The sequence below is a fragment of the Flagellimonas marina genome, from assembly GCF_042651185.1.
Taxonomy (GTDB): domain Bacteria; phylum Bacteroidota; class Bacteroidia; order Flavobacteriales; family Flavobacteriaceae; genus Flagellimonas; species Flagellimonas marina.
Window position 1 is genome coordinate 1,668,460 of record NZ_JBHSCL010000004.1, and the last position, 46,120, is coordinate 1,714,579.

Annotated in this window: 26 protein-coding genes (1 of these 26 cut by a window edge); 5 read left to right on the forward strand and 21 right to left on the reverse strand. The window is 42.6% G+C overall.

Annotated elements, in window-relative coordinates; translation table 11 throughout:
• The 20 genes from ACFOWS_RS10960 to cobA all read right to left on the reverse strand — a co-directional run.
• A protein-coding gene (locus ACFOWS_RS10960; protein ID WP_379764417.1) for a VCBS repeat-containing protein crosses the window boundary here: on the reverse strand, positions 1–3,077 show its 5' portion. Its footprint begins 208 nt before the window's first position; 3,077 of the gene's 3,285 nt are visible here — the first part of the coding sequence; its start codon is at positions 3,075–3,077; the stop codon falls past the left edge of the window.
• Positions 3,078–3,168: 91 nt separating this feature from the next.
• Positions 3,169–4,557: a DUF6055 domain-containing protein gene (locus ACFOWS_RS10965; RefSeq protein ID WP_379764419.1), complete on the reverse strand. Its 1,389-nt coding sequence runs from the start codon at positions 4,555–4,557 to the stop codon at positions 3,169–3,171.
• Positions 4,558–4,654: 97 nt separating this feature from the next.
• Positions 4,655–6,265: a RagB/SusD family nutrient uptake outer membrane protein gene (locus tag ACFOWS_RS10970; protein WP_379764421.1), complete on the reverse strand. Its 1,611-nt coding sequence runs from the start codon at positions 6,263–6,265 to the stop codon at positions 4,655–4,657.
• Between the two features lie 9 nt (positions 6,266–6,274).
• Positions 6,275–9,289 (reverse strand): SusC/RagA family TonB-linked outer membrane protein, encoded by a 3,015-nt coding sequence (locus ACFOWS_RS10975; RefSeq protein WP_379764423.1) that lies wholly within the window; start codon positions 9,287–9,289, stop codon positions 6,275–6,277.
• A gap of 380 nt (positions 9,290–9,669) precedes the next feature.
• On the reverse strand, positions 9,670–11,298 hold the full coding sequence (locus ACFOWS_RS10980; protein WP_379764425.1) for a sulfatase family protein: 1,629 nt from the start codon (positions 11,296–11,298) through the stop codon (positions 9,670–9,672).
• A 6-nt stretch (positions 11,299–11,304) separates the two neighbouring features.
• Complete coding sequence (gene bglX, locus ACFOWS_RS10985; protein ID WP_379764522.1) at positions 11,305–13,554, reverse strand: beta-glucosidase BglX; 2,250 nt, start codon at positions 13,552–13,554, stop codon at positions 11,305–11,307.
• Positions 13,555–13,593: 39 nt separating this feature from the next.
• Complete coding sequence (locus ACFOWS_RS10990; protein ID WP_379764427.1) at positions 13,594–15,360, reverse strand: discoidin domain-containing protein; 1,767 nt, start codon at positions 15,358–15,360, stop codon at positions 13,594–13,596.
• Positions 15,353–16,150, reverse strand: a complete 798-nt coding sequence (locus ACFOWS_RS10995; protein ID WP_379764429.1) for a carboxylesterase family protein — start codon at positions 16,148–16,150, stop codon at positions 15,353–15,355. Before ACFOWS_RS10995 ends, ACFOWS_RS10990 begins: the two co-directional genes overlap by 8 nt.
• Position 16,151: 1 nt before the next feature.
• On the reverse strand, positions 16,152–17,540 hold the full coding sequence (locus ACFOWS_RS11000) for a glucoamylase family protein (RefSeq protein ID WP_379764431.1): 1,389 nt from the start codon (positions 17,538–17,540) through the stop codon (positions 16,152–16,154).
• Between the two features lies 1 nt (position 17,541).
• Positions 17,542–18,903 carry a glucoamylase family protein gene (locus tag ACFOWS_RS11005; RefSeq protein ID WP_379764433.1) on the reverse strand — a complete coding sequence of 454 codons (1,362 nt, stop codon included), beginning with the start codon at positions 18,901–18,903 and terminating at the stop codon, positions 17,542–17,544.
• A 43-nt stretch (positions 18,904–18,946) separates the two neighbouring features.
• A complete protein-coding gene (locus ACFOWS_RS11010; RefSeq protein ID WP_379764435.1) occupies positions 18,947–21,325 on the reverse strand; it encodes a LamG-like jellyroll fold domain-containing protein in 2,379 nt (792 codons plus the stop codon).
• Positions 21,326–21,337: 12 nt separating this feature from the next.
• On the reverse strand, positions 21,338–22,891 hold the full coding sequence (locus tag ACFOWS_RS11015; protein WP_379764437.1) for a RagB/SusD family nutrient uptake outer membrane protein: 1,554 nt from the start codon (positions 22,889–22,891) through the stop codon (positions 21,338–21,340).
• Between the two features lie 10 nt (positions 22,892–22,901).
• Complete coding sequence (locus tag ACFOWS_RS11020; protein ID WP_379764439.1) at positions 22,902–25,940, reverse strand: SusC/RagA family TonB-linked outer membrane protein; 3,039 nt, start codon at positions 25,938–25,940, stop codon at positions 22,902–22,904.
• A gap of 234 nt (positions 25,941–26,174) precedes the next feature.
• Positions 26,175–28,913 (reverse strand): helix-turn-helix and ligand-binding sensor domain-containing protein, encoded by a 2,739-nt coding sequence (locus ACFOWS_RS11025; RefSeq protein WP_379764441.1) that lies wholly within the window; start codon positions 28,911–28,913, stop codon positions 26,175–26,177.
• 231 nt (positions 28,914–29,144) lie between these two features.
• Complete coding sequence (locus tag ACFOWS_RS11030; protein WP_379764443.1) at positions 29,145–30,581, reverse strand: rubredoxin; 1,437 nt, start codon at positions 30,579–30,581, stop codon at positions 29,145–29,147.
• A gap of 4 nt (positions 30,582–30,585) precedes the next feature.
• Positions 30,586–34,119: a molybdopterin-dependent oxidoreductase gene (locus tag ACFOWS_RS11035; protein ID WP_379764445.1), complete on the reverse strand. Its 3,534-nt coding sequence runs from the start codon at positions 34,117–34,119 to the stop codon at positions 30,586–30,588.
• A gap of 131 nt (positions 34,120–34,250) precedes the next feature.
• Positions 34,251–34,937, reverse strand: coding sequence for a response regulator transcription factor (locus tag ACFOWS_RS11040; RefSeq protein WP_379764447.1), 687 nt, complete (start codon positions 34,935–34,937; stop codon positions 34,251–34,253).
• A 104-nt stretch (positions 34,938–35,041) separates the two neighbouring features.
• Complete coding sequence (locus ACFOWS_RS11045) at positions 35,042–36,334, reverse strand: alginate export family protein (RefSeq protein WP_379764449.1); 1,293 nt, start codon at positions 36,332–36,334, stop codon at positions 35,042–35,044.
• A gap of 42 nt (positions 36,335–36,376) precedes the next feature.
• Positions 36,377–37,780 (reverse strand): MFS transporter, encoded by a 1,404-nt coding sequence (locus ACFOWS_RS11050; RefSeq protein WP_379764451.1) that lies wholly within the window; start codon positions 37,778–37,780, stop codon positions 36,377–36,379.
• Between the two features lie 191 nt (positions 37,781–37,971).
• Positions 37,972–38,733 carry a uroporphyrinogen-III C-methyltransferase gene (gene cobA / locus ACFOWS_RS11055; RefSeq protein ID WP_379764453.1) on the reverse strand — a complete coding sequence of 254 codons (762 nt, stop codon included), beginning with the start codon at positions 38,731–38,733 and terminating at the stop codon, positions 37,972–37,974.
• Between the two features lie 137 nt (positions 38,734–38,870).
• Between cobA and nirB the strand changes: the two genes are divergently transcribed.
• The 5 genes from nirB to ACFOWS_RS11080 are packed head-to-tail and all read left to right on the forward strand — an operon-like array spanning position 38,871 to position 44,639.
• Positions 38,871–41,390, forward strand: coding sequence for a nitrite reductase large subunit NirB (nirB, locus tag ACFOWS_RS11060; protein ID WP_379764455.1), 2,520 nt, complete (start codon positions 38,871–38,873; stop codon positions 41,388–41,390).
• An 11-nt stretch (positions 41,391–41,401) separates the two neighbouring features.
• Complete coding sequence (gene nirD / locus ACFOWS_RS11065; RefSeq protein WP_379764457.1) at positions 41,402–41,779, forward strand: nitrite reductase small subunit NirD; 378 nt, start codon at positions 41,402–41,404, stop codon at positions 41,777–41,779.
• Positions 41,780–41,799: 20 nt separating this feature from the next.
• Entirely contained in the window at positions 41,800–42,393 is a 594-nt protein-coding gene (locus ACFOWS_RS11070) for a DUF4202 domain-containing protein (RefSeq protein ID WP_379764459.1), read from the forward strand.
• A gap of 17 nt (positions 42,394–42,410) precedes the next feature.
• Entirely contained in the window at positions 42,411–44,246 is a 1,836-nt protein-coding gene (locus ACFOWS_RS11075) for a PAS domain-containing sensor histidine kinase (RefSeq protein ID WP_379764461.1), read from the forward strand.
• A 15-nt stretch (positions 44,247–44,261) separates the two neighbouring features.
• On the forward strand, positions 44,262–44,639 hold the full coding sequence (locus ACFOWS_RS11080; protein WP_379764463.1) for a DUF7009 family protein: 378 nt from the start codon (positions 44,262–44,264) through the stop codon (positions 44,637–44,639).
• Positions 44,640–44,864: 225 nt separating this feature from the next.
• Here ACFOWS_RS11080 and ACFOWS_RS11085 read toward each other — a convergent pair.
• On the reverse strand, positions 44,865–46,120 hold a 1,256-nt coding region (locus ACFOWS_RS11085), incomplete at its 5' end, for a sodium:solute symporter family transporter (protein ID WP_379764465.1).

Genomic DNA, 46,120 nt, shown 5'->3' on the forward strand with positions numbered 1-46,120 from the left:
TCAGATGCAAATAAGTTTCCTGCTATAAGTGCGTCCAAGTGGCCGTCTTTATCATAGTCATCCACTAAAATCTTGTTGATGCTTGAAACCTGTGTTTCCATGGGCAGTTGATGTATTACGAATTTCCCATCACGATTCTCCATGTAACTACTGGCGAATGATTTCACCTGATAGTGCAATGATTTTTCTAGTTTTTCGCTGCCGTAGACTTCCTGTAGGGTTGCCGTTGAAAAACTTTGGTAGTTCTTGAATTTATCCTTTATCCCAGGAATCTGTTGGGAGGAGCATTCTCTTCCTCGAACGGGATATTGCTCTCCTTGATTGTAATAGCCCAACACGATATCGCCTCGTCCGTTTTCATCAAAATCATCAAAATAGATATCGAAGGTTTCTTCGCCTTTGGCTTTATACTTATAGTTAAGACCATTGTTGCCCAAGATATAATCCATATCTCCATCACCATCAAAATCACCTTCTTGGATGCTCCACCACCACCCTCTGGTGTCATTGGTCAGTCCCATTTCTTCGGAAACCTCAACAAAATCACCTTGATTGTTCTTAAATACGGTTATTGGCATCCATTCTCCAACAATGATGATATCCAGCCAGCCATCCTTGTCAAAGTCTGTAACGGAGGCACTTGTAGCCATTCCCAAGTTTGTTAAAAGTTCTGTGGTTTGGGAAGAAAAAGGTTCAAATTTCGCATTTCCGTTTTCACTTGTATTTTTCAGAAGATAGCTCGATGCGGCATTGGGATAATTCCCAGGGGTCTGTCTTCCTAGTACCAGCAGGTCCTTTTTCCCATCCTTGTTGAAATCTTCAGCATATACCCGCGAACCACTGGTCAACATCGTTGGGAGTGCAGTATTGCTCGCTTTATCAAATTGTCCATTGCCCCTATTTAAGTAAAGCCTGTCCTGCAACTCGGGAGAATTGGGTGAAAATTCATAGCCGCCACTCACCACATACAAATCGTTGTCTCCATCCCTATCGGCATCGAAAATAACGGCTCCTAAATCTTCTGAGCCTTTATCCTTTTCAAACACCTCTGATTCCATTCCTGTGAAACCATTTTCTGTCTGCAAAAAGATGATTCCAGTATGTCCGGAAGCACCGCCTACAAAATAATCTTCCAATCCGTCGCCGTTCATATCTCCAACGGCTAGTGCCGGCCCAAAGGTGGACATTTTATGTGGTAAAAGTACTTGGGTTTCAAAATCATCATTGTAGTTTTCCTTGTGTCTGAAAATAGGAAAAGGACCTCTATCAAAGGAATCGAAAAGGGTTTTCTCCTTTTCCCCCAAAGCATTGGAAGCGACTGCATCTTTATATTTCAAGGTTAACATCTGGTTGGCATCAACATTGCGCATGAGCTGTTCCTTCCCATCGTCCCAAACAATTTTTATCTGATCAATTTTTTCCGCACCTCCCACTCCAAAATAGAGTTGCGGAGCCACAGCGGATTGAAAACCTCTGGAAAGCGTCAATTCCTGCAATTGTGTCTTATCGTCTACAGTGACATATACCCTGGTTCCCAAACCAAATTTATTTCCTTCTTTACCCTTAAATTGAAGTGTTACATAATTATTGATGGCACTGCTCTTATTTTTAAAGATGGAGGCCTTATCATCCAAATTATTGGTTACCACTTCCAAATCACCATCGTTGTCCAAGTCAGCATAAATGGCTCCTGTGGAGAATCCCTCAAACTTGATGTTCCAATCATCATTGACCTTTGCAAAAGTCATATCACCGTTATTTTTGAACATAAAATTATCCATCCGTTCAGAGGGAATACTTAGGGAGAGTTTCAAGAATTCATTCCGTTTACCTTCAAGGTCATCAAAATAATCATGGTTGCTTACTTCCCTACGGGTTCCGTTGGAGACAAAAAGGTCCTTGTGCCCATCGTTGTCAAAATCTGCAAAGAGTCCGCCCCATGTCCAGTCGGTTGAGGAGACTCCAGCCATTCTTGACACATTGTTGAAGTATGGAATATTGTTAAAGAAAACACCTGAATTCAACTGCAGACAGTTGTGCATATACTGGTAATGAAAACCAGATCTAACGGTACTCCAGAAAAGTTCTGGATTCATGCTAACCATATTTGCCTTCTGTCTTCGGTTGATGTGGGAGTCCATATCAGGTTGGTACAAATCTAGATTACCGTCATTGTTGACATCGGCCACATCAACTCCCATACCATAGAACGCCGTGTGTGCAGTACTCTGTCGTAAAACATCTTTAAAGGTGCCATCCCCATTATTCAAATAAAGATAATCCGGGGTGCTAAAATCATTGGAAATGTAAATATCCGGCCAACCGTCATTATTTAAATCACCCACCGTGGTGCCCAGGGTAAGTCCATATTTAGCAATGCCCGCCTGAACAGACACATCAGTAAAGGTGTCACCGTCGTTTCTGTAAAGGTGATCAACTTCCTCGTAGGTGTGATTCTTCATTTTATGAAGGTAGTAGGCATTGGGTGAATTAAAGTTGGCTGGTGGATAATTCCCTACATACAAGTCTAGGTCACCATCTTTATCATAATCAAAAAATGTGGATTGAATACTGTTCCCTTTATCAGAAATGCCATATTTTTCCGCTTGCTCCGTAAATGTTCCATCACCGTTGTTTACGAACAACTGGTTATTAAAGGGGGAAAACTTTCCACTTACTGAGCAATAAATATCCAAGAGTCCATCATCATTCACGTCTGCCATAGTAACTCCTGTATACCATCTGCCATCTCCGCCAACGCCTGCTTTCTCTGTTATGTCCTCAAAATGAAGATTTCCTTTATTCAGGTAGAGCTTATTGGAGACTTGATTACCCGTAAAATAAAGGTCCACCAACCCATCATTGTTAATGTCTCCTGCAGCTACCCCACCTCCCATATAGAGGTAGGAATAGGTAAAGTAATTTAGGGCATGGGATTCTGTCAGGTTATTGGAAAAATCAATACCTGTGGTTGTTGATGGCAACATTTCAAAAATTTTGCCTTCTATAACTTCTTCTTTTTCAGTACAACTGGCCAGTAAGGCCAAACACAAAAGGTATATCGAACATTTTTTCATTACTCTACAATTTAATCATGCGCTCCCCACATTAATATAAAACATTATTAGCTAAACTATTCCAAAATCAATCCATAACCATCTCCAGTAATTATTCCGGGGTCGTGTTGGTAAACCTTAATCTGTACGGAAAGTTTTCATCATTACCATCATCATTGTCCCATACATGGTTTATATGCTCTGTGGGAGCCCCACTTACCACGAACCAGAGCTCACTGGTGTTATCTGTTATGGTAACTGAGGTTGTTCCCAGTTCTGTTTTTTGGATCTCTTCATAAACAGGTTTCCCATCAGCAAGGGTTCTCACAAATCCCCAACGCCACCCTGCGATGGAACTCCATTCGTTTTCCAAACCTTCAAATTCTACAGTGACTTCTGTTTCTGTTGGAGGCACTTGGAGTTTTATGGCATTATATCCATAAGCCTGTGGTATTTGCACAGCAGCAATTTGATAATACCCATCCTCCACTGCATTTAGTTGGGTTACATGCTCATATTCTAATTGTTGCGATATGGGAAGGGATGTGATAAATTCCCTATTGTAGCTCCCTAAAGGATAATCCCATGTAATATTTTTGCAGGCATATTCAAAAACCTCATCGTTGAGTTGCTCTTGATCGATTCCTGCTATTCTTTTATAGGTTTGTAATGGATGTTCCGGCTCAAGAGCCTCTTTCCAAACTTTGCCCAAGAATTCCATGCCATGTTTTTGTTTCCAATATTCCATAAGGTAAATGGATTGATACCTGATATCTTCATGCGAAAAGTTCTTGTGAGCATTTGTTAGAAAGTATGGGATGTCTTGGGAATAGTCTTCATTATTCATTTGCCACGACATAAATTGGGCACATTGCTCCCAAAATGTCCCTACATAGTTTTGGTCCCTGAAACCGTAATTGCCATCACAATGTACTTGATACTGAAATGAATGCCCAAACTCATGGCCAATTACTGAATTGTAGGCCGTTGTAGTTGGATTAATCCAAAGAGCACCTATAACATTATCATATCCCGCTCCTGTTGCCAACCACTCTTCTTGATAAATCAGAAAGATCATCATTCTGTATTCATCGGATTGTGATATTCCTACGTCCACAAATTTTAGCGTATCCCGGTAAAATACATATTGCTTCTCTGCACTATCCAACAAGTTTTGAATATTAACCTGCATTGCTGTGTTTGCAGTTTTGCTGGGGTATTGACCAAAACCTTTTTCCCAAAAAAGAATAACATTTTCCGAGGAAGCACTTCTTTGATAACTCCAATGACTGTTGTTGGAATCAAAATTATTGTCCTGTAAATCGTTAGGGATATATATGCTCTTTCCTGTACTCGGCTTTTCGGCAAACACATAGGGAAAATTATCGGGGGTAAGTATGCCCTCTTCCGCCTCCTTATTACGTATGCTTGCAGAATTATCTCCCGATGAGCAAGCACTAATACAATACAATAAAATAATTGTATGAAACTTAAATCTCATGAAATGTTCTTAAAAAAGAAAGCCAAAGAAGATCAAAGGCTTCCTTGGCTTATCTAAACTAACTCAAACTAACTATATAAAACAAAATGCTTACGGTTTAATACCCCGGGTTTTGGGTCAAATTGGGGTTGGTTTCCATTTGACTCAGTGGAATTGGGAAAATTTCCCTGTAATCTCCATTGGGTGTATGCGAGAACCAAGATTTAGTGGTGTAGACCCCAAAGCGAATTAAGTCTTGTTTTCTGTGGTGTTCACCTACAAACTCCCATGCCAATTCGTCCAAGAATCTTCCATATTCAATATCATCGCCACCTTCAAGGTTGGTGATTACTCCATCTTCCTGTACACCATACTGATACACACTGCCTTGCATTAGCTCAGCACCAGTAACCACTGCCTTGGAAGGGTCTGTATCTTTAAAGGCCCTTTGTCTAACATCTGATACAATTTCGGCCGCTTGATCGGCAAATCCTGTACGTAACAAGCATTCAGCCTTGATCATAAGGGCGTCTGTATATCTGAAGAAAGGAACATCATTGGAGGTGGTTCCCACATCCCCGGCACCAATTTCATATCGAACAAATCTATATCCATCAGCATCATCAGCCTCATTAACATTTTTGATATAGTTGATGTAATCCAATTGAGAGTCTGGGTCATCTGGATTCAACAACAATGGATCCCCAGAACTGGTAAACTGTGGTCCACCTATCCACGTATCTTCCAATCGTTGATCGTCCTCATCATAGGTGTCAATGAACTGAGGAATAGCAGCACTACCACCCCAAGGAGATCCGGAAAGATCAAAAGTGGCCCTACTTGAACCTAAAAGTGCCTTGTACGCCAAATAAGAACCTGAGGCGTTGATTTGATCAAAAGGTATGGCATAAATGGTTTCGGGTAGGTTTTCATTCTCAATGGCAAAAATATCAGAGAAATCTGAAGCCATTGAGAAAAGACCGCTGTCAATGATATCCTGTACTTCTGCCAAGGCATCATCCCACCGTGGCGTACCTATGTAAACCTCTGAGTTGAGGTACATTTTGGCCAATGTCATTTTAGCGCCCCAATATGTGAAACGTCCGTAAGTGGCTCCACTATTTTCTTGGCTCAGCAATGGCATTGCATCGGTCAACTCTTGAATAATAAAATCGTACACCTCTTGGTTGGAAGCCTGCTCTGGCAAGAATCCTTCAGGCACATCAAATTGAGTTACCAGGGGAATGTTCCTAAAATTGTCATATAGAATGTAATAACAAAGGGCTCGCAAGGCCTTCATCTCGGCTATATAGTTATCAACACCTTCGCCTTCCAATTGCTCTAATTGAAGAATAGCCTTGTTGGCATTGTTTATGGCCCTATACGACCGAAACCAAAGGGATTCTATATGGCTTGTGCCTGGCCCCCAGGTATGTTGGTGCATTAGAATGTATTGCGCACCCCATCCAATATTAGTACGTCTGGGTGTTACATAAAGGTCTGAAGACTCTTCATAGACATCAAAAAGTCCTTCCCATTCCCAATAAATGCCTCTCATATTGGCATAGGGAGTAGCAACAATGAGATTTAAATCATCAGCGGTGAAAACGGTTTCTTCAGCAAGAATTTGACTGTAGACAGTTTCCTCCAAATCGGTACAACTCGCACCCAATGTGCAAACTGCAATTGCAGCGAGTATCCATTTTTTTGTTTTGATATATTTCATCATCCAGCAATTTTATAGGTTTATATTGAGCCCCAGGGTGAATGTACTTACTGAAGGGTATTTATCCCTGTCATCAGTACCTTGTATGAGGGGGTTATTTCTAATAATTTCAGGGTCTATTCCTGAATAACTTGTAAAGGTGGCCAAGTTGGTACCTGTTACATAAAACCTCAGTGATTTAATAAAATCCCATCGGTCACAATTTAGGTTATAGCCCAACGTAATGTTATCAAGCTTTACATAGTCCCCGTCTTCCACATAATAACTTACAAAATTCTGGCCCAATGTGTTTGACAATTGTATGTCCTTGCCATATACGGGGTCAAAGGCAGAATTAAGAACGTTGTACTCAACATGGGGATATTCATAAAATACACGCTGTGCATTGATGATTTGAAAATCGAACGCTCCATTCAACACAAAGCTCAAATCAAAGTTCTTATATCTAAAGGTATTGGTAATACCGGCAGTGTAGCCTGGAATACCATTTCCAAGATATTGTTTGTTGGCATCATCTTGCTGCAGTGCATCTGTAAAGGGTGTTTGTGTTCCATCAGGTAATTCAATGACCCAAAGACCATCACTATCAATGTCCACCGATTTTAGCCCCCAAAAGGTTCCTATTGGCTGTCCTACTTCAAATCTATGGGTGACCTGCGAAACAGGCTCGCTCAAGGTTCCTAAGTTCACATAATCACCTTCTATCTCGTACAGGTTGTTTGAAAGACTCAACAGCTCATTCTTGTTATGGGACAAGGTAATATTGGCGTCCCATGAAAAGTTATTAGTCTGAATTGGGGCAACGTTCAACAGTATCTCAAACCCTTTGTTTTCCATTTCACCAACGTTGGCCAAAGTTGAACCGAACAAGTTTGGTGGAATTGGCACACTATAATTCCACAACATTCCCTCCGTCTTTTTCCTATAAAAATCAATACTACCGTTGATACGATTATTGGCAAATCCAAAATCCAAGCCCAAGTTGACCTCTTTAGAAACCTCCCATCGCAAATCTGGGTTAGGGTTACTTTGGGCTTCCAATCCTTGAACCCATTCGCCATCTACATAAAAATTACCTGCGTACCCCAATAGCGTCTGTGATTGGTACGATGCAGATGGAATTACACCCGTTTCCCCGTATCCAGCTCGGAACTTCAGGTTGTTTACCCAATCGGCATTATCCATGAAAGACTCATTGCTAATGGTCCAACCCGCAGATACGGCAGGGAAATTACCCCATTTATTATTGGCTCCAAATTTGGAGGAACCTTCTCGTCTGAAACTCGCCAAAATATTGTATCGAGAATCGAAACCATAGCTCAAACGTCCAAAGAAACCGATCAATCTGTCATCACTCTTGAAACTGTTCACAGAAGCTGTGCCTTCGTCTATACCTCTACCAGCACCTAGGTTATGATAAGAAAAGGCATCGGTTGGAAAATCGCGGTTGCTGGATGACGTACCTTCGCTTGTAAAATACTGGTAGCTGTAACCACCCAACACAGAAAAGCTGTGTTTATCCAATGTTTTGGAATACTTTGATGTGATTTCCATAAGGTTAGTGTAATCCTGAGTTGTTCCTCTTGAGGCAAACCCGTTGAATCGTTCACCGTTATAACCCAAATATTCCTTTTTCTGAGCAAATCCTGAAAAGAAATTATTTCTATCCGTTGCCACCATAATATTGTTCTCCCAACCGGTGATTGGAGTTATGGTCAAATTTCCGGTCAATCGCATCCAACGTCTTTGAATAAGACCATCAGTAAGTTCTATCATACCTACTGGGTTAACATATTGCAATTTGTTGGTGCGCTGCACAAAAGTTCCGTCATCCTCACGAATTCTATCCGTGGGGTTACGAATCAAGGCTTGTCGGTAAATTCTATTATCAAATGAATCGCCATTTCCCAATGCACCAGTGTTCTGCAAACCGTTAATAATATTGGCGTTCAATTTTATTATTCCATCAAACATGCTATGATTTACATCCGCACTTAATCTAAATTCCTCGTTAAAGGACTTTCTAAAAACCCCTTCCTGATCGGTGTAGTTAACATTGACCGCATAGGTGGAACTCTCATTGCCCCCACTAAAGTTTAGGTTATGATTTTGTGTAAGGGCGGTTCTGCTGATTTCATCCAACCAGTCCGTGGTATAGCCCAAATCATCTCCTACTGGCAGGGTGATACCCTGCGCTATCAACTCCCTGGCATCATCGGCATCCACAAAATCCGCGGTGTTGGCGAACGAAGAAAGTGATGAGTAATGGGAGTAAGAAAGTGTTGGTGCCATATTTCTTTTACCTGACTTGGTGGTAATCAAGATTACCCCATTGGCACCTCTGGTACCATAAATAGCGGCCGCAGAAGCATCCTTTAAAACATCAATACTTTCTATCTCACCTGGGGCAACGGTATTCAAACCTCCGGGCACACCGTTGATCAATACCAAAGGTGCCGTACCGCCAGTTAAGGAAGAAACCCCTCTAAGGGAGATGTTAGCCCCGGCTGAAGGATCTCCTGAACCATTGGTAATACTTAGACCAGCCACCTTACCTTTAACAAGGTCGGCTGCGTCCCTAACAAAACCAGGGTTAAAATCTTCAGCTTTCACGGTTGCAATGGCCGTGGTCACCTCTTCCCTCTTTTGGGTTCCATAACCAATGACCACAACTTCGGTTAATTGCTCTAAATCTTCTTGAAGCTGCACATTGATCACCGTAGATGTTCCTACGGTAATTTCTTGGGCCTTAAAACCCAAATACGAAAAAGTCAAAACTGCACTAGGTCCTGTTGTGGTAATCTGGTAGTTCCCATCAAAATCAGAGACCGTTCCATTGGTGGTACCATTTTCCACAACGGAAGCCCCGGCAACTGGAACACCCTGGTCATCGGTAATTGTTCCGGTAATCCTTTCTTGAGCAAATGCTGACTGTAGAAATAGTACATACAGAATGGGTAGAATGATTTGTTTTTTCAAACTTCCTAACCCTAATCCTGAGTTTTTAAATAAGTTGGCCAATTCCATAATACATAGTTTAGTTGATTGGATTATTCCCTTAAATACACCTGTTAAAATACTTTGGATAAACTCTACTAAATAACAAGTGATATTTTTACACTTGTAAAATTAATATAGTGAAAATCAAATGCTCGTATTATATTATCTCTTTGTAATACTATATTATCAATTACCTGAGAGGTCATGTTAAAAAGGGATTCCATTGCTGGTCAACAGTGGATTATCCTGAAAAAGGTTAAGAAATAATTGTTTCAGAATACTTTAAAAGAAATACATTGAGAAGCTCAAACCAGAATTGATAAAAATGCTTTCAACGAAAGTATAGGGACCATTCGCCAATTAGATAACTTTAGGTCTAGCAGAAGGCTGCTTTTAAAATACGATTTTTACCGAATAGGTGTCCCTCTTAGTCCTTTGAAAACCTCATACGTTTTATCCACTTTCTCCTTTGAAGTGGTTTCAAACTCCTTATCGGTTACCTTATAATACGTCTGTAGACTATCCAATTTTTGATGCAGTGTCGCTATAATGTCTTCATATTGCTCATCATTAATAGCATTATGAATTTCTTGTGGGTCCTTTTCTAGGTCGTAGAATTCCCATTCATCAATATCATCATAAAAATGGATCAGTTTGTACCTATCCGTTCGTACACCATACTGCCTTTTGACCATGTGAAATGCTGGAAAATCGTAATAATGATAGTAGATGGCATCCTTAAAATCCGCTTTGGAACCTTCCAATACACTACGGAAGGATGCACCTTGCATCTCTGATGCATATTGCAGTCCACCTGCCAAATCTAGGAAAGTAGGGGCAAAATCCAAGTTTTGCACCATGGCATCAATGGTTGTTCCCGGTTCAATGACCCCGGGCAATTGCATTAACAAGGGCATTTTCATGGATTCCTCATACATGAAACGTTTGTCGAACCAACCATGCTCTCCCAAATAAAACCCTTGATCCGATGTGTATACTACCAAAGTATTCTCATCCAAACCCGTTTCTTCCAGATAATCCAAGATTTTGCCGATGCCTTCATCCACAGCCTTTACCGTTGCCAAATACTCTTGCAGATAGCGCTGCCCCTTCCATTCGGCCAACTCTTTTCCATGTAAATTGGCTTCCCAAAAGGCATTGTTCTTGTCCAAATAGGCTTCGTCCCACACATTGCGCTGCTCAGGGGTCATTCGGTCAAAATCTGTGGTCCACGGATTATGGGCCAGTTTCGTGCTTCCGTAGCCCTCGCTCATTTTTAAATCGTGACCCTCATACATATCCTTGTAAATGGTCTGTTGCTGCTCAGCCGCTGCCCTTTGGTTCACAAACTCTGGAAAGTAAGTGTCGGGCAGTGGAAATGTAATGGAGTCGTACAAGTTTAAATGACGCAATGCAGGCATCCAATTTCGATGTGGAGCTTTGTGGTGCACCATTAAATAGAAAGGTTCCTGTGTGCTATCTCTCTGTTTTAGCCAATTCAGACTTTTTTCGGTAATCAAATCCGTAGCATACCCTTCAACTATGGAGGTGTCTCCTCCTGAAATAAATTCTGGGTTGTAATAATTCCCTTGGTCATTTAATATATCCCAATAATCAAATCCGGTAGGTTCTCCATGCAAATGCCATTTTCCAATGATTGCGGTTTCATATCCCAATTTTTTCAAATGTTTGGGCAATGTGGGCTGATTGCCATCGAATCGTTCTCCGTTCATCCGAAATCCATTGATATGACTGTGCTTTCCCGTTAGGATAACCGCCCTACTGGGTCCACATATAGAATTGGTGCAGAAATTATTTCGAAATAGTGCCCCATTTTTGGCAATACGATCAATATTAGGGGTCGGAGCCAACTTGCCCAGCTCATGTCCATACGCGCTAATGGCTTGAAAGGCATGGTCATCCGACATAATAAAAATGATGTTAGGTGGACCTTTTGCAACTTCTTCTTCTGATTTTCCTTCTTGCTTACAGGCCAAAACCAATAACAAACCTGCCAAGACTGCAAAAATGCGCATAGTGTATTATTTTAAATTGAATGTTCTGGAAAGCTGGGCATTTGAATCGGTGCCGACAAAAATCTCAAATTCGCCGGGTTCAGCCACAAAATCCAATTGACTGTTATAAAACTTCAAATCATCTGGCGCTAAAGTGATGGTCACTTCTTTTCGCTCTCCTTTTTTCAATAGTATTTTTTGAAACCCTTTCAACTCCCTCTTAGGTGGGGTAATACTTCTCACCACATCCCTCAAATACAATTGCACCACTTCTTCCCCGTCATAATCACCGATGTTGGCAACCGTTACTGTGGCTGATATGGATTCATTTTGTCCAATGCTGGTTTTGTTCAACCTAAGATTGGAATAGGCGAAAGTGGTGTAGCTCAATCCATATCCAAAAGGTAACAATGGTGAATTTGGTGAATCCAAATAATTTGATTTGAATTTTTGGAACTTCTCACTCTCCGGTGCAGGTCGCCCCGTATTTTTTACACTGTGATAAATTGGAATCTGCCCCACGTTCCGAGGCCAAGTTCCCGTCAATTTTCCCGATGGATTGTAATCTCCGAAGACCACATCGGCAATGGCGTTACCGGCCTCTACCCCAGGATGCCATACTTGCAGGATGGCCACGGGTAGTTCATATTCTTCTGGGATGGTCAAGGGTCTTCCACTCATCAGAACCAAGGCTACCGGCTTACCCGTTTCTATCAATGCCTTGATTAATTTCTTTTGACTTTCAGGAATTGAAAGGTCGGTGCGACTTGCGGCCTCTCCACTCATCTCAGTGGCTTCACCCACAACAGCGACAACCACATCTGAGTTTTTGGCCAAATCAACGGCCTCCTTCAACATATCCTCAGGCAATCGCTCATCGATTTCTATTCTGGGGCCAAACACGTTCACATGCTTGGCAAACTCAGGGTCGTCCGAAATGTTGGCGCCTTTCGCATATTGAATGGAAGCATTAGGGGCCACATTGTTGAAACCTTCCCTGATTGTCACGGCCAATTTTACATCCCCAGTGGGAGCCCAAGTACCCAACATATTGTTTCGGCTATCTGCCAATGGACCAATTAAGGCGATTTTTTTGTTCTTTTGAAGGGGTAAAATATTTTGATGGTTCTTCAACAGCACAAAGGAATGAGCCGCCAATTTCCGGGCCAAAGCCCTATTTTCTTTGGTTAGGATGTCTTTTTCTGGTCGATTGCCATCCAAATACCGATAGGGATCTTCAAAAAGGCCTGATTGGTACTTAGCCCTCAAAACCCTTCGGCTGGCACTGGTAATATCTTCTTCGGTTACTTTGCCTTCTTCCAAGGATTTTTTCAAGGTGGTCAAGAAACCTTCGCCCACCATATCCATATCCAAGCCGGCTTTGAGTGCCAAGGCAGAGACAGCTTGCAAATCACCTAGGCCATGTGCAATCATTTCGTTGAGGGAGGTATAGTCCGAAACAACAAAACCATCAAAATCCCATCGATTGCGAAGCAAGTCCGTGAGCAACCATTTGTTTCCGGTTGCTGGAATTCCATCCACATCATTGAAGGAAGTCATCACGCTTGCAACACCAGCGTCTACGGCCGCTTTATACGGCGGTAAATATTGATTGAACATTTTTATTTTACTCATATCCACGGAATGGTAGTCACGCCCAGCTTCCCCTGCTCCATACAGCGCAAAGTGTTTTACACAAGCCAACATAGTGTGGGTTGCCGCCAAATCATTTCCTTGATATCCTCTCACGGTAGCCTCGGCAACTCTTGACCCCAAATAGGGATCCTCCCCTGCCCCTTCTGCAATCCGGCCCCAGCGGGGGTCACGGGCAATATCCACCATGGGAGAAAAATTCCAGTTGATACCATCCGCCGTGGCCTCCTTTGCTGCCATCTGCGCAGCTTGTTCCACCAACTCCATGTCCCAACTGGAAGACAATCCCAAAGGGATTGGATAGGTTGTTTTGTATCCGTGAATCACATCAGAACCAATAAGCAACGGAATCCCCAATCGACTTTCTTTAACGGCTAATTCTTGTGCAACTCGCACTTTATCTGGTCCTGCAACTCCAAAAAGACCTCCTACTTGTCCGGCCTTTATCTTGGCTTCAACATTCTTGCTCACTACTTCGCCTGTGGCCACGCCCCCACCAGGTGTTAAAAGGTTCAACTGCCCGATTTTTTCTTCCAAGGTCATTTTTTGCAATAGGGCTTCCACTTCTGGGATTCTTTCTTGTGCATTCATAGCCCACATGGATAGCAATGTAATGGCTATCATTACTCTTTTTATATGCATGATAAGGTTATTTACGTTGACTTATTCTGATTTTACAATGGGAGTCCTCTCGGAAATTCCATTGTTATTGAAAGCCTCTATCTGAAAATAATAGGCATCGGCACGGTCCATTCCAGAAAAATAATATTCATTGGTTCCATACACCATGATACTCCCGTACAGTTTATCCTCCGCCTTCCCGAAATAGATGACATAGCCGTCGGCCGCATCATTTTGCTTCCAGCGGAGCCAAGAGTTACGGCGTTCACCAAACTTCTTGGGATTGTTTCTGAGAACCACAAAATCCTCTACAGCTGTTGGCTTTTCACCATTTCCCTTTCCAAAGACCCGAAAACCGCTCAATGCAAATTTTCCTGTAGGCATTTTTATGTTCTCCAGTTTTAGGAATCGGGCTTTTGCAGGTTGAGCAAATTCAATATAATCGTGGGGAACATCGGTTCTATTGTTGCTTTTATCCACCAGCACAGACCACTTTTTTCCATCGTTGGAAGCATAAATCTTATATTGATGGTAAACTCCACTGGATTTCCCCAGAAATTCAGCATCCTGATCGGCATAGTTGATTTGAACTGCGTTTATGGTTGATACCTCTCCTAAATCGGTTTGAAAATACTCTCCTTTATCTCCGGATTTTGCACTCCAATAGGTTCGCATATACTCGTCCACAGCAAAGTTGGGCTGGTATCCTCCCAATGTGGAAGATACTTGGACAGGTTTGTTGTAGTTCAGTACCATCCAACCGGTAAAAAGCCCTTTTATATGATCTGCGTTTTCTTTTGGCAAATATGTGGGATAATCGCCATAGGCCGTATTGCAATACATGACATCGTCTTGGTCAAAGCCTGCTGGCCAAATGCCAATTCTTCGCTCAAAATTGTTCTTGTTGTTAAGAATGATTGTAGAAACATGCCACCAATTGCCGTACGTATCCTGATACGTGGCTCCATGCCCGGCACCTCTGGCAAATCCTCCCGGTTTATATGAAAATGGGTTGTGTTCCTGATAGGCAAATCCCTTCAACGGATGATTACTTACATATACCCCATCGGCATAGCCGCTGAATTCAGTTCCAGGGGCGCCATATTGCAAATAATACTTTCCGTTATGTTTGGTAACCCATGCACCCTCCATGAAAGGTTGCAAAAAAGTATTGTCGTTATGCTCGCCAAAACGTTCCCAACCATGGTCTTCGGGTGCCAAGTTCATCAAAGGTTTTACATAACCCTCGGATTGCATGGTTTTTGTGTTGATTTTTGTTCCAAACAAAGGATGCGCGTTGCTTGACCCCCAATATAGGTAGAGATCATCAGTATCTTCCTCATACAAAAATGCAGGGTCCCACGCCCCAACTTTAAGGGAGTCCACTGCGATTTCCCAATTATCCGTTGTTGGATCCTTGCTCTTCCATAGGGAAAATGCAGGACCATGTGTGGAACCAATCAGATAGAGCTCATCTTTCATTACAAAAGCAGCAGGGGCACACAGTTCGTCGTAGACCTTGTTCCGTTCACGTAAAAACTTTCGGGGGATGAACTTCCAATTGTACATATCATCACTCCACCAATACCCCCATTGATTGGTTGAAAACAAAAAATACTTTTCCTTAAAGGTGACTATTACAGGGTCGGCTGTAGTTCGATGTTTTCCATGCCTTGCAAAGCGGGGTATAGGCGTATACCCGTAATCTATATTGATAGGATTGCAATAGGTTTTTTGTTGCGCTGATATAAACTGAGTTGTTCCCAACAACGCTAGGACAACCAGCAATATGAAGCTATTTTTAGTCATTTTCCAGTGATTTTTTTTGGTTTGAGAACAACCAAGGCAATAAATCTGGTTCGGCAAAGGCAGGGTCCCAACTGTTATGGTTGGCAAAATCATAAACCGTAAACTTTGGATGAGCACCTGCTTCCAACAAGGCCGAGACCATTTCCATGGACTGCAATGGATTCACTACATTGTCCTGAGCCCCATGGAATACCCATACGGGTGTTTTATCGGCATAAACGGACACAGACTCAGGGTCTCCACCACCGCAAATTGGGATTGCAGCGGCAAAAGTATCTGGTTTTCGACTTAACAATTCAAAGGTTCCCATGCCTCCCATGGACAATCCCATCACATAGACTTGATCGTTGTTTGAGTAGGGAGCTTCAATGGTGCTTTCCAACAATTGAAGAACCATTTGCATGGGTTTGGTGGGCCCATCTTTGTAATTAAAGTTTAATTTAACGGGATATGTGCTGCGGTCCACGTCCACATTGGACCAATAACTTTCCTTGGAACACTGTGGAAAAATGACAATTGCGGGATAGCGTTCTTGCAGGTAATCCGTAGCAAACAACTTACCGCCATGGGTCAATTGGCTTTGATTATCATTACCGCGCTCCCCTGCCCCATGGAGAAAAAGCACTACTGGGTAATTTCCATCTTCTTGGAAATTCTTTGGGTACATGATCCGGTAGTGTAAGGTATCATTCCCATCGATCAACATTTTGGACTCATATTTTGATTGCCATTGGGCAGCAATCAAATTACAGGCTAGGAGTAAAACAAATAGTGATAGCTGTCTCATCATATCAAAATCCAAGTTTGGTCAAACCGGCCTGTACATCTTCATTACCCATAAACAGGTTCCAAAGTAATCTGGTTCTATAGTTCTCGATCATAATAATCTGGGGGCCTTGATCTATGGCCAAATAAGCTTCGGCCACCCAATAGTTATTTTGTGGACTGAAAGCGTCATAGAATCCGGCAGGACCTAAAAGTTTATCCCGGTTCTCATAGAAATAGCGCATGGCCTTTAAGGATTCTTCGGGTGTATAGGGAATGGAGCTTATGGCCGCCGTGGGCGATATGACCCCGGTATCATTAGATGGGCTATGGGCATTATAACCAATACTCCCATCGTTGTTTCTGGAATAACTTGCCGTTAATCCCCAACAGTCTTCCCCATAATCCAAATAATTGTTGGGATTGTCCACACAATATGCATAGTTAATTTTGGAGTGATTGACATTCACATCCCAATAATCAACAAATTCATCCGATAGGGACGTTGGGTCAAGTCCCAAATAGGAATAGTGTGCCCAAAACAAGGGGCCGCCAAATTGTTCAGATCCATTGTGCTTCACCAAAAGCGGGTGCCCATATTGTGTGTTGGCCGAGACTATACTACCGTCCGAGGCCCAACCGCTGGTATAGACCTCTTTGGATATGCTATAATCTGGGGAAGCCGCCGCCATGATGTAAGTGATCAGCACTTCATTATATCCCCTGAGCTGAAGATTGATATCGAATCCGAAGTTAGGACTCCAATGCCAGTACAGCACATTTTCTCCTTGGGTATACCAGTCCCATTCCACCCCTTTCCAAAGGTCATCCGCTTGTTGTGCCAATGTTTGTTCCGAAGCACTTCCATTCTTAAAATATTCTTTTACACATATTAAGCCCTGGGCCAAAAAAGCGGTTTCCACCAGATCCCCACCGTTATCCAAAGGGCTGAATGGAATCACTGAACCATTGGCACCATTTATCCAGTGCGACCAAGCGCCATGAAAACGGTCTGCATTCTCCAAGAAATCGAGAAGGGTGATCAATCGTTCCACGCCTTGTTCCCTACTGATAAAGCCTCTTTCCATTCCCACTAGCAAGGCCATGAGACCAAAACCCGTACCTCCTGCTGTAACCACATTTGCGTCCCTGCCCGGGTCATTAGGATGGTATCGTTCCCTGGCTCCTCCAGAATTTTCTTCGGCATAATCCCAAAAATATTTAAAGGTTTCAGCTTGGGTCAGGTCCATGAGGTCATCGTCTTCAATCTCAACCGGGGTTTCTTCCTCTTCCTCAACGGGAACCTCATCGTCCGTAGGCAATTCTGATAACCCTGTGGGTCCTTTACCCTCATCAGAGCATGAAAACAAGAAAAGAGTGCAGATCAGAAAATATGCGAATATCTTTTTTATCATTTTATTCTTGTGTTTTAAAACCTAGCTTTTCCAATCCTTTTTGTACATCTGTATTGGCCATGAACAATTTCCATAATAAACCACTCCTGTGGTTTTCAATCATTACGGGAATCGGGCCTTGATCTATGGCCAAATATCTGGGCAAATACCAGTTGTCTTCCAAACTGAATGCATCGTACGGACCGTACTCCCCAATCAAACTATCCTGTTCGTTGTACATAAATCGTAAAAACTGCATACTTTCTTTTGGTGTATATGGCATGGATGATAGGGCCGCAGTAGGTGAAATCACCCCTAAATCCATCCCTGGACGGTGACCTGCATATCCTTTTATCGAATAGCTTGAAGTAAGCCCCCAACAATTTTCGCCATAGCCTTTGTAACCCTTGGGATTATCCACAGCATATTTGTACTGGATCATGGCATGGTTGGTGTTCAATTTCCAGTAATCCGCGTACTGATCTGTAAGGCCCTTCGGGTTCAACCCCAAATAGGAGTAATGTGCCCAAAACAAGGGACCTACCGCAGCATTATCATGCTCATAATGATTTAGCTCGGTTTCCAAACCATAATAGGTAGTATCTTGGGTAATGGCACCGTTTTTGGCCCAACCTTTTTCATATACACTTTTATTGATGGAATGGGTAGGCGAAGCAGCCGCCAGCACGTACATGATCAGGCATTCGTTGTAACCTCCCACCGGAAAATTCATTTCCCAGTTGTATTCGGGACTCCAGTGCCAATAGAGCACATCCTCCCCATTTTTGGTATACCAGTCCCATTCAACACCTTCCCAAAGTTTCTGGATTTTATCCGCTAGCTTTTGTTCCCGTTCATTACCGTCTTTGAAGTATTCTTTTACCGCTAGGAGTCCTTGAACGAGAAATGCAGTTTCCACCAAATCGCCTCCATTATCTTTTTTGCTGAAGGGGGTCACTTTACCCGAAGGTAAAAGCCAGTGGGGCCAAGCGCCATGAAAGCGGTCTGCTTTTTCCAAAAAACCCACAATTTTCTCGTAGCGTTCCAACGCTTGTTGACGGGTGATGAACTTTCGCTCTACACCCACCAAAATGGCCATTAATCCAAAACCGGAACCACCTGTGGTAATGATATCCTTATCGTGGTTTGGATAAACATTATCCATATGAAAACGTTCCCTAGCCAAACCGGAAATGGGTTCTGCCCCATCCCAAAAGTAATTGAAGGTTTGGTATTGAACGGAATCTAACAATTCTTCATCCGTGTATACTTTGGTAGCCGAAGTATTATCTGCTACACTTTTGTCCTTTTTAGTTTTTTGGCCATTGCACCCCATAACCAAGGATGCAACAGCCAATGCAATTGAAATTAAAATTAACCTCATACAAAATCAACTAACTCAAAAAACTTAACTTTTTTGATCTTTATTAATCATTCATTATTTCTTGTATTTCCTCTTGGGTCAAGGCCTTATCAAACAGATACAACTCATCAATAAAGCTTGAGTCTGACAGGTGGTTCCATCCAATAAAATTGGGTGCCCCTGAACCAATGGAAAGTATGGAACAATTTTCCCAACTGATGGTCTTATCCGTCATATCCCCCATGTTTGCTACAGGTTCTCCATTAAAATAGATCAGTGTCGCGGTTTCGGTTACTGTAAAGGCTACGTGCACCCATTCCCCTGCAGTGACGTCAATGACCTCTCCATCATTCCAAACATCTCCAGCATCACTACCTACATGGAGTTTAATGCGCTGGGATGCAGCATCGCCCTCTCTAAACAATCTGAAACCAGCACTTAAATCATTATCGCCTCCATTCATCGGTGGGCTTACTGTAAGCAGTCCGGCCCGATCAGGAGCCCCATCCACTTTGTACCAGAAAGTGCCACTGAACTGATTGTTAAACAGTCCATCGATAGGGAAAGTGAGATACGAATCTGCTGCACCCGCATAAGCATCGCTTCCTACACTGCTTTCGCCAGCAAACCCCGGTGTTCCTTCAACCGTAGCTTCTGTATTGCTATTGGCCTCCGTATATGTACCATCAAAAGGCATGTAGAAGGTGGATCCGTAGTTTGGAACTGTAACCGTACCTCCTGCCACAGCTGCCACTTCCTCTGGGGTAAGTGCCTTGTTGAAGAAGCGAAGGTCATCTATGGTACTATTGTCCGATAGGTGATTCCAATAACTGAATGTAGGGCCTCCCGAACCAATGGTAAAGGTTTCGCAGCCCGTCCAATCAATAGGTGCGGACATGGCAGAGGAAAGCACTTCAGTACCGTTGAAATAAATGGTATTCTTATCACTGGCAATGGTAAAGGCAATGTGTACCCATTCCCCGGCGGCAACATCAATGACATCGCCGTCATTCCAGCTTTCGCCAGCTCCGGTTCCTACATTAAGTTTAATACGTTGCTGGTTGGCATCTCCTTCCCTAAAGAGCCTAAATCCTTGGAAACGATCCACTTCGTCATCACCAATGACAATAATTCCAGCTCTATCTGGGTCAGCGTCCACTTTGTACCAAAATGCACCGCTAAATTCAGGGGTAAGTAATGCTTCACTGGCTGGATATTCTATGTACGAATCCGTTGCCCCAGCATAGGCTTGGTCACCTACTTGGCTTTCATTGGTAAAGCCGGGTGTACCTACTTCAGTGGCCGCCCTACTTCCCATTAAATCAATATAGTCTCCATCAAAAGGCATATAGAACGACTCACCAGGATATTGTGGCATGTACGGATTCAATGAATTCAACATGATCTGAATGTCTACATCGGTCAGTGCCTTATTAAAAATACGGAGTTCATCTATTTCACTATAATCCGATAAATGGTTCCAATAATCAAAAGTAGGACCACCGGAACCAATGGTCAAAACCTCACAGCCCGTCCAATCGATTGGAGCAGCCAAATCTGCGGATAGCATCTCAATTCCGTTGAAATAAATGGTAGTCTTGGTTTGAGAGATGGACATAGTCACATGTACCCATTCACCAGCGGCAACATCAATGACGCCACCATCGTTCCAACTTTCACCGGCACCGGTACCGACGTTCAGTTTGATGCGTTGTTCATCAGCATTGCCTTCCCTGAACAACCTGAAACCCTGAAAACGATCTTCGGCATCATCACCAACAACAAGTATCCCAGCTCTATCTGGCACAGGGTTTACCTTATACCAAAATGCGGCACTAAACTCTGGGGTCTTGAGACCATCCATGGGGAAGTTTAAGTATGAATCTTGTGCGCCTTCATAGGCATCAGAACCTACATAACCATCACCATTGAAGCCGGGCGAACCTACTTCTTCGGGCTGTTGGAAACTTATAAGGTCCATATATTGACCGTCAAAAGGCATGTACATTACCTCTCCATCAAACATGGCCTCGTATGGTGGAGATTTAGAGAAATTAACCTCCTCTGTGGATGTTTTTCCTTCAAGGTCTGTGGCTGTTACCACCAGCTTGTGATCTCCATCACCCAAGTTGTCGTAAGCGAACTCTTTTAGTACAACACGATAATCCAAGAACGAATTGAAATTGGCTATTTGCGTACCGTTCAACATCACCTTAATGTCCGTGACTTCAATATCGTCGGTGACTTCAAAATCTATGTCCAAGCTCGTAACCTCCTCAAAAACCTGTATTTGGGTTCCCTCAGTAGGATAGTTTATGGTGATCTGAGGAGCCGATTCATCAGCTCCTGGTGCAATTTCCGTGATTGAATCAATCCCTTGGTCACATCCATAAAAGAACAGGACGACCAGACAATTGACCAGTATTATTCTTATACTTTTCATCTTTTCGTTGTGTTAGTTGTTAATTATGTCTCCCAAAATGGGGAATTCATCAATTTGGTCTTGATGATAGGTAACAAAGGCTCTATCCGGTGTAAACGTCCTTCCTTCGAAACTAAGCTCTTCATATCTGCCCAGGCGTACCATGTCCAAGAAGCGTTTGCCCCATTCCATGGCCAATTCGGCATATTTTTCATCTACTAGTTGATCCAAGGTAACACCACTAATGGGTGGAAGTCCTGCCCTGTCCCTGACCATGTTCACTGCTTGGTCCGCACTCATGGCAGAGCCAGAAGCTCCTTGCAACAAGGCTTCAGCATAGATCAACAAGGTTTCGGCATAGCGATACACGATATAGTGTTTGTTACTTCCGTATGCGGTACGACCGGGAATGAGTTGACTACTGGGCAGATAGTGCTTGCCACTACAGAATATTGCTCTTTCATTGTCCAGCAGTACATCTCCGTAGCGTGTCTCCGGGGAAACAAAGTCGGGCAGGGTTTCTGCAGTATACGCTGTTGTGTTAATGATACTGTCAATACCGTTCTGGGTAAACAAAACAGTAGTTTCCAGACGTTCGGTTTCTCCTCTATCCAACATAAAGGTCACGTACTTCATGGTTGGCTCAAAAAAGCCCCATCCAGCTGATGACCCTGCCACTGCCGGGGTCCATCCATTTGGACCATAAGGGGCATAAAGATGGCCTACTCGGTCTCCTTGACCTGAATTAAAATCAGAATACTGGAATTCAAACAAGTTTTCATCACTGAGCTTGCCCGGTGTTTTGAATAATTCATAGTAATCTTGCATCAAGCTAAACTTACCGGAGCTAATAATTGCTCCGGCGGCGTCTGCCACAGCTTGATAGTTTTCCAACTCTTGATTGGCTAATGCTTTTACCATCAGAGCAGTATATCGCGTTACGCCTCCGGGCAGATCAGTACGCTCGTTAGGGCGCATGTCCAGCAAGTATGGCAAAGCCTCATCCATTTGATCGGAAATATGTTGCATTACCTCATCCTTGCTTGGTACCGAAGTTACATCTGCAAAGGCATTGAGATCAGAGGATTCTGGAATGAAAACCGCACCATAAACTTGGGATAATTGGAAAAGCAATATAGATCGTAAGACCTTTGCTTCAGCTATATACTGATTTCCAAGAGCTATTCCGTCTTCATCGGCAAATTCCATGTACCTACCAATCTGCTCCATGCCTGTATGCGCCGCAATGATGTCACCGTAATAGGTTTCCCATAAAGTTCTGGAACCAAAAAAGGAGTTGTCATATACGTATCTGTCCTGATTCTTTAAACCTTGCTGGTCTCCGGCGGCATTGACATCATCTCCCCTAGTTGCCACTACCAAAGGTTGCTCCCAACCTCTATCACTGACCGCCTGATAAATCCCAACCAGTTGAAATATCATGTCTTCCGTCTTTGAGAAATCGGTGCCACCAGCAAAATTATTATTGAGTTCTGGTTGCTCAAGTTCACTGGAGCAGCTTGAAATTAAGATGCCCAGAAATGCCACGAGTGCAAAAAATTTGTTTGTTTTTATATTAAATTTCATAGCTGTCTTTTTAGATTTTAACATTAACTCCCACTGTATATACTCCCGGTATAGGGTAGGTCTGATTGTCCCTGCCATCTGGCACCTCTGGGGTAAAGCCGTTGTAATCAAATAAGGTCAAAGGCCGCTCAGCGGTTATATAAAACCGTATTTCGGGGTTAAATTTTCCTGTCAATTCTGGAAGAGTGTACCCCAAGGTCACGTTTTGTAGTCTAACAAAATCCCCTTTTTCAACGAAAAAGCTGTTCAGGAATTGATTGCTCCATGGGTTTCTGATTCCTCTTGCTGATGGATAGGAATTAGTGGAACCGGGTCCGTTCCAGCGATTTATGGCAAAATCCCTGTCTATATTGGGGTCTGGGGTTTGGCGAATTGCGAATCGTTTTTGATTGGCAATGACATTCCCACCTTGTCCAATGACGTTCAATGAAAAATCCCATGCTTTATAATTAAGCCCTAAATTGAATCCGAAAGTATATGTGGGCAAGTAAGACCCTAAATCCACCCTGTCTTGGGCGTCAATTATCATATCACCATTGTGATCCACGAATCTAAAATCACCGGGCTCCACCGTAAGACCGTTTCCAATAGCAGCCTGCGCAGCAGGGTCCGCTTGGATTTCTTCAGGTGTTTGGTACACTCCTGCCACTTCAAGCCCGAAGAAAGGGTTTATGGTACCTCCTACCACGGTTCTTTGGGCAAGGTCACCTCCTGTTGTGAGGTTTTCTTGTCCTTTTAAATCCAACACTTCGTTATCAAGAGTTGAAAAGTTTGCCCCAATATTGTAGCTAAAATCCTCTGAAACCCGTTTGTTCCAATTCAACACCACCTCAAATCCAGTGTTTCTGATTTTTCCGACATTCTGTCTTGTGGTTCCGGGTACCAATAATCTGGATACTGGAATTACTGCATCCCTAGTGTCCCTTCTAAAATAATCAGCTTCCAAAGATAATTGGTTGTTGAACATTCTTGCTGTTATACCCACGTTGGTCTCTTCGGTCACCTCCCATTTTAAGGCTTCAAAATCACTGCTGGTTACCAATCCTGGATATCTGGTGTCACCAAAAGCCGCATCGACTTCATCCGAGGTGATTCCTCCAGTACTTGATGCCACATTGGCATTACCCAATTCACCCCAGCTACCTCTAAATTTTAGAAAATTGATCACATCGGTTTGTGGAAAGAAAGACTCCTCTGAAATGACCCATCCAGCGCCGATTGTTGGAAAATAGCCCCATTTTTCTTGATACTTGCTTGTTCCATCTGCCCGGAATGTTCCATACAGCAAGTAGCGGTCGTCAAAATTGTAGGCAACCCTTCCAAAATAGGAGAAAAAATATTGCCGGCTTCCGTCATCTCCAACACCATCAACATCTATTGTTTTGGATAAATCCAAAAAATAGGATTCATCGCCAATTCCTGGTCCGTTGGGGAAATTCAATCCTTTGGCTTCCAAAAGTTCAAAAGATCTATCCCTAAATGCTGTACCTGCCAAAACCGTTAGGTTATGTTTTCCAAAACTATCGTCATAGGTTAAGGTATTGTCCCAAGTCTGCTCTGAAAAAGTTTCCGACCTTTTAATCAACTCAGCATTTTCCCTGAAGGCATTTCCATTTCCGAAAAAGAAGGGCAGTCTAACCTCCCTTACTTCCAAGGTTTCAAAATTGTGGTAATAGGCGGTTTTAAATGTCAATTTATCAGGAACTACTTGATAGCTCAAATCAATGGCCATCAATGTGTTCCGTATTTTGTTCCTATTTTCCGTGTTCTCCATTATAGGGAAAGGGTTTTGCGTGCCCCTATATCCTAAATCCTGTGCATTGGCATAAGGCTTTGGAAAAGCATCGGTTTTGGAAGGGTCCAGAACCGGCATTACTGGAACAGCAAAATATGCGAGCGCGAACGCAGTATCTTCAGGTCTATATCTTGTGGCATTGCTGAAAAGTGTGGATACCCCTACATTGAGACGGTCACTAATGTCGAAGCTCAATTTACTTCGAACGTTTAGGCGCTCAAAATCATTCTTCATTTTTAGAATCCCTTCTTGCTCAAAATAGTTCAGTCCGACAGAATAGGCGATGTTTTCCGATCCGCCCGTAACTCCAAAGCTGTGATTCTGTTGTAATGCATGACGCAGAATCAAATCGTACCAATCTGTATTAACGTTTGGTACGTTGGGATTTACCCTACTCCTACCGTAACGTTGCATGGCGTTCTCAATAAACTGGGCCTCTGCAGCCGAACCAGACTCCCTAGCCAGGGTCGCAAACTGTTCCGTATTGGAAAGTGTCACCAAGTTTTGAGCGATTTGCACCCCTTGATAGCCATTATAGGTAATCTGTGGCTTTTGATTTTTTCTACCGGATTTGGTCTCGACCAATACTACACCATTAGCCGCACGAACACCATAGATGGCGGCTGCCGAAGCATCTTTCAACACTGAAATACTTTCAATGTCCTCAGGATTTAGAAAGTCGATGTCATCAAAAAAGGTTCCATCCACAATATATAAAGGGTTGGAAGCTCCGTCAACATACGAACCAATACCCCTTACCCTAATGGTTGGCCCCGTACCTGGAGCACCGCTCGACACAACCTGTAATCCTGCTACCTTTCCTTGAAGAGCCTGCATGGCCGCACCTGAAGGGGTTCGGGTTATATCCTCCGACTTTACCGTGGCGATGGAACCCGTTAAATCGGCCTTCTTTTGTGTACCGTACCCTACCACGACCACCTCATCTAGGCTTTGTGTGTCTTCCTGAAGGGAAATATTAATAGTGGCCCTACCATTAATAGGTATTTCTTGGGTGGCAAAACCAATGTAGCTGAACGCAAGGGTTCCACTGCTGGAAACATTGTTCAAAGTGTAGTTTCCATCGAAATCTGTTTGAACACCGTTTGTAGTACCCACCAAAATAACACTCGCTCCGGGTAATGGCTGGCCCTGACCATCAGTAACCGTTCCCGAAACTGTACCATTGTTTTGGGCAAAAAGCAGTGCCTGAAACAATAAAAACGAGATTGTTAATAGTTTGCTTTTAATTTTCATAATTGTGCAAAAATTGAGTTAGATTTTTACTAAATTAATAAAGAGTGTAATCCCTCGCCCGATGTACCATTACATAATAAATACATCATTGAAATACCGCTTAGAATGCCTTGTTTCGCTTGATTTGCAGTAGCACCACCTCAGTTTGATGTAAAAAAATTTAACATAGTGATGTAGTGATGATGTAGTTGAAATTAAGCCGAAACAAGCTTGGAATTTGTTACAACAATACCACTAAAAGGTAATTAGGAAATTGGAGAGGTTATCTGAACTGTCCATATCAAGCTTTTTACGAAGTCTATACCGATGTATTTCCACACCCCTAACGGATATGGCCATTAAGGGCGCGATTTCCTTGGTTGACAAGTTCATTTTAAGGTATGCACAAAGTTTTAGATCCTTAGGAGTCAGCGAGGGGTATTCTTTTAAAAGTCTTTCAAAGAAGTCTTCGTGCAGCTCCTTGAAGTTCACTTCAAATCGCTTCCAGTCCTCCGTATCTTGAATGGATTTGTTCAGTTTTTTGATAAATGATCTATAGCGTTGGGAGTTGGAAAACTTGTCCTTGTTCATAAGAAGCATATTCTTAAGCTCCAAAATCATCTCGTTCTTTTTGGCGATGTTAAGGGTTGTACTGGCCAGCTCATTCTGTTTTAACTTGACTTCTTTGGCCAGTTTTTCCTTTTCCAATTGCGAAAAGCGTTCTTGCTGTTCTTTTTCCATCTGTTCCTGCAACTCCTTTTGCTTTCGCATAAACTTTCTTCGGTTGTACTGCCGTATCGCGAAAACCACTAAAATTGCACAGATGCCGTAAAATATCATACTAACCGTTGAAAGATACCAAGGTGGGGCAATCTCAAAATAAATGATGTTGGGTTCAGAGATTCTGTTGTCCATACCTGCAGTAGATACTTTAAACGTATACTCACCGTGTGGGAGGTTCTGGAAATTTATAAATCCATTTTCGGCATATTCGGAATACTCTTTTGGACCTTCCAATTCATAAAAGTAGCGTGATTGGATGATTTCTGGACAGGATGCCTCAATGATAATGGATTCTGCATTGTTATAGGGAATCCTAACTGTGCCATTTGCAGAATAGGTGTTTTTTTCATCCCTAAGCACCGTAACATCCGGAATTGGAAGTGCATGTTGGTTGGTCTGACCTTGCAGCCTTAAATCATCAACCTTGGCAAAGCCGTCACTGAGTGTGATGTAAGAGGTGGAATCATTCATTTTAATGACCCGTTGGGAATCTGGAATCAATCGTTCCCGTAGGGGTAAATCTGTAATCATCAAGCTATCGCTCTTTAAATCAGTATAGATAATTGATTTTCTACCCTCGCCATCAACAAACCAAAAATGACTGTCATCAAAAAACAACAATTCCTTGTTTTCATAATCTGAAAATTCCTCAAACGGAATAATTCGGTCTCCAATGGGGTTGTACTTGTACCATTTTCCCTCGCTCGAAAACACCATCTGGTTTTTAATGTTGAACACTTTTACGTTGTATTCACTGGGAGCACTATCTTGATCAAATCTTTGTGTTTGTTCAACCTCTTCATAATTATCCGCTAAATGAATTCTGTAAAATCCTTTGTACGGGTGGGCAGCCCACAGAATATTAGGAGTTTCAAAGGATAGGTGCTTTACAGGAAAGTCAATGCCCCTTATCCGTGTAATCTCCCATTGTCCGTTGGGTTGTTTTTTAAACTTCATCAACCCATTGTACGTACCTTGGATATACGTTGCATTCTGATCAGGCACTTTTATTATTTGGTACCCGCCCGATTGTGAAGTGAGTAATTGAAATCCATTTTCACCAACTTTGTATGTGCCCGTATTATGACCGCATAGCAGATCACCCTCAATCTCAGCCAAGTCCCAAACATGACCTTGGGACCCGTTTACAAATTTTAATGTATTATCCTCAAAATAGAAAACACCTGTATTACTTCCTAAATAAAGCCTGCCATTGTGGTCTACCATATCATAGACCATTCCTAAAGTACCGGAATAGTCGGTGTAGTACATGATCGAATTATTGAGTTTTGCCCGTGCAATTCCATTATCAAGACCTAACCACAGGTGGTCGTTAAAAAGCAACATGGAAAGAACTGTATTGTTCTGAAGTCCCGATTCGCGATTCAAAACTTGGTACGAGTCCGTATTGGTATTGAAAAGGTACATTCCATTTTTAATGGTGCCAAAACCAATTTCATCATCGCCCAAAAGAAGGATTTTATTTAATTGATGAAGTTTAAGCTCTTCATTTATTCGCGGAATCCAGGATTGTAAACGCCGACCATCAAAAAGGTAACAACCGCTTAACTTAGTACCGACCAAAAGCTTACCCTTGAACACCACCATATCGGTCACCGTTTTTCCTTGTAGAAGCTCTTGATTTGGTAATGGGACAAGTGTATCATTTCTGAGTTCAAAAAGTCCGCTCAATCCACCTGCCACAATGATTTTATCATTAAACTCGATGAAATCAGAAATGACCTGTGGTGGATCTAACACTTTTATACTGCTGCCATCATAACTATAAATGGATGAGAATGATCTAAACAGAACATTGTTCTTTGCAGGTAGAATTTCCCAGAACTCCTCACTGGTGAATTCATGATCCTTAATAAGTTGTGTTAGTGAGGTGTACTCAAGTTCCCCGAACTGATTTTTCCTCCAATACCCGAATTCTTCATAGGAACCTGTATATATCCTATCCCCTATGGATTCAACCGACCTAATAATGGTATTGTTTGGCAGTTTATTCAGGGTCCACTGTTCTCCATTAAAATGCAACAACCCTTTGTTATTGGCCACAAATAACTCACCATTGGCATTTACAGACAAATCCCAATTTTTGCTGGCTCCTTTGTATTCCAAAAGCCGATAATTATAAATAGGAGGTAATAGGTTTTGGCCACTTAACCATAAGGGGATGAGCAGTACTATTATCCTAAAAAGCATAAAAAAGATATTTACCCGTTTGTTGCCCAAAAAAAATCATTTGTACTATTCAATATACAAAACTGGCCCCAAAGAAAAACAATCGAGGATTTATAACACTAAAAAAACAGAGTAATCGTGCGAGGGAATTTATTAGCCCTTATTAATCTTTTTGGCATGGATTTAGATTTTCAGGAAGTGGGCAGGACCAAAAAATATTCATTTACACTGCGACTTCATTTGTTGACCACTCTAGGCCATGGCTATTTCGACCAATTTAAACGTTGTTTTTTCTGCCCCACACACCAAACAGGTGTATTCTTCTGGTAAATCCTCAAACTTTGTATTCTTGTCTATGTTGGATTGTGGTTCTCCCATAGCTTCATCATATATCGTTAAGCAATTGCGGCATTGGTGCACTGTATTGGATATGGGTTTCACCGCCTCCAATTTTTTGCCTTTCTTTTCGGATTGTTGCCCCAATTGCAAAAAGTAATGCTTACTTAATTCGATAAGGAGGTTTGGCAGCTCTTTTTTGTCCACATCTTGGGCATAAACCAAATACTGCGCTGTGTTGGGATCAAATTCCTTAAAATGACAAACATTGTAGGTTGGTTTGGCATCATATTCTGCCACTAAGGTGGATATAGGATTTCTTTCAATTACAATGGAAGAAAAATGCGATTGCTTGCCTACATCATTACTAATACCAAAGGTGAGGCCATATGTGCTGATGTCGTTTTGATCAAAATTATTGACCAAATATTTTTTAAGTTCCAACGCTTCTTGGTCATCAACGGGTAAATGCCAGTTCATCTCCAATTGCGAATGTCTAACATTGATACCTCTTTGCCCGAGAAACCGCTCCAATTCTGGGCGACTCTCCTTGGGAATTCCTTTTATGATAAATGATTTCCATGGCGTAATGCAAATCTTTCCAATACTGTTATCCAGACAAAATCCACACATTGCCTTTAGAAAATCCAGGTTGTACCTATTATTTCTCCAGTATAGCCCCAACCAATATTGATCAATCCCCATCTTGTTCATCCCTTCATAATATGGAAATGTCAGAAAAGGAACTGCCAACTTTTTATCCATGGCCTTATTGTTGGTGTTGAGGCCTTGGTTTAAAATAGCAAACAATTGGTCGATGTTATCCATGGTGTGGAACACTTCTTCAATAGCCCTGCATAAGTGAACAATATCCCAGCTATAAACCAAAACCGGATAGTAGGCACTTGTTTTCCAATGTGGCAAACGAACATTCAAATACCAATAATCTTCCTGTTCTGAGGCCACAAAATTGAGATTGCCATTAAATATGGGTACCAACCGCTGTTTGGGGTCGGTAATATTAATTTTAAGTTTGGGCAAAAAATCAAACTGTTCCAAAAGGTAGAGGTATGTAGACCCCTTGAGCCAGTGGGTGGTATCAAAAATATCTACGGAAACGTAGGAGCAAACAATATTTTGAAAGGTCCTGTCCGAAATAACATCTGTGCTATATTTTGAAATATTCTCAAGCTGGTCCTTTCTCAAATTCTCCAGTGGGAAGAGTAAGTCCTGGCGTGACCCGAAGTACACCTCGGTCAGTCCAGCAGCCTCAAGCATAGTAATTATGTCTTTGAGTTCTCCCGGGGAGGTAATTCCACCCTTGATCAGTATCCTATTTAAGTCATCATTCATCAATCTATGCCATTACTGTTTTTAACTCCCCCTTTAATAATGCCTGTACCTCTGGTTTGCAACTTCCGCAGCCCAGACCAGCTCCTGTTTGGGAACACAGTTGGGCAAAATCCGTGCACCCTCCCGCTATGGCATCCTTTATGTTTCCATCACCTACTTGACTGCAGGAACAAATCAGATTACCCTTCATGGGTTCAGTATTGGATGCCCCTCGAAGTAGCTCGTTCCGTTTCTCGGAAAGCTCTATTTCTTCTTCAATAAGCCGTTTGAATTCGGCAAATTCATTTTTATCCCCCATTAATATGGCGCCTTTGAGGGTATCATCCTTCACAATGCACTTCTTATAGAACCGTTTGCTAACGTCCATTAACAGAATCTCTTCATAGGTTGGGTCATTCTTTGGTACGTTGACCATGCCTATACTGCACAAATCCAAATTTTCAAACTTCAAGATATTCATCAGTACGGAACCTTGATAAATACTGCTTAGATCTCCCAAAATGTAATTAGCAGCCACATCGGCCTGTTGTTCCGCCGCCGAAGTGATGCCATACAGTGCATTTTCAAATTCGGCTATTTCGCCCAATGCAAAAATGGATGGGTCGCTCGTTTTTAAATAGGGATTGACCAAAACCCCTCTCCTTGTGTCGAGACCGGCATCTTGTGCCAAGGAGATGTTGGGTCTGGTGCCAATGGCGTAGACAATGGCGTTGCACCTCAAGTTTCGGCCCGTTTTAAGGTTGACCGAAAGCGTAAACTGGGATTCTTTGTCCTCAAACACGGTACTTACTTCATTGTCAAAGAACAATTGTATGCCTCTTTCGGAAACATCTTCTGCCAACAATCTACTTGAAATTGGGTCCAACTGGCGCTCCATAAGTCTAGGGGCCCTCTGAACAATACTAATGTTAATATTGATTTTCTTTAGTGCGGCTGCCAGTTCAAGTCCAAGCAAACCACCACCAACAATGACCACGTGCTGTTGATTGGCCGGGAGTCCCGTATCCAATAAGTACTGTTTTAAACGGTCCGCATCGCCGCGTTCCCGCATGGTGAACCTTCCCGGCAAATCCATTCGAACTTCATTTGGTACAAAAGCACGGCTTCCCGTTGCCATAATCAATAAATCATACGAATGCACGTACCCAAGGTCATCTACAACCTTCTTTTCTTGAGCATAGATTTTTTGAATACCATTTTTGGGATACAGATTGACCCTAAGCTTTTCCAATTCACCCTGTTTCAATTTTTGTAGGGATTCCCAAGACAACTCTTCATTAACATATTCTGGCAACAAAACACGATTATAGAACGGATGCTCTTCTTTTGAAAAGACATGGAACTCATCTTCCCTATTCTTCTCGCGATAGGTCTGAATAAAACGATATGCGGCCGCACCCGCACCAACAATGACTATCTTTTGCTTTGCTTTTTTGTACTTTTCAACCTGGACCGCACAATATTTAAAATCGGGTTCCTTTGAAATGGGATCCACAATGTCATTGGTAAGGTTATTGGCTCGACTGAAATCATCATTTAAGACTTTACCCCAATGCATAGGCAAAAAAACGACCCGCTCCCGAATGTCGTAATTAACCTTTACCTTTACCCGAACACTCCCACGCCGACTCTTTACCACGGCGATATCACCATCCCTAAGGTTACGCAAATAGGCATCTACTTTGTTCATTTCAAGAAAAGGGGCTGGAATATGGGTCAGCAAACGCTTCACCTTCCCAGTCTTTGTGCGGGTATGCCATTGATCACGCACCCTTCCAGTGTTCAAAACCAGAGGAAATTCAGGTGTTGGTGCTTCCGATTTGTTATATAATTGTTGGGGCGCGTTAAAATGGGCCTTACCGTTCGCGGTAAAATAACGATGGTCTTGAAATAGTCTGGGTGTACCCTTATGGTCTGGTGTAGGCACTGGCCATTGAAAACTCCCTTCCGTTTGCAATCGTCTATACGAAAGACCGGAAATATCAATGTTGGTTCCCTTGGTCATCAAACAATATTCATCGTAAACCTCAGAAGCATTTTTATAGTCAAACCCATGATATCCCATTTCTTGTGCGAATCGCCATAAGATTTCCGCATCTGGCAAAGCCTCACCAGGAGGGTCAATTACCTTGGGCAGATAACTTATACGTCGCTCAGAATTGGTCATGGTGCCCTCTTTTTCCAGCCATCCTGCTGCAGGTAACAACAAATCCGCATATTTTGTAGTCTCAGAATTGTGAGAAATGTCCTGTACGATCACAAAACTGGCTTTTTCCAGAGCACGTTCCACTTTTTTTGCATTCGGTAAGCTCACAATGGGATTGGTACAAATAATCCAAACCGCCTTCATTTTACCGGATTCAAGGGCATTGAACATTTCCGTTGCCGTAAGACCAGGCTCCCCTTTTATTTCCTTTCCTCCCCAGAATTCCTGTACTTCCTGTCTATGTTTAGGATTTCCCAAATCTCGGTGGGCTGCCAATAAACTCGCCATTCCTCCTACTTCCCTGCCTCCCATGGCATTCGGCTGCCCAGTTAATGAGAAAGGACCAGAACCAGGCTTGCCGATTTGCCCTGTCAATAGGGATAGATTGAACAGGGATAGGTTTTTATCCACTCCAATGACACTCTGATTCAATCCCATAGTCCACATACTGATGAAACCTTTAGCATCGGCAATATACTTTGCAGCAGTTCGTATCTCACCAGGCGTAATACCACATTTTTCAGCAGCTTGACGGATGGTCAACTCGAAGGCCATTTGCTTACAGGCATCAAAATTGGAGGTGTGCTTTTGTATGAAGGATGTATTGATTTTTTTCTTTTCGATGAGCCAACGCGCAATGGCATTGAACAGAATAACATCGGTCCCAGGCAATATTTGTAGATGCTGGTCTGCCAAGGCGCAGGTTTGTGTTTTTCGCGGGTCTACCACAATAATCTTCACCTTTGGATTCTCCTCTTTGTGTTTTTCAATACGGCGGAACAGAATAGGATGACACCAAGCGGGATTGGCACCCGCAATCAAAAAACAATCCGCCAATTCAATATCGGCATAGGCAATAGGAACCGCATCATTGCCAACCGTCTTTTTATAGCCTACCACCGCAGAACTCATACAAAGTCTTGAGTTGGTATCGATATTATTTGTTCCCAGAAAGCCCTTGGTCAATTTATTGGCCAAATAATATTCTTCTGTAAGGCATTGACCGGAAACGTAGAAGCCCACACTATCTGGGCCGTGACGGTCCATAATACTTTTAAAAACAGCAGCGGCGCGTTTTAGGGCTGTATCCCAAGTGACCCGCTGCTTTGGGTGGTTCCGACTCCAACGCATTTCGGGATAAAGTATTCTATCTGAAGTATCTTGGGCAACGTAGTTTAACGTCTTGCCCTTTGAGCATAGCATGCCCTTGTTTACCGGATAGTCTTCATCTCCTTCAACAGACAACATGCCCTTTGTATCCTTTGATACTGTAATGCCACAACCAACCCCACAATAGGAACAAATGGTATTGTATGTATCCTTTTTCTGCATTGAAATAGCACATTTGTTGTAGGGGTGAAGTTAGAAAATTACGTACTAATACGTAGTGTTAAATTGGTAAAAGTGTTGGTTAAAATCGAAGGATTTGTAATAATTGGCCCAAAAAGTTATAAATATGTAATCTAGATCAGATTATATTTAGCTGCAGTTTTGGAAAGATCAATGAGATTCTTCACTTTCATCTTCTTCATAAGATTAAAGCGATGGGTTTCAATGGTGCGTTTGCTGTTCTGTAGTTTCTCCGAGATTTCCTTGTTGGTGAATCCTGCCAAAACCAATTCCAATACTTGAAGCTCTTTATTGGTAAGATCAAATGGATTGTTTTGCCTCTCTTTATGTGAATGGTTTTCTTGATTCTTTGGTGAACCAAACAAGTTGTTCACCAATACATTGGAAATATCCCCACTAAAATACTTACCGCCTTCATGAACCATATGTATGGCCTTTACAAATTCGGTTTTACCGGTATCTTTTAACAGATAACCACTAGCTCCCGCCTGTACAGATTTAAGGATATATTCTTCGGAGTCATGCATGGAAAGTATGATGCACTTTGTTTTTAAATCAGAAGCGGCATTCAAGCGTTCAACGGTTTCTATGCCCCCAAGTTCAGGCATTCTGATGTCAATAATCAAAATATCGGGAATCTTTTCATCCACCATTTTAATGGCCTCCAATCCATTGGCCACTTCACCGATTACATCCAGGTCTGGTTCTTCCTCCAGCAATGCCCGGATACCGTCGCGGACGAGTGAATGGTCATCGGCCAAGACAATTGATATGGTTTTGTTCAATCCCGAATCGTGCATAGCACAAAAATAATCGAATTATTGAAATACCTTAAATGAAATAAAGGACACCCAATTTAAAATGGGATGTCCTTTAAAAAGTAAACTCAAAAACTTAAATTTTGCTAATCTGTTTTGGCTGTGGTAAAAAGTTTAGGTTTGATCGTAAGCATGACCCACGCCCAATTTTGGGTGCTTGACGCATCGGCCTCAGCAACACCCTTGAGTTCATACATACCGTCCGCGGGGAATAGGTGTGAATATCCGACTTTTAGGGCATATCCATTAAAGCCCTGGGAAAAGACCAAATCGATCTCAGTTCCCAAAGCATTTTCCCCACTGGGTAAATCCTGTTCTCCTTTAAAATTCAAAACCCTTGCCAACAAGCTCGACTTCTCACCTAATTTTATATTGGCACTGGCATGGATATCGAACAATCCAATGGAATTGGCATGGTTGCCCACATAGAAATAATCCATAAAGCCATTAAATTTGTGGTTGGTTCCGTACAAAGGAAAAAAGGCATTGGTTTCAGCTGCTGTTTGTCCATCATTCCCGCTTATAATTTCCAGTCCGGCACCCAATCCAATTGCTCTGGAAGCTTTATAGCTAACATCCAGCCCTAATAAATAAGCACCTTTCACACCCAGTTCTCCTTGGCGCTCCCCAGTCTGAAGGAATGCATTCGCCGCCAATCCAAAACTTCCTTTTTTATAAGTCAAATGTGTCCCAAAGGTTTGCAAATTGCTTAATCCATCTTGATTGGTTTCATCATCAAAGTTTTGGAATCCATTGTTCAACAACACCAAGCTAGCGGTCCAACTTTCCCATTTCTGTTTTAGATATAGCATTTGCATAGTCTTGTAACTGAAAAATCCCGTTGTGTTATAGGCATTGCCCTCAGATTGAAACCCATTGGGATTGTCAAAATCTTGATTATAGGCAAAGGCAAAATCAAGCATAAAATTGTCTTTGGAATATTTGATCATTGCAGCATCATGATTTCTTCCCTGTTGCGCCCAATCCAGTCCTCCAAGAATGCGCTGGTCATCGTAGGAAAGGACCTGTCTTCCCAATTTGGTAGACCAACCTGAACCTAGTTGAAGTTCTGCCCAGGCTTCAAACACTGCAAAAGAGTCATTTTGATCATCTGGAAGAATTTGTCTGTTCTCTCCCCAGACCATAACATCTTGAAGGCTAAGGTAGAATTGATACAAGTTTGATTTGTAATCCACGTTTAAACGGGCCTTGGTTGAAGTTGCCAGACCGGGTTCAGTGGTGTCCGAAATTAAACTGCCAAAGCCATTCCTGTATTCGGTTCTTGGCCTAAACTGACCATCAATGGTAAGCTGAGCAAAAGCAACTTTAGCTGCCAGTAGACATAGCAATGCCAGTGTATTCTTTTTTATAGAATCCATATTTAATGTTTAAAAAGAGTGTGAGTGAATGTCTGGTCTTTCCTAATCTGCGTTCACGGAAGAAAGTTTAAGCTCCCCTTTCATTTCCTGCAACACCTCTTCCTCATCTGCCGTAGAAAATTTGATGGCCAAGGATGAAAGTGCGGTAACCACCACAAAAATTCCGATTATGAAGTAGCCGCCCGAAACAGCTTCGGAAGCAGCTATGGCTTGTGCCGATTTCATAGCCTCCTCACCAAGCGAAGCGTTGGCCTTGAGAGCAGCACTTTCGGCTACCGCTGATTTGGACTTTAAAAGCAAGGCGGCCAAAAAGGCCCCAACATTGCCTCCAGCACCTACAATACCAGAGATTGAACCAATCGCCTTTTTATTGATAAAAGGAACAACAGAAAAGGTGGCCCCTTCCGCCATTTGTACCGTAAGGCTAAAAGCGACCAAGAATAAAATTCCTACGGCCAAACTCGTGGTCAGTGAAAATATGGACAGCATGAGTCCTTCGGCCATCAAAATGGCAGTCAGGAAAATGACCCTACCTCTAAGACCCTTTAATCTGCCAAAACGGTCACCAAAAAATCCACCCAAGGTTCTCGCGAAAATGTTCATCAATGCGAATGAAAGTACAATGTTTCCAGCAGTGCTCCGCTTCAGTCCAAATGTGTTCTGAAGGTAATCATCCATAGTACCATAAACAGTGAGTTCCATGCCAAAGCAGGCAGCATACACTATAAATAGAATCCAAACTCTATAATCTTTGAGTGTACTGGCAAATGACACTTTATCCTTTTTCAAAACTGGCATGTTTCCTGTTTTCCTCAACTCCGAAAAGTTACCTTTTGGAGTATCCGTGGTAAAAAAGTAGTATACGAGCCCCATTGAAAAACAAATGACCCCTGCGATAACCATGGAATAGCGCCAAGCAATCTCCTCGGCCACTCCAAAACTAACAACAGCCGCAGCTATCAAAGGCATCCCAAGCCTATTAGCTCCACCACCCAGATTTCCCCATCCTGCAGATGTGGCGTTCGCAGTACCCACAATATTCGGCCCAAACATGATAGAGGTGTGAAATTGGGTGATTACAAAAGAGGCTCCAATAAAACCGATAAACAACCTACAAATCAAAAACTGTAAAGGCGTCTGAACAAAACCAATGAGTATAACGGGAACTGCACCAATAATAAGCAACCAAGTATAGCAAAGTCTTGGGCCATACTTATCGCATAGTTTTCCAATGAGTAATCTCGCAAAGACAGTACCCGTTACCGCCAAGATGATAGAATTCCATTTTTGGGCCGGCGTAAGACCTAAGTCCTTTACCACATCAGGCATAAATGGTACAATTCCAAACCAAGCAAAAAAGCATGTAAAAAAAGCAATTGAGGTAATCCAGAAAGTTCTGATCGGGACACTTTTTACATCTAAAAGGTTGAGTGTTGTGGCTTTCATGTTACGTATGTTTTTAGGTTACAGCGTCAAAACTACGTATTTTTAAGTATTTATACGTATTATATGAAGTGAAATACGTATTTTTAATGAAATCCTATGACGTTAATACAAAAAATAAAGCATGTTTAAAATGAACATGCTTTTATTGCGAATCAGATAAAAGTCGGTAAGCCTAAATTATTATGCCCTTATCAGAAATCCATATTCACAACCCTTTGTATAGCTTCTTCAAAGAATGCAGGATGGTCGGCTACGACATCTCCTATTACTATTATACCTGGTTGCGAAATATCCAGTTGTGCAGAAATTTCATTAACCTCCTTTAAAGTTCCTACGAAACAAGTTTCATTGAGCAACGTTCCATTTTGAATGACAGCTATCGGTGATGATTCTCCTCTGTATTGCGCCGCCAACTTTGCTATAGCCCTTATTTTACGTACTCCCATCAATATTAGTACAGTTGCGGATGATTGCATTGCTAACTCAAAATCTTTGGATAGATTATGGCATTTAGTGGTAGCGGTGAGCACCCAGAAACTACTACTTACTCCACGTTTGGTTACCGGTATACCCTGACTTGCCGGCACGGAGATGGCACTAGTAATCCCCGGTACAATATCAACAGGCAAACCGAAAGATTCGGCATACTCCACTTCTTCTGAAGCTCGCCCAAAAACGAAAGGATCGCCACCCTTTAACCGCACCACGTGCCCATAGGCAAAAGCACTTTTCACTATTAACGTATTAATTTCTTCTTGCGAGTAGCTGTGTTTACCGCAGCGTTTGCCTACGTATATTTTAGGTATGTTCGCAGACACTTGCTGAATCAACTCTTCACTAACTAAAGCATCATACAAAACTGCGTCAGCAGACTGCAACACCCTCGATCCCCTTACGGTTATCAGGTTTATACTACCAGGGCCTGCCCCCACCAAACTTACTCTTGCTCTCATAATTACATGTTATTATTACGGTTTTTCAAAGCACATTTTATCAATTTCTCAACAAGAATACGTAATTATTTTCAAAAAATCAGTAGTTGATTAAGTAATAATACTTAGTTTTGGTTCATATTTCAAATCTATCGCATATGAAAACTGTAATCGTAGTTGGAAACGGAATGGTTGGATACAAGTTCTGTGAGAAATTCAGAGCGCACCCCGCCAGTGCAGCATTCAATCTTTTGGTCTTCGGAGAGGAGCCGAGACCAGCTTATGATAGAGTCCATCTCAGCGAATATTTTGAAAATCAAGATGCCAAGGCCTTGGAGCTTGCTCCATCTTCATGGTACCAAAAGAACAATATTGACCTGATTACTGGGGAGCGAATAACTGACATCCTAACTGAAACTAAACAAGTACGGACTATTTCGGGTAAATCCTATTCCTATGACCATTTAGTGCTCGCCACTGGCTCAGTGCCTTTTGTCCCCCCTATAAAAGGAGTTGAAAAAGAAGGCGTCTTTGTTTACCGAACCATTGAGGACTTAGAAGATATGCTTTCATATGCTGCCCAAATAAAAGCTATAAAGCCCAATGGTCGTGCTGCCATTCTCGGTGGAGGTCTATTGGGGCTTGAAGCAGGGAAAGCTGTTTTGGATATGGGATTGGAAGCCCACGTAGTGGAATTTGCCCCAAAATTAATGCCCCGACAATTGGATGCCCGTAGCAGTAATGTACTTCAATTAAAATTGGAGTCCATGGGGATGCATGTGCATTTAGGAAAAGCGACCAACCAAATCCTTGGTGACCAAGTTATTGAGGGAATGGATTTTGGTGAGGATGACCAACTTGATGTTGACATGCTCATTATTTCCGCAGGAATACGTCCAAGGGACGAGCTTGGAAAAACCTGTGGTCTGAAAATGGGCACGCGTGGTGGCATTGTGGTGAACAACAAAATGGAAACCTCCGAGAAAGATATCTATGCCATTGGAGAGGTAGCCCTTTACAACCATATGATATACGGTTTGGTAGCTCCTGGCTATGAAATGGCCGATGTGGCCGTAAACCAGATTTTAGGAAGCCCAGAGGTCATTATGCCTGAAGAAATTGACATGTCTACCAAACTAAAATTAATGGGCGTTGATGTGGCCAGTTTTGGAACACCCTATATGCCGGCAGATAAAGGACTTTCTATCATTTTTGAGAACAAAACCAAATTTCTCTATAAACGTATCAATGTGAGCCACGATGGCAAAACCCTGCTGGGCGGTATTTTGGTTGGGGATGCAAATGACTATAACATTTTGCACCAAATGTACCTGAACAATATGCCCTTGCCCGACAATGCAGAGGAATTGATTGTGGGTTCACGCGGAGAAGGCGGTTCTGCTTTTGGCAGTGCCATGGATTTACCGGATACCGCACAAATCTGTTCCTGTGAGAGCATCAGCAAAGGAGATATCTGCAGTTCCATTATTGAAGGTAAATGTAATTCACTAAAAGATGTGGTCGGTCTTACGAAAGCCACCACAGGGTGTGGAGGATGCAAACCCATGGTGACCGATTTGGTCAACGAGACCCTTAAATCCTTGGGTAAAGAAGTAAAAGATGTTATTTGCGAACATTTTGAGTACACCCGTCAAGAGTTGTATGGCATTATTAAGGTCAAAAAAATTACCACCTACGACGAAGCTCTTGATGCATGTGGAAAAGGAGATGGATGTGAGGTCTGCAAACCCGCACTGGCATCCATATTTGCCACCATATATAATGATACCGCCAACAAAGAGGAAGTTATTCAAGATTCCAACGATCGGTTCTTGGCCAACATTCAAAGAAATGGCTCATATTCAGTGGTTCCCCGAATATCCGGTGGAGAAATCACTCCGGAGAAATTGATAGTCATTGGAGAAGTGGCCAAAGAATATAATCTGTACACCAAAATTACGGGTGGACAGCGTATAGATCTGTTTGGAGCCGAATTGAACGACCTTCCCGCCATCTGGAAAAAATTAATCGACGCCGGTTTTGAAAGTGGCCATGCCTATGGAAAATCGCTGCGTACTGTAAAAAGCTGCGTAGGTTCCACGTGGTGTCGATATGGAATGGATGAAAGCGTAAGTTTTGCCATTGAGCTGGAAGACCGTTACAAAGGTTTGCGATCACCGCACAAACTAAAAGGGGGCGTATCAGGTTGTATTCGCGAATGTGCTGAGGCACGGGGCAAAGATTTTGGTGTAATTGCCGTTGAAGGGGGTTGGAACCTTTATGTCTGTGGAAATGGTGGTGCCACACCAAAACATGCGCTTTTGCTTGCGGAGCAAATAGACAATGAAACCGTCATCAAATATTTGGACCGTTTTTTAATGTACTACATCCGTACAGCAGCACCGCTAATGCGTACCGCAGCGTGGTTGGAGAAATTGGAAGGCGGCATAGAACAACTGAAAAAGATTGTGGTGGACGATAGCTTGAACATCGCCGAAGAGCTGGAAGTGGAAATGCAGTCCTTAGTGGATAAATATGAATGCGAATGGAAACAAGCTGTGGAAAATGAAGAAATCAAAAAACGCTTCTCACATTTTGTAAATACCGACGAACGGGACGACAATATGGTTTTTGTCCCCATGCGTGAACAAAAAATGCCAGAAGCCTGGACCAATTAAATCAATCAACTATGGAATCAATAGCATCGCTCTATACCGCAGTAGACCCCAACAACGTTTCAGTATGGTTCAAAGCCTGCAAAGTGGAAGACATTCCTGAAAATGGAGGCGCCTGTGTTAAATATCACAATAAACAAATTGCCATATACAATTTTAAACGGAAGAACGCATGGTATGCCTGCCAAAACCTCTGCCCGCACAAAATGGAAATGGTCCTAAGCCGCGGCATGATTGGTGATGCAGACGGAATAGCAAAAGTAGCCTGCCCCATGCACAAAAAAACATTTTCGCTGGAAAACGGTGAAAATCTCAATGGAGATTTGCCTCCCATAGCTACTTTTCCGGTTAAAGTGGATAATGGCTTTGTGTATATTGGTTTTTCTGAATAGCTTTAGAGAAATCGAGAGTAATGGACAAATCCAAAAAGCTTCTGGAAGCATTCAAACTGTTTGATGCAGCTAATGCACAAGACCCCAATAAAGAAGTTGTTGAAGGCAAGGAATATGCAAAAGAACTTTTATATGCACAACGCATGACGGATATACTGAACCAGTTTGAGCCCAAAGCTTCCGAAGCATTGCAGCTCACCGCCCGTTGCCAGCACATTTGTCGTTGGGAAATTCCAAGGGAGAGCTACGAAATGAACCGTGTAGGCTACTTAAAATGGCGTCAGGATCTAAAAAAATTTCATGCGGAAAAAGCAAGTGCTCTATTAGCACAGGTAGGTTATGATCAAGAAACCATAGATCGGGTGAGTTTTTTGTTGTTGAAAAAGCAACTGAAGAAGGATGAAGAGACCCAAACCCTGGAGGATGTGATCTGTTTGGTATTTTTAAAATATTACTACGAGCCTTTCCTAGTAAAGCACGATGATGATAAAATGATCTCCATCTTACAAAAGACCTGGAAAAAAATGTCAGCCAAAGGACACGATGCGGCACTAAAACTATCATTTTCAAAAAAAGGCCTGGCATTGGTATCTAAAGCACTATCCGATCACTAAACAGTACGTACCTGAAAATGGGCAGAAATAACCAACAACAGACTTTGGATGTATCCACATTTTTACGGATACGAAAATGGTATCTTCTCGCCCTTGCTGCTATTGCCCTTACCATTGTTATTGCCCAAATTTTAATCCAAAGACACCTTAATGATCAATTGGATGACTCTAGGGTGATAAATGTTGCGGGAAGACAGAGAGCTTACAGTCAAAAGCTGGTGAAAGAGGCCATGTTGCTACACTCCAATCATCTTACCGAATTACAACGGGAAGAGCTTTTACAAAGATTGGGAAACACCCTTGCCATTTGGAAAGTTTCGCACGATGGACTTCAAAATGGAAACGACAGCATTGGACTTCCCAAAGAGGACAATACGACCATACTGCAACATTTCAACGAACTCTCTTCATACCATAATACCATGGTCAATGCCGTTGAGTCCATGCTGGCAGCTCCGGATTCCTTGAAAAATGAAAATCAACTTAACATTTTACTGGCCAATGAAGGGCCTTTTCTAGAAAAAATGGACACTATCGTAAATGCATACGATACCATCAGCAAGGAACAATTACAAAATTTAAAGGTAAAGGAATACCTCCTATTGGCCTTTTCACTGTTGATTTTGTTTTTGGAAGTACTCTTCATTTTTAGGCCTTTGTCCATACAGATCAGGGAAACCATCCGTGACTTGGTTAAAAGCAAATTAAAATCCGATCAAGATGCTCAGGAAATCAAGAAAATATTCGAGGAAAAGGAAAAATCGCTTCAAGAATTAAAGGAGCTGAACTTTGTGATAGACAATGCGGCCCTGTTTGCCAGTGCCAGGAGTGATGGTTCGGTTGTTTTTATCAGTAAAAAGTTCCTTACACTTCTTGAAGAACCAAAAATTGCTCCCAACACCCACCTTCCCGAGCTCCTGACCACAGATGACGGGCAACAGCAATACCTTAGCGAAATTCTGACCAAACCCCGAAAAAATATAAGATCGGAGGAAATTGAAATAACCACCAAAAGCGGTAAAAAGTTATGGTTGGATATTTCCATCATCCCTATCCATCCGTCCAACAAAAAACAAAGTATTCTCCTGCTGTGTTCCGATATTACCGAACGCATGCAGAATCAGAAAAAGGTGGAACAACTCACGCTTCAAAATTATGAAGAGCGCGTGAAGCAGAAACAGGTTCAGGCTGGTTTAATCGTTGAGAGCCAAGAGGAAGAACGTAAACGAATTGCCAAGGACATTCATGATGGAATAGGCCAAATGCTGACGGCCCTACGTTTTAATATTGAATCCATCAACCTAACGAACAAACAAAAGACCAAAGAAAAAATTGAGTATTTAAAAGACCTAACTTCAGACTTGATAAAAGGGGTTAGAACGGCCACTTTTAACCTTACCCCACCAGAACTCGGGGACCATGGCATTTTTCCTGCCCTGCATAAAATGACCACGGAATTGAGTAAACTTACAGGTAAAAACATCCTGTTTGAAAACAAAGCAGAAGAGAATACCCGTTTTGACTCTTTGGCAGAGACCAATATTTATAGGGTCACCCAAGAAGCGGTGAACAACGCCATAAAATATGCGGATGCCAATTATATTTTGGTGACCATTAACCTTAAAAATAATTTATTGAGCGTGGTTATTGATGATGATGGAAAAGGGTTTGATCCGTCCATTTTGGAAAAGCGCCCGAAAAATACCAGCGATGGTGGAATGGGCGTGTTTTTTATGAAAGAACGAATAAGCTATATCAATGGAAGGCTTTTTATCAATTCAACTCCTGGAGAGGGAACACGCGTTACAATAAATTACAATCTTTGTGAAACAAAACAAGAGGTTGAACAGTAAATTAGAACTAAAGCCATGAAGATACGGATAAAGGGAAATTCTATACGGTACCGGTTGACAAAGACAGAGGTTGAGACCTTTTGTAAAGAGGGCTCTTACAAGGAAACAACGGATTTTGGCAATTCTCGATTTACTTATGTCCTAAAGGCCAAAAAGGATGCTACCTCACTTGCAGCGTCGTTTGAAAACAACACTATTACCCTATACCTTCCGGACGAAGAAAGGACAACCTGGGCCACATCTGATAGGGTTGGGTACCAAAGTGTAGTAGATTTGACCAACGGAAAACAACTTTTTCTTTTGGTTGAAAAAGATTTTGTCTGTCTTGATGAAACGGTTGAGGACCAGTCTGACAACTATCCCAATCCTTTGGCGGATAAAAACCCCAAATAATTTTGTCCACATATCGGTTAGATTAGTTGTTTCGTCAATAGTTAACCCCTACCTATCCTAAAGTTATAAGTATTGGTGATGAAGATGCCAAATTAATAGATTTGACATCGTATCCAATCAATCCATTGTTTGTCATTGATGTTAAGATTGAGTTTACCAATCTTGGAAAAATAGCTTTCCCGATTGACATCATTTATATTGAAGCCCGTGAATCGTCCATGTTCCTTACCAAAACAGCGCATAGATCACCGTCAGTATCACCATGATCGCAAATGCCCCTATGTTGAAAAGCGGTCCGGTCCTGAAGGTATCCTTTTTAAGCTCAATGCCCTTGGGGTCATCCTTTCCATTGGTTTGCACATAACTGGTCAGCATAATGACCGCCATGGTGATCAAACAGGTCAGGCCCATTTGGTCCATCCACGGTAGGGATGGAAATAGGGATTCAAGTGCACTTCCGTCCGCCCATCCCTTGGGCCCCACTTTGAAGAACATGGCCACGGGCATGGAGGCCAACACCCCGATGATGGCGCCCCGGTTGGTGGTCTTCTTCCAAAAAAGTCCCAACAAGAACACAGCTAAGATACCAGGGCTCACCACTCCGGTATATTCCTGGATAAATTGAAAGGCCTGGTCCAATCCCCCCAAAAGAGGTGCCACGACCATGGCTATTGCCAGGGCCACCGCCGCTGAAAGCCGGCCTACCCCAACAAGCTTCCTATTGTTTGCGCTTTCATTGATGTGCTGTTTGTAGATGTCCATGGTGAAAATGGTGGAGGTGGAGTTCAACATGGAGGCCAGTGAGGACACAATGGCCGCCGCCAGGGCCGCAATGGCCACCCCTTTCAGCCCCGTGGGCAAGAACTGCATCAACCAAGGGTATGCCTTATCGGAAGCTCCAGAGGAAGGGATATTGGCAAGTCCCTGCTCCCCCAGTCCCGATAATAGGCTTGGATCATTGACAATGACATAGGCCGCGATCCCCGGGATCACAACGATGAGCGGGATAACCAATTTCAACAAAGCGGCGAACAAGATCCCCTTTTGGGACTCCTTCAGGGACTTGGCCGCCAGCGTACGCTGTATGATATACTGGTTGAACCCCCAGTAATACAGATTGGCCACCCAAAGTCCCCCTACAAGCACCCCGATACCGGGCAGGTTCACATATTCCGGGTTGGTTTTGTCCAAGATCATGTCAAAATGTCCCGGAACGGTCTCGAAGACAGTTCCGAGCCCTGCCATCACCCCCGCACCACCGGACACCGTGTCCAGGGCCGAATAGGTCGTCACCAGACCCCCAAGGACCAGGAACACCACCTGTATGATGTCCGTCCAGGCCACCGCCGCCAATCCACCGTAGAGGGAATAGGCCGCCGCGAAGAGCCCCAAGCCAATGATGGCGTAGATCATATTGACCCCCAAAATGGTCTCCAGGGCCAATCCGCCCAGGTACAGTACAGAGGTGAGGTTCACAAAAA

Coding starts and splice junctions, on each gene's coding strand:
- ACFOWS_RS11050 (WP_379764451.1), bottom strand. CDS start 37,780: ATGAAAGCCACAACACTCAACCTTTTAGATGTAAAAAGTGTCCCGATC.
- ACFOWS_RS11080 (WP_379764463.1), top strand. CDS start 44,262: ATGAAGATACGGATAAAGGGAAATTCTATACGGTACCGGTTGACAAAG.
- ACFOWS_RS10970 (WP_379764421.1), bottom strand. CDS start 6,265: ATGATGAAATATATCAAAACAAAAAAATGGATACTCGCTGCAATTGCA.
- ACFOWS_RS10975 (WP_379764423.1), bottom strand. CDS start 9,289: ATGGAATTGGCCAACTTATTTAAAAACTCAGGATTAGGGTTAGGAAGT.
- ACFOWS_RS11030 (WP_379764443.1), bottom strand. CDS start 30,581: ATGAATGATGACTTAAATAGGATACTGATCAAGGGTGGAATTACCTCC.
- nirB (WP_379764455.1), top strand. CDS start 38,871: ATGAAAACTGTAATCGTAGTTGGAAACGGAATGGTTGGATACAAGTTC.
- ACFOWS_RS11075 (WP_379764461.1), top strand. CDS start 42,411: ATGGGCAGAAATAACCAACAACAGACTTTGGATGTATCCACATTTTTA.
- nirD (WP_379764457.1), top strand. CDS start 41,402: ATGGAATCAATAGCATCGCTCTATACCGCAGTAGACCCCAACAACGTT.
- ACFOWS_RS10995 (WP_379764429.1), bottom strand. CDS start 16,150: ATGATGAGACAGCTATCACTATTTGTTTTACTCCTAGCCTGTAATTTG.
- ACFOWS_RS11045 (WP_379764449.1), bottom strand. CDS start 36,334: ATGGATTCTATAAAAAAGAATACACTGGCATTGCTATGTCTACTGGCA.
- ACFOWS_RS11015 (WP_379764437.1), bottom strand. CDS start 22,891: ATGAAATTTAATATAAAAACAAACAAATTTTTTGCACTCGTGGCATTT.
- ACFOWS_RS11020 (WP_379764439.1), bottom strand. CDS start 25,940: ATGAAAATTAAAAGCAAACTATTAACAATCTCGTTTTTATTGTTTCAG.
- ACFOWS_RS11070 (WP_379764459.1), top strand. CDS start 41,800: ATGGACAAATCCAAAAAGCTTCTGGAAGCATTCAAACTGTTTGATGCA.
- ACFOWS_RS11000 (WP_379764431.1), bottom strand. CDS start 17,540: ATGATAAAAAAGATATTCGCATATTTTCTGATCTGCACTCTTTTCTTG.
- bglX (WP_379764522.1), bottom strand. CDS start 13,554: ATGATAGCCATTACATTGCTATCCATGTGGGCTATGAATGCACAAGAA.
- ACFOWS_RS10980 (WP_379764425.1), bottom strand. CDS start 11,298: ATGCGCATTTTTGCAGTCTTGGCAGGTTTGTTATTGGTTTTGGCCTGT.
- ACFOWS_RS11035 (WP_379764445.1), bottom strand. CDS start 34,119: ATGCAGAAAAAGGATACATACAATACCATTTGTTCCTATTGTGGGGTT.
- ACFOWS_RS11040 (WP_379764447.1), bottom strand. CDS start 34,937: ATGCACGATTCGGGATTGAACAAAACCATATCAATTGTCTTGGCCGAT.
- ACFOWS_RS10990 (WP_379764427.1), bottom strand. CDS start 15,360: ATGACTAAAAATAGCTTCATATTGCTGGTTGTCCTAGCGTTGTTGGGA.
- cobA (WP_379764453.1), bottom strand. CDS start 38,733: ATGAGAGCAAGAGTAAGTTTGGTGGGGGCAGGCCCTGGTAGTATAAAC.
- ACFOWS_RS11005 (WP_379764433.1), bottom strand. CDS start 18,903: ATGAGGTTAATTTTAATTTCAATTGCATTGGCTGTTGCATCCTTGGTT.
- ACFOWS_RS11010 (WP_379764435.1), bottom strand. CDS start 21,325: ATGAAAAGTATAAGAATAATACTGGTCAATTGTCTGGTCGTCCTGTTC.
- ACFOWS_RS11025 (WP_379764441.1), bottom strand. CDS start 28,913: ATGCTTTTTAGGATAATAGTACTGCTCATCCCCTTATGGTTAAGTGGC.
- ACFOWS_RS10965 (WP_379764419.1), bottom strand. CDS start 4,557: ATGAGATTTAAGTTTCATACAATTATTTTATTGTATTGTATTAGTGCT.